Genomic DNA, 54,815 nt, shown 5'->3' with positions numbered 1-54,815 from the left:
CGGAACTGGTCGACGAGGTCAACGCGGTGATGAAACAGCTTGCCGCCGAACACATGACCATGCTCATCGTAACGCATGAGATGCGCTTTGCCGGCGAGGTCGCCGACCGGGTGCTGTTCATGGATGGCGGCGTGGTTGTCGAGGAAGGCCCGCCAGCCGAGATCTTTCGCGCGCCGCGAAAGGAACGCACGCGCGGCTTCCTCAAGAAATATCTTTCCGCCTGAGCATGATGATGACCAGATATCCCACGGAATTCCCCGATTTCGGACTGACGGCGGAGCAGCGCCGCCACGCGGTTCGCGGCCACTATTACGAGTGGCCAGGCATGGATGGCGAGCGCGGCGAGATCTGGTGCTACAGCGACCGGTTTTCGTATCGCGCCGGCGAGACGGTTACGCTGCATGTCAGTTCCACAGCTCCGTCATTCAGCATGACCATCACCCGAGACGGCGGCACCGAGGCGAAAGTGTTCGAGACATCCGGCATCGCGTCGCGCTGGCAGGACAGCCCGGACCAGTGCTCGGCCGAAGGCTGCGGCTGGGAATCCTCCTTTGAATTCCGTGTGGAAAACGACTGGCCGTCCGGCGCCTATCGCGTGACTCTGACCGCCGACGGGCGCGACGGCAAGCCGATCCGAAGTCACCACATCTTTATCGTCTCGCCCCAACCGGGCAAGAAGCCGGGCCGAGTGCTGCAGGTGGCGGCGACGGGCACCTGGCTAGCATACAACACCTGGGGCGGTTCCAACCATTATCAGGGCATTACCGGGCCCGACCGCGACCAGTACTCGCCCATCGTGTCGACGCAGCGCCCCTGGTGCCGCGGCTTTGCCGTGCTGCCTGCGGACGCGCCGCGCGTGCCGCTGGAAGTCGCGGTGCCGCCGAAGACGGTGCCGCGCTATCCGCACATGGAATGGGCGCTCGCCACCGGCCATTCGAAGAAATACGCCTCGTCGGGCTGGGCCAGCTACGACAGCCATTTTTTTCGCTTTGCCGAACGGGCGGGCTATGATGCCGATCTGACCAGCCAGCACGACCTGCATTTCTCGCCCGAGATTCTCGACGGCTACGACTGCGCGGTCTTCGTCGGCCATGACGAATACTGGACCTGGGAAATGCGCGATGCCGTCGACTTCTATGTCGAGCGCGGCGGCCATGCGGCGCGCTTTGCCGGCAATTTCATGTGGCAAACCCGGCTGGAGGATGAAGGCCGCCGGCAGGTTTGCTACAAATACCGCGCGCGGGCCGAAGACCCCGCCTATCGCGGCGGCGACGTGACACGCGCCACCAATTCCTGGGAAGCGCCCGAAATCGGCAGGCCGGGTGCCGCGACCTTCGGGCTCAACGCCACCCGTGGCCTTTACGCGGGCTGGGGCGGCTGCGCGCCGCGCGGCGTGCGCGGGTTTCCGGTCTACCGGCCAGAGCACTGGGCCTTTGCCGGGACCGGCATCTATTATGGCGACCTGCTGGGCGCCGACAGCCATGTCTATGGCTATGAGGTCGACGGGCTCGATTTCGAGATCCGTGGCGGCCTGCCCTACCCGACCGCGACCAGCGGCGCGCCCGATGGCTTGCAGGTGCTGGCCGTCGGCATGGCCAGCCAGGTCGAGGAAACCGCCGACATCCCGGTCGAGGACCAGTTCCTCACCGACGAGGATGGCCGCTTCAGCGCCGAGACGCTGTTCGGCGACAGGAGCGACGCCAATCTCGAAAAGGTCAAACGCAGCAATGGCATGATCGTCAATTTTCCACGCGGCAAGGGCGAGGTGTTCCACGCCGGAAGCTGCGAATGGGTCGCCGGCCTGCTAAGACAAGACCCGATGGTCGAACGGGTTACCCAGAATGTCCTCGATCGCTATCTTGGAAAGTCCTGACATGTCGAAAGTCCAGCATGCCGCCGAAACTCGGCGAGAATCGCATCTCTTCTATCTGTCCAGCCTGCGCCGACCGCTCATCGATCGCGCCGAAGGCATCTACATGTGGACGCAGGATGGCCGCCGTTTCATCGACGGATCGAGCGGCCCGATGGTCGCCAATATCGGCCATTCCAACCGCAATGTGCTCGATGCCATGAAGCGGCAGATGGACCGCGCCACCTTCGCCTACCGGCTGCATTTCGAAAACGAGCCAGCGGAAGAACTGGCGCGAGAACTTGCCGGCAAGCTTCCGCAAGGCATGGACCGCATCTTCTTCGTCTCCGGCGGCTCGGAGGCGACGGAATCCTGCATCAAGCTGGCCCGGCAATGGGCCGTCGCCACCGGCCAGGCCGGCCGCTGGAAAGTGATCACCCGCTTTCCTTCCTATCATGGCGGCACGCTGGGTTCGCTTTCGATCACCGGCGACGATGCGCTGGCCGAGACTTTTACGCCGATGATGCGGGTGATGCCGACCGTGCCGGCACCAACCGCCTGGCGCGACCGCGACAATTTCTCGATGGAGCAGCGCGGCGTCCGCTACGCCGACATGCTGGAGGAAAAGATCCTCGCCGAAGGCCCCGAAAGCGTCGTCGCCTTCATCATGGAGCCGATCGGCGGCGCGGCGACCGCCGCGCTGGTGGCGCCCGACAGCTACTATGCGCGCATCCGCGAAATCTGCGACCGCTACGGCATCCTGCTCATCCACGACGAAGTGATGAGCGGTGCGGGCCGCACCGGCAAATTCCTCGGCGGCGACCATTGGAACTGCAAGCCGGACATCGTCGCGCTGTCGAAAGGGCTGGGATCGGGCTACGCGCCGCTCGGCGCGCTGGCGGCGCCGATGCGGCTGGTCGAGCCGCTGCTCGCCACCGGCGGCTTCCAGCACGGCCACACCTATGCCGGCAATCCGCTGGCCTGCGCCGCCGGGCTTGCGGTGCTGGGCGAAATGGACCGGCTCGACCTGATCGCCAATGCGGCTGCCATGGGCGATGTGCTGATGGACGGCCTGAAGGCACTTGCGAAACGCTTTCCATTCATTGCCGATGTGCGCGGCAAGGGGCTGCTTACGGGCGCCGAAATGGTCGCCGATCCGGAAACTCTGAAGCCGATCGACCAGCCCAAGAAAGCGACGCAACGGCTGCTCGACCTCGCCTATGAGCGCGGACTGATCATCTACGGCCGCAGGGTCAAGGGCGGCGTCGACGGTGACAATTTCATGGTGGCGCCGCCGATGATCGTCACCAGCGAGCAGGTCGGCGAGATCATCTCCATCATCGGCGACTCGCTCGAAATCCTGGCCGGCGAACTGGACCTGCCGGTCGAAGGCCGAGGGTAGAAGAAATGGCGCCGCGAAAAGTCATCATCACCTGCGCCGTCACCGGTTCGGTGCATACGCCGTCCATGTCGCCCCATCTGCCGGTGACGCCGGACCAGATCGCGGCGGATGCGATCGCGGCCGCCGAGGCCGGGGCCTCGATCCTGCATCTGCATGCCCGCGACCCCAGGGATGGCCGCCCCACCGCCGATCCCGAAGTGTTCATGCAGTTCCTGCCGCGCATCAAGCAGGCGACCGACGCAGTGATCAACATCACCACCGGCGGCTCCTCGCTGATGACATTGGACCAACGGTTGGCGGCACCGCTGCGGGCTGAACCCGAAATGTGTTCGCTCAACATGGGTTCGATGAATTTCGCGCTGTTCCCAATGCTCGACAAGCCAAGGGAATGGCAGCACGAATGGGAGCCGAGGCTACTCGAAGCAACCCGCGACACCATCTTCAAGAACACCTTTGCCGACATGGAAGGCGTGCTCGAGCGGCTTGGCAAAGGCTGCGGCACCCGCTTCGAGTTCGAGTGTTACGATGTCGGCCACCTCTATTCACTGGCGCATTTCCGCGACCGGGGGCTGGTGTCCGGGCCGCTGTTCATCCAGTTCGTACTTGGCATCCTGGGCGGTATCGGCGCCGACCCGGACAATCTCGTCCATATGAAGCGGATCGCCGACAAATTGTTCGGCGACAGCTACCAGTTTTCGGTACTGGCCGCCGGGCGGAGCCAGATGCCGCTGATCTCGATCGCCGCCGCGATGGGCGGAAATGTGCGTGTCGGGCTGGAGGACAGCCTCTACGACGGCCGTCAATTGGCGAAATCCAACGCCGACCAGGTGCGCCGCATCCGTGGCATTCTCGATGGGCTGTCGCTGGAGGTTGCCACACCGGCGGAAGCGCGCGACATGCTGGCGCTCAAGGGCGGCGACCGCGTGGCTTTTTGAGACAAGACTGTGACCAATCCAGCCTCCAATGATGTCCTCCTCCGCCCCGGCACCATCGATGATGTCGAAACCATCCATGCGGCGATCCTGAAACTCGGCACTCATATCGGCGCGCCCGAGGAAATCATCTCGACGGCGGACGATCTCAGAACCTGGGGCTTCGGCGCAAAGCCCGCTTTCTCGACGCTGATCGCCGAAGTGGATGGCGAGTTCGCCGGATTGTGCCTGCATTTCCCGATCTTCTCGACCTGGATGGGGCGGCCTGGCGTCTATGTGCAGGACCTCTATGTCGAAGACCGGTTCCGTGGCCGCAAGATCGGCGAACGCCTGCTGCGCCGCGTGGCGGCGGAATGCCGCAGGGATGGCGGCGTTTATCTGAGGCTGTCCGTCGACACCGACAATGAGGGCGCCAAGGCTTTTTACGAGAGGCTGGGCATTGCCTGGTCGAGCTACGAGCAGACGCAGAAAATCATCGGCGAGGCGTTTTTCGCCTTCGCCGACACGCCGGAAAATGGGGACCAGCCATGAAAGCCTTCTACGCGCAGGAGCAGAAGCGGCACGACCCCAAGGCTTTCCTTTCCAGCGGTGCCGCGCAACCAAATCCTGAAAAACCGGAACGCGTCGAAAGATTATTAGCCGGCGCAAGGTCTGCGGGTTGCACCATCGAAAGACCCGGGAATCATGGGCTCGGCCCGGTCTCCGCCGTGCATACGCCCGAATATCTCGACTTCCTCGAACATATTTTCGAGCGCTGGCAGCGGATCGACGGGGCGTCGGCGGAGGTCATCCCCAATATCCACCCGATCGCCCGCAACGGCTCCTATCCGGCCTCCGCTGTCGGCCAGGCCGGTTATCATATGGCAGACACGGCCTGCCCGATCTCGGGCGAGACATGGCAGAGCGCGCTGTGGAGCGCCTGGAGCGCCGTCGAGGCGGCGGAAACGGTGATGGCAGGCGCTTCCGGCGCCTATGCGCTGTGCCGACCGCCTGGCCACCACGCCTTTGCCGATGTCGCCGGCGGCTTCTGCTTCATCAACAATTCGGCCGTCGCGGCACAGGTGCTGCGTAGACAGGCGGCCCGCGTGGCGATCCTCGATGTCGACCTGCATCACGGCAACGGCACGCAAGGCATCTTCTATGCGCGGTCCGACGTGTTGACCGTCTCGCTGCATGCCGATCCGGTGCGCTTCTACCCGTTCTTCTGGGGCCATGCCGACGAGCGCGGCGAAGGTCCCGGCCTCGGCTACAATTTCAACCTGCCGCTGCGGCGCAAATCCGCCGATGCGGCGTTTCTGGAAGCGCTCGGCGTGGCGTTCCAGCGCATCCGCGCCTTCTCTCCCAATGTACTGGTCGTGGCGCTCGGCCTCGACGCGTTCGAGGGCGATCCGTTCGGCGGGCTTTCGGTGACGACGCCAGGCTTCTCGCGCATCGGCGAGGCGATCGCCGGGCTGGGCCTGCCGACGGTCATCGTCCAGGAAGGCGGCTATCTCTGCGACGAACTCGCCGACAATCTCACCGCCTTCCTCACCGGTTTTGGCGGCAAGGCGCGCTGAGCGTTCAAGCCCGCGTCAGGACCGTTGCTGCCTGAGCATGGCAATCACCCGGTGCACGCTTTCCAGCGTCTCGTCGATTTCGGACGCCGTGTTGTAATGCGCGATGCCGATGCGCACGACGCCTTGCTCGGCCGGAATGCCGAGCTGGTGGACGATCTCCCAGGCATAGTTGTGACCCGACCACAGGAAGATGTTTTCGGCGTTCATCTGCCGCACGATCGTTTCGGGCACTATGCCGTCCACGGTGAAGGAAACAGTCGGCACGCGATCGCCGAGGCGTTTCGAATCGGTGATGCCATGGATCGTCAGGCCTGAAATATCGGACAGACCATCGATCAACCTTTGCGCCAGCGGGTTTTCATAGGCGATGGAGACTTCGAACGCCTTGGCAATCCTGCGCCTTCTCGATCCGCCCTCGCCGGCGCCGAGGTCGGCAAAATAGTCAATTGCGGCGGTGAGGCCGGCCATCAGTTCGATCTGCGGCGTGCCGAGTTCGAAGCGCTCCGGCAGGCCGTTCGAGGAACAGCGACACTTATAGGCCTTCAGGCCTTCGATGACGTCGCGCCGGCCCCACAGGATGCCCATATGCGGGCCGAAGAATTTGTAGGCCGAGCAGATCAAAAAATCGCAGCCGAGCTCCTGCACGTCGATCAGGCCATGCGGCGCGAATTGCACGGCATCGACATAGACCAGCGCTCCGGCCTTTTTTGCAAGTTGGGTCAAGGACTTGACCCGGTTGATCGAGCCGGTGAGATTGCTGGCGTAGTTCAACGCCACCAAGCGTGTCTTCCCAGACAGCAGACCAGCGAGCGTCGCCTCCTCGACCTGCCAGGTCTTTTCGTCGAACGGCAGCCAGCGCACGACGAGGCCGAGGTCCTCGGCCAGTTGCAGCCATGGCGACACATTGCCCTCATGGTCCATGCGGGTGAGGATGATCTCATCGCCTGGCTTCATCGTGCGGCCGAGCGTCCGCGACATGTGAAAGGTCAGCGTCGTCATGTTGGCGCCGATGATGATTTCCTGGGGGCTCGCCGCGCCGAGGAAATCGGCCATCGCCTGGTGCGCCTCATCGACGACCTGCTGCGCGGCGATCGTCGTTTCGAAATAGCCGCCTAGATTGGCGTTGGTCGTCAAGAGGCAGCGCGCGACCGCATCGGCGACGGCCTGAGCCACCTGCGTCCCGGCGGGATTGTCGAGATAGATGCGCCGGCGCCCTTTGTCGGTCAGCGAGAGAGCGGGAAATTTTCCACGCACGGCCTCGATCGAAAAGTCCACCATCGTCTCCACCCCTTTGCTGTTGCTCGACAATTCCGCAATCGGCCCGGTCACGGACAGGGATTGCCGACCCGCTGGTGAATGGCGTCCACAGCCTTCTGCATCTCTTCGGTCCAGACGACATCCACCGAGGACAGCGCCATTTGCAGCTGCGAAACGGTTGTCGCGCCGACAATGTTCGATGTGACGAAAGGCCGGCTCGAGACATAGGCATTGGCAAACAGCGCCGGCTCCAGGTCGAAAGAGCGCGCCAGTTCATTGTATTCGAGCTGCGCCTCAGCGGCATTTGGCGTCTCATAACGCTGACCGCGGTTGAAGAGCTGCGAGCGCGAGCCCTGCGGGCGGGCGCCGTGATCGTACTTGCCGGTCAAATAACCCTGCGCCAGTGGCGAATAGGCAAGCAGCGACACCCCTTCGCGTTCGCAGACCTCGGCGAGGTTCACCTCGAAGGTGCGGTTGACGAGGTTGTAGGCGTTCTGGATCGAGGCGACGCGCGGACCGATCCCTTTGTCGGCCTCGGCGAGGAAACGCATAACGCCCCACGAACTCTCGTTCGACAGGCCGAAATGGCGGATTTTTCCTGCCTTCACCAGTTCCTCGAACACCGCAAGCGTCTCGGCGATCGGTGTCTCGCCGACTGGCGCGCCGACAGAATCGGCGCGCCGCGCCACCGCGCCGACGCGCGTCGGGTTGGCGCCCCATGGGATGTCCCGTTCCGGCCAGTGGATTTGATAGAGGTCGAGATAGTCCGTGCCGAGCTTGGCCAGCGATTTGTCGATGGCATCAAAGATATCGGCCCGCACCAATTGCGAGGGTCGGTCGCCGCGAAACCAGCTGTTGGCGGTACGGCCGACCACCTTTGAGGCGAGGATCACCTTGTCGCGATTGCCCTTGGCCTTCATCCAGCTGCCGATGATCTTCTCGGTCCGCCCTTGCGTCTCCGCCTTGGGCGGGATCGGATAGAGTTCAGCGGTGTCGATGAAATTGACGCCACGCGAGAAGGCCAGGTCCATCTGGGCATGGCCCTCGGCCTCGGTGTTCTGCTGGCCCCAGGTCATCGAACCGAGGCAAATCTGGGTGACAAGAAGATCGGTCCGGCCGAGACGGCGTTTGTGCATGGAATTCTGCTCCGGAGGGAAAAACATGCGCGGCTGCGCGGGAGGAAACCGCATCTTATAGGAAAGCGGAGGCGCTCTCCAAGCCTTGCCAGGCCGACTTTTGCGTGAGCAGAGACGGCTAGCGGCGTGCGGCGGCCACGGCGCGGCGCTTGGCCTCGTCGATCAGCATGTTGGCCACTTGCATGCGGATCATCGCGCGCTGGCGCAAATGCGGGGCAACCCGGTCAGGATGGTTGGCAAAAGCAAAGCTGCGGCGCATGCGACTGAAATCGGCAACGACCTTGGGCTGATTCAGTCCCAGTTCGACCGCAATCGATTCAGGATCAATTGGCGGCAATTCTTCTTCCGGCTTCGGTTCTTCGCCAGCCAGGGCCAGCCTAGCCTGCTCAAGCAGGGCAGCAAATTCGCTGGCCAGATCAGCACCAGCCTCGCGATATTCCGCGGCGGATACCTTGATGCGGCCGGAATGGAGTTCATCGGCGACCGAAAGATAGTCGAACGGGATGGATGGGCGCGCGCCGGTCTCGTCGCCCTCGATGCCGTCGCCCTTGTCGGAGGCAACGAAGAGGTCGTCGAGCAACGAAGCGAAATCACGCTTGGCGCTGGTAGCGATGTCAGCCTCCCCCTTGCCTGACTGTCTGGACTACAGAGCATAGAACCGGCTCGTTAAAAATACATGCCACCGGTCTTAACGAATTTAGCCGTTGCGAGGATTGCTATCGAGGATCAATGGCTCCTCGACCAAAAGCCGGACTGCACTTTCATGCAGTCCGGAAATTCGCCAGGAGTGGCGAGGAAAAACTGGCCACGTGCCAGCGTCGAAGCCTACGAGTCGCGCTGCGCGAAAGTTTCACGGAGCCGAAAAAAAAATTTATGAAAATCATTCGGACATGGCAGGCATGCAAATGCTGCACTGCACAATTGTCACGATTCACGTATATTGTGTGGTGTGGAGGACCAACCAGGAGCCTGAATCATGGGTTTCTTCACGGAAATGTTTGCCCGGCCGCGCCCACAGGAACATCAGAGATATCGTGCGGCGCTGGCGCTGCTTCATTCGATGAGCAGCGCCGAGCGTGCCGACATCGGCATCAAGCCCGCCGATTTCCCGCGTATCGCCCGCGAAATGTCCATCCGCTAGGCTGCATCCCGCGAGATGTCCCGGATCGATCCAGGACATCTCGAACCTCACGCCTCAACGCGATCCTAGGAACGTCGCCTTGCCCAACGGCACGCCATTGTGGCGAAGGATGTCGTAGGCGGTGGTGAGGTGGAAATAGAAGTTGGGCATGGCCACATGCAGCAGATACTGCATGCCGCTCAATGTGGTTTCCCGGCCCCCCAGCTTCAACTCGATCATCCTGTCATCCGACCCGTCGATATCGGCGGCCGAAAAAGTCGCCAGATGGGCCAGTGTCTTGGCGATCCTCGCTTCGAGATCGGCGAAGCTTGCCTCATTGTCTTCGTATTTCGGCACTTCGCGGCTGGCCAGCCGTGAGGGTGCTCCCTTGGCATGGTCGGTGGCGATCTGCACCTGCCGAGTCAAAGCGAACATGTCGGGCGCAAGCCGCGCCGTCAAAAACACCTGCGGGTCGATCTTGCGGTCAAGCGCGTTTTGTTCGGCTGCCGCGAGCACATTGGAAAGTGCTTTCAGCCTGGCTGAAAACACGGGCACGGATGCCTCATACATCGATATCGTCACGTCAGATCTCCTGTCCGGCAGGAACGCCGGCGGGAGGACGTAGCGCCCTCAAGCACGATTCTTCAAGGTGCAGCCGCACTGCGTCACCACGTCGCCGCAATCGCCATGGTAGAATCTTCGTTATCGAGCGGAGATTCCCGATGAGACGCGCCCTTCTCGCAGCGACAGCCCTTCTCTCCCTTGCCACAACAGCTCAGACGGCATTGGCCGCCAGCGATACGCCCGAAGCGCCTTACGTCGATGATCGCTCGAGCGCCGATGCGGTCGTCCACTCGCTCTATAGCGCCATCAACCGGCATGAATTCGCCCGCGCCTGGGGCTACTACGGCGATACAAAGCCGGCAAAGGATTTCGATACGTTCGTCAAAGGCTATGACGGCACCGATACGGTGGAGGTCAAGACCGGTCCGATTTCGGACGAGGGCGCGGCGGGCAGCATCTATTACAATGTCCCGGTCGCCATCCAGGCAACCGACAAGAAGGGCGAAGCGAAGGTCTTCGCCGGCTGCTACACGCTGCGCCAGGTCAATGCCCAGATCCAGGAGCCGCCCTTCCAGCCGATCTTTATCGACAAGGGAGCGCTGAAGCCCTCCACCGTGGATTTCGACGATGCGGTACCGCCAAGCTGCGGCGACGGTCCGCCGCCGCCGAAGAAGGATACCGCACTGGAACAAGTCAAGAAGGCCTTCCTGGCGACCTATGGCGACCAGTGCGACAAGCAACTCCTGGCCAATGAGCCGGAGGTCTTTTCGATCAAATACAGGGACAAGAATGCTCAGCCGGGCGACCCGGACAAGGAAACGCGGCTGTTCCATTTCTCCTGCTCGGCCGCCGCCTACAATGAAAGCTCGGTCTACTACATGACCGACGAGGTGGACGGCGTCCGGCAATTGCAATTCGCCGAGCCTGAGACCGATATACGCTACGAGAACAACGACAGCGACGGCAAGCTGTTGAGCGTGACGGTGATCGGCTTCCAGACCACAGGATGGGCGGTCAATTCCGACTATGACCAGGACACCCACACGATCACCACCTTCAACAAATGGCGGGGCGTCGGCGATGCCTCGGATTCCGGGACCTACCTGTTCCGCAACGGCGATTTCTCGCTGGTCCAGTATGACGTCGACGCGTCGTATGACGGCGAGGAAAATCCGCAGACGATTGTCGACTACAACACCGCGCCTTAATCCAAATGGCGCGTCGGGCGCTATGGTGCCTTCGACAGCATCCAGTTGAGCGTGCCGCGCCAGTCGACCATGCGGATCGGCGTGCCATGCGTGCCGGTCTCGAAGCGGACGAAGCGGGTCGGATAGGTCTTCGACCTGGCTAGGATGGAGCGGAAGAACGCTTCCTGGTTGGCCACGGGAAAGACCACGTCATGGCTGCCCTGGCCGAAGAACACTGGCACGCGACGCTTGAAGGCGGGGCTAGCGAGAAAGCTCTCGTCCCACAGCGATCCGAGCAGCAGCAATCCATTGATGCGCCCGCCCGTATCCTTGCGGGCGGCAAGCTTCCAGCACAGCGCACCGCCCATCGAGCCGCAGGCGACGAAGATTTTCGCGCCCGGGGACTGTTCGGCATAATGGTCGATCAGGGCCGCGACCAGTGCTGCGCCCTTGTCCCCGAAATCAGGAAAATCCGGAGAGATATAGAGCCCGCCATTGCCGGCCATCAGGTTCTTGAGGCGGTTGAAATTGCCGCCGAAGGTGAAGTCGTCGATGCCTTGCTTGCGGCTGCCACCCTGCCCGTGCAGATAGAGCACGATGACGGCGGCCCCTTGCGTCTTGCCGACGGCGACATGCCTGACATCGCCGGCGTCCGTCTTCAGCATCAGATCCTGCTGCGTCTTGCGCACGCCGGTGTCGGCATACTGGGCATGCACGCGCTTTTCCGGCACCTCGTCACGCTGGTTGATGTCGCGCATTTCACGGTAGTCGAGGACCGTGTAGGCACCATTTGTGTCGGATGAGAGCGTCGCCGGATAGGCGAAGAGATCGTCTTTGAAGGATTTCAGTTCGAGCGCATTGGCGTGGGCGGCGGAAAACAGGAAAAGCAGGGCCATGAAGGCAGCGCGGCACGCCCCCCTCTGGCCTGCCGGCCATCTCCCCCTCAAGGGGGGAGATTGGACACGCGTTCGGCTTTCGCCATGCTCCAAAGTTGCACGGTGGACACCCTCATCGAAACTGCTGATCTCCCCCCTTGAGGGGGAGATGGCCCGCAGGCCAGAGGGGGGTAGAAGCGCAAACGCTGGTGAACTGAAAAACATCACTCAGGCATGCGGAATTCGGCTCGGGTTTGTCAATCCTGCAGCACGCCGCCCGCGCCTTCGAGAGCCTCTCGGGTGTCAACGTCGACGGACGCGCCCTCGCCGATCTCGACATCGATGACATCGAGCCCCTCGGCCTCGACCAGATGACGTGCGCCGGTATCGCCTTCGAGATGGCCGACGGCCGCGAACAGCGAACGCGGCAGAAGCACCGGATTGCCGCGTTTGCCTTCATGCGAGGCGCGAACCACTGAGTTGCCGCCGGCCTTGCGGAACGCATCGATCAGCCGGTCGAGGTCATCGGATGCGACGCCCGGCATGTCCCCAAGAACGATCATCGCACCCGCGACGTCTTGAGGCAGATAGGCAATTCCGGCCTTCAGGGAGGTCGACAGGCCATCGGCAAAGTCGGGATTGTCGGCGAAGGTGACGTCGAGGCCCGACAGTGCGGCGCGCACCCGCTCGCGCTGATGGCCGGTGACGACGATCGTGCCCGAAGCCTTCGAGGCGAGCGCGCGTTCGGTGGTGCGGCGCACCAGCGGCTGGCCGTCGAACAGCGCCATCAGCTTGTTCGGTCCGCCCATGCGGCTCGACCGGCCCGCCGCCAGAAGCACGATTGCAACCTTGAGCCGGTTTTTGGCCGGCAGCGGCTCGCGCGGCTGCGGCCGCGTCGGTATCTCCATCAGCAGGCCGCCGACGCCCATGCCGGCGATGTCGCCGGCCGTAACGTCAAGGCCGGCAATCAACCGGTCGAGCACCCAGTCGAAGCCGTTCTCCTTGGGGCTGCGGGCGCAGCCAGGCGCGCCGATGACGCGCTTGCCGCCGAGTGTGCCGAGCACCAGAAGATTGCCTGGATCGACCGGCATGCCGGCACGGACAACAATCCCCCCGGCCCTCTCGATCGCCGCCGGAACGACATCAGCGAAATCGCTCATGGCGGAAGCGCCGAAGATGACCACCATGTCGTTGTCGCGCGCGAGCGCGATGGCGGCCTCGGCGACAGGGCCGATCTCATGCGGCGTGCGGCGCTCCGCCGTCAGCCTGCCGCCCGAGCGCGCCAGCCGTGCTTCGGTGACGCGCAAGGTCTTGTCGAGCACATTGGGCTTGGTGCCCGGCAGCACCGTCTGGATGACGCCGATACGCACCGGCCGATAGGCGTTGACGGCAAAGATTTCGCCGCCGGCGCAGATCTTCATCACGGCGTCGACCAGCGATGACGCAACCGCGAAGGGAATGATCTTCACCGTCGCAACCATCTGACCCTTCTCGGCCGCCGCATGCTGAGCCAGCGTGGCGATGGTGATGGCCGGATCGACGGCATTGATGGCGTCGATGACAGCGGCCTTGACCGTGAAGATGCCGGCCGCCTTGGCGTGAAGATTGACCCGACCCGTGGCGGCCTGCCTTGCCTCGATGCCGCCAAAGGTCATGCTCTGAGCAATTGTTTGCGCCGCGGCGTCCTCGCCGAGATCGCCGGAAGCCAGCACGGCGGCGACAACCTGCAGGATACCCGCTCCTTTGAGCGTGGAGACATCTTCGGCGCTCAACCTGTGCGCCTTGCGAAACCGCTTTTCGCCGGCGGTGGTGGCATGGGCCAGCACCGCCCCCTCGGCCTGATCGATCGGGATCGGACCGAATTTCACGCCACCGCGCCCTTCGCTTCGAGGCCGCGCGAGCGGAAGGCATGGATGGTCTGCGCGAGAATGGCGACGGCGATCTCGGCGGGGCTTGCCGCCCCAATGTCCAGCCCGATCGGCGCGTGGATACGTGCTATCTGGTCGGCACTCGCGCCCAGCGCCAGCAGGCGCTCGACGCGCTTGGCGTGCGTCTTGCGGCTGCCGAGCGCCCCGACATAGAAACAGTTGGCGTCGAGTGCCGCCTTCAGCGCGAAATCATCGATCTTCGGGTCATGGGTGACGGCGGCGAGCGCGGTGTAAGCGTCGAGCGGCTGGCGCTCCAGCACATCCTGCGGCCAGTCCGCATGCAAGGCGACATCGGGAAAACGGTCTGATGTGGCAAAGGCGGTGCGCGGGTCGATGATCTCCAGCGGATAGCCGGCGATCCGGGCCATCGGCGCAAGCGCCTGGCTGATGTGAACGGCGCCGATCACCACCAGGCGCGGCCGCGGCAGATGCGCATTGAGAAAGAACGTCCGTCCTTCCGCCTCGACGGAGCCGGAAATGCCGGATCGAAACGCCTTGGCGATCGCCACTCCGAGATCGCCGGCGACGTTGTCCCCCTCGCGCACGACACGATCGCGACCATCACCGACATCGGTGACGAGGATCGCCGCGCGGCGGGCGCGCCGCTCGGCATTGAGCATTTTCAGCGCATAGGGATCCATCCGAGGTCAGCCCAATCGCTCAACATAAACCTTGATGCGGCCGCCACAGGACAGGCCCACCTGCCAGGCCGTCTCATCGGCGACACCGAACTCAAGCATCCTGGCCTTGCCGGAGCCGATGACGTCGACCGCCTCGGTCACGACAGCGCCCTCGACGCAGCCGCCCGAAACCGAACCATGGAAATTGCCATCGGCATCGATGACAAGGTGGCTGCCGACCGGACGCGGCGCCGAACCCCAGGTCTCGACCACGGTCGCGATGGCGACATCCTTGCCGTCCTTCATCCAGGCTTCCGCGATGATCAGCGGGTCGCGGGCCTCATCGAGATAAATGCTGTCGCTCATCGTTGCTTCTCTCAGGGTCTGTTTTTTCAAGGAGCCGGGAAACATATGGCTATGCGGCGTGCCTGGCGCCAGCATCCATCCACCGCCGCGGATCGACCGAAAGCGCCGATTTCTTGTCCAGCGAGGCGCAGAGATCGGCGAGCGCGTCGAGATTGTGCACCGAACGGAATTCGTCGACATGCGGCAGCATCGCCTTCACACCGCGGGGCCGCGCCTGAAAACCGTCGAAGCGCAGCAAAGGGTTCAGCCAGATCAGCCGCCGGCAGGATTTGTGCAGCCGCTCCATCTCTTCCGACAAGCCCACGACATCGTCACGCTCCAGCCCGTCGGTGATCAGAAGCACCACGGCGCCCTGCCCCAGCACGCGCCGCGACCATACAAGGTTGAACTCGGCCAGCGTATCGCCGATGCGCGTGCCGCCGGACCAGTCCTTGACCGCCGCCGAACAGTCGGCAAGGGCGGCATCGGGATCGCGGTGGCGCATCTGCCGGGTGAGATTGGTCAGCCGCGTGCCGAAGACAAAGGTATGCACGCGCCGGCGCTTTTCCGTCAGCGCATGCAGGAAATGCAGGAAGATGCGCGTGTACTGGCTCATCGAACCGGAAATGTCGGCCAGCACCACCAGAGGCGGGTGGACTTCGCGGACCGAGCGGAATTTCGGCAGGATCAATTCACCGCCGGTGCGCGCGGCCGCGCGCATCATGGCGCGCGGATCAATGCGGCGGCCGTGCGCATCGGCCTTGAAGCGCCTGGTCCGCACCATGTCCACGGGCAGCCGCAACGCCGCGATCGCCTTCCTGGCGTCGGCCATCTCGGCTGCGTTCATCTGCGCGAAATCCTTGCCCCGCAACAGCTCGTTGCCGGAGAAAGTGAAGCGGGCATCGACCTCGATCTCGGGGATTTCCCGAGGCGGCTGGTTCTTCTGGTGACCCTCGAACATCGCTTGACTGACACGGCTTTCGGCCGCGCGCGGCTTCTGCTTCTCCCTGACGTCAGGCGCCACCGGCGAAAACATCGCCAGCAGCTTCTCGATCAGTTCACGCGATTTCCAGAACAGCCTGAAGGCTTCGTCAAAGATGGCATGATCCTCGTGCCGGGACACCAGCACGGCGTGCAGCGTCCAGTAGAAATCATCGCGCGAGCCGATGCCGGAGACGAGTACCGCCTCGATGGCGTCCTTGACCGAGGCTGGCCCGACCCGCATGCCGGCCTTGCGCAAGGTGCGGGCGAAATAGACGATGTTGTCGGCGATCCGGCCGTCGGCCGTCGCCTCTCTTGGGTCGGGACGCGGCGTGTTCACTCTTGCTACTCCGCCGCCGCGAGCTCGGCCTTGACCTCGTCGAGGATGCGCCGGCCCTCGCCCGCGCCGATGCGGGCAATGTCGTCCTGGTATTTCAGCAACACGCCGATCGTGTCGGACACGGTCTCCGGATCGAGCGCCACCTTGTCGAGTTCGGTCAGCGCCCCGGCCCAGTCGATAGTCTCGGCGACGCCCGGCACCTTGAACAGTTCGATCTGGCGCAGCTTCTGGATGAAGGAGACCACTTCAGCGGAAAGCCGCTGGTTGGCCCGTGGCACCTTGCGGCGCACGATCTCCAGCTCTCGTTCCGCATCGGGATAATCGACCCAGTGGTAGAGGCAGCGCCGCTTCAGCGCGTCGTGGATCTCGCGTGTGCGGTTGGTGGTGATGATGACGATCGGCGGCTCTTCCGCCTTGATGGTGCCGAGTTCAGGCACCGTCACTTGGAAGTCGGAGAGGATTTCGAGCAGGAAGGCTTCGAACGCTTCATCGGTGCGGTCGAGCTCGTCGATCAGGAAGACCGGGGCCGCACCCGTCTTTCCGGTCAGCGCATCGAGCACCGGCCGACGGATCAGGTATTTTTCGGAAAAGACGTTGCGCTCCATGGCGGAGCGCTCGACCTTGCCGGCCGCCTCCTCCATGCGAATCTCGATCATCTGCGCGGCGTAATTCCATTCATAGACGGCCGAGGAGACATCGAGCCCCTCATAGCACTGCAGGCGGATCAGCCGGCGGCCGAGCGCCTCTGCCAACACCTTGGCGATCTCGGTCTTGCCGACGCCGGCCTCGCCCTCGAGGAAAAGCGGCCGTTTCATGCGCAGCGACAGGAAAAGCACCGTTGCCAGCGACCGGTCCGCGACATAGTCCGCACCGGTCAGGAGATCGAGCGTTTCCTCGATCGTCCCCGGCACGGGGCGCGGTTTCAAGTCGCTCATTCCTTCTCCGTAGGTGCGGCCGCCCCACTTTCCAGAACGTGGTAGCCGCGTGCGTGGTAAATCAGCGGCCGCAAATTATCGCCCATACGCAGGCCTGTCACCTTGCCAAAAAGCACACGATGGGTGGCCAGGTCCTTGGTATCGATCAACTCGCAGTCGAACACGGCGAGCGCGCCCTTCAATGTCGGCGCACCAGTGGAAATGACATCCCATTCGCCGAGCGCGAAACGCTCTTCGACCGGCAACCCAGTCATGCCGGAGAATCCAATCGACAGCGGCTCCTGGTGCGAAGCCAGCGTGTTCAGGGCAAATTTGCCGTTCTTCACGAAAAGCTCATTCTTGGCATTTTCACGATTGAGGCATACCAGGATGGTCGGCGGCGTGTCCGACACCGAACAGGCCGCGATCACCGTCGCCCCGCGCTTGCCGGCGGGCCCATCGGTGGTCACCACATGGACGTGACCGGCAAAATGGCTCATCGCGTCGCGATAGGCTTGCGGTCCAATATCGTTCTTCTTCAGCACTGGAAAGTTTCCGTGGCCATTGTTCGCCTGACATATATGGCCAGACATCACATGCCACAAGCGAAGTGCTTGGCCCATATCCCGAATTCGCGTGTTGCACCAAGGCCGGACAGCCTTTAGGTCTTGGCGGGAATTGGTGCCCACGCGACGTCGCGGGCTTGGAGGGACGGTTCGGCAGGATGGGATCCGGGGCAACGATATCCATCGCACTGGCCTGGCTGTTGCTGACCGGTGCCGCTGGCGCACAGACGCTCACGATCGGGGTCGCCGCGCCCCTGTCGGGACCGTCGGCCATCCTCGGCAAGCAGATCGAGGCTGGCGCCGAACTCGCCGCGGAGGCGGACGGCGTCCAGCTCAAGACCGTGGATGACGCCTGCACCGGCGACGGCGGCGCCGCGGCGGCAAGGGAGTTCGCGGCAGCCAAGGTCAATGTCGTGATCGGCTTTCTCTGCACGGAGGCGATCGAAGCGGCGATGCCTATCCTGAAGGACGCCAACATCCCGGTCATCACCGTCGGCGTGCGAACCGAAAGCCTGACCGACCGCCGCGCCAAGACCGGCTGGCCGGTCTATCGCCTCGGGCCGCGCGGCGATGACGAGCGCAACGCCGTCGCCTCTAACCTGACCCGCCTGTGGCGTGATGAATTGTTCGCCATCATCGACGACGGCACCATCTATGGCCGCGAGATCGCCGAGACATTTCGCGCCGCGGCGGAGCAGGCAGCGTTGAAACCGGTCTTCGTCGACACGTTCCGGCCGCAGCTCGACAACCAGATCGGCCTGATCGGACGGCTGAAGAAGGCTGGCGCCACGCATGTCTTTGCCGGCGGCGACGGTGACGACATCGCCATCATGGGGCGCGATGCCGCCCAGCTCCAGGCCGGCATCGTCCTTGCCGGCGGCGAAAACCTGCGCACGCCGCCCGGTGACGTGCCCTATGCATCCGGTACGCTGATGATCGCCCAGCCGGAATGGGCGGATATCGCGAGCCCTAAAGTGCTGGAGAGCTTCGCCGCGCGAAAGATCGTGCCGGACGGCTATACCTTGCCAGGCTATGCCGCAGTTGAGATCGCCAAGGCGGCGGCAGCCTTGTCCGAAAGCTCCGGCAAGCCGCTGACCGACGCACTCACCGGGCATGATTTCACCACGGCGATCGGGCCGGTCCGCTTCGACGCCAAGGGCGACCTCAGCCGGAGCCCCTACCGTGTCTTCCGCTTCGACGGCACCCGCTTCGTGCCCTTGGAAAACAACTGATGTTCCGCACCGGCCCGCGCAATCTCATATCGGACGTTGCCGGCCTGCGCGTCGGCAACACTTCCGATGCCAGGCTGAAGTCCGGCGTGACGACCGTGCTTTGCGACGAGCCGGCGGTGGCGGGTGTCCAGATCCTGGGCGGCGCGCCCGGCACCCGCGAGACGGATTTGCTGGAACCGCACAATTCCGTCGAGACAATCCATGCCGTTGTGCTGTCGGGCGGTTCGGCTTTCGGCCTCGATGCCGCGTCCGGCGTGCAGGCCGCGCTGCGCGAGCGCGGCATCGGCCTCGAGGTGGGCGGCTTCCGGGTGCCGATCGTGCCAGCGGCGATCCTATTCGACCTGCGCAATGGCGGCGACAAGGACTGGGGCCGTTATCCGCCCTATCGCGACCTCGGCTACGAGTCGGTGCAGGCTGCCGCTGCCGATTTCCTGCTTGGCACGGCCGGCGCCGGCACCGGCGCACTGACTTCGGGCCTGAAGGGCGGCCTTGGCTCCGCCTCGACGCTGCTGGACAATGGCATCACCATCGGCGCGCTGGCCGCCGTCAACCCGACCGGCTCTGTAACCGTTGGCCGCACCCGCCATTTCTGGGCGGCGCCCTTCGAAATCGGCGATGAATTCGGCGGGCTCGGCTATCCCTCGCCCATGCCCGAAGACGCCAAGCGGATCTTGCTGAAATACCGCGACAAGGAACACGGGCGGCAGATGGAAACCGGCGGCAACACGACCATCGCCGTCATCGCGACGGACGCGGTCCTCACCAAGGCCGCCGCGAAACGCCTGGCGATTGCGGCGCATGACGGCTTCGTGCGCGCCATCTGGCCGACCCATACGCCGGCCGACGGCGATCTGGTGTTCGCGTTGGCGACCGGCAAGAGCGGGATCGAACTCACCGCCGACGCCGCGGTCGACCTCTATGCCGTGGCCGGCGCGACCATGGCACGCGCCATCAGCCGCGGGGTGTTTGCCGCGACGCCAGCCGATAATGATTTGTTCCCAGTCTGGTCGTCGCGCCTGGGCTAAGGCCTTCGATCAAACCGGATCGGATTTCTCTTCCTCGAACGTCACCGCGACATCGGAATTCGCCGACAGCCAAACCTTCTTGTCATCGACCTCGGCAACCAGGGCCAGGGAAATATAATGATGATGGCCCTTGTGAGCGCCCTCGCCGCTATCGGCCTTGGTCAGCTTGATGCGCTGGCCATCGACCTTGTCGACCGTGCCGATATGCACGCCATCGGCGCCGACGACTTCCATGTGCTCACGAATTTTGCTGGTGTCGGTCATGGTAGCTTCTCCATTGGGGATTGCCGACAATAACAAATGACGAGCGGATTGGATGCATCGGCTTTGGTCCGCACGACGTTTTGATTTCGTCGTGCTAGGGATTGAAACGATCACGGCTGCCGGGGTGAAAACGATGCGAATGCTTTTCCTGTTTGCCGTTTCCCTGGCAGCGCAGCTCGCGGCGTCGATCGCCGCCCAGGCCGGCGATGTCGCGGAACTTGAAATTCTCGGCTTCACCCGGGATGGCAGCGTCTTCGCCTTCGAGGAATACGGCGTCCAGGACGGGTCGGGCTTTCCCTATGCCAACCGCTATTACATCGACACAAGCAGCGACAGCTTTCTCAAGGGCACGCCGATCAGGGTCCGGCTCGACGATGAGAATGCAACGCTCGACGCTGCCCGCGTCCAGGCCCGGCAAAAGGGCGAAGCCATTGTCGGCCAGGCCGAGCTGAATGCCAATCGCGGCATCACCGCCGGTTTCAACCCGGTGACCGAGCTTTCAGCCGATCCGCATCGCATGGCGGTCAATCCGAGGCCGATCTTCTCCCCGGTCGATCAGCCGCTCGAGTTCCGGTTGGACGAGATCGGCATGAACAACACCGAAGGCTGCGACAGCCAGGGCGAGATCAATGGCTTCCGTCTGCTGCGAATCGAGGCGCAGGATGGCGGCACCACCAAATTGCTGCACGAGGACAAGGCGATCCCCAAGAGCCGGGGCTGCCCGAACGGCTACCGCATCGGCGCGGTGCAGACATTCTCGATGGACAGCCTCAGCGCCTATGCGGTTCTGATCGCGGTGCGCCAATATGGTTTCGAGGGGCCGGACTTTCGCTGGATCGCCGTGACCGGCCGCCTGTGACAGGGCTTGTCCGACCCGTCAGGCGCAATCGCGCCCTGCGCCGCCTTCGCGACGCGATGCCGAGACCGCGCGCGGCGCTTCTCGGCGCCCTGCTGTGGGCAGCTGCGATGGGCGCCAGCGCACTCGTCAACCTGTTTCTGGACAATTGGGTGACGCCGGGCAAGATCCGCACAGTGTCGCTGCTGTTCGCCGCAGGCGGCGCCTTGGCGTTTCCGGTTGGCCTGTTCGCGGCGCGGCTGGTCTCGCTCGGAAGAGGCTCCGAGGTCGCCTTCGCCGCGGCATTGGTGTGCCTCGCCGCGGCGACGATTGGCCTGACCGCCGGGCTGTATGCGATGCAGTACCGGTCCTATTATGCCGAATGGCATGCGCCCGCATTCACCCTCACCTGGGGCTTTCAGCTTGCCTTCACGGTGGCGGTGGCGTCCTACCAGTTCGTGGTGCTGGGCATCCGGCTCTATTTTCCGCTTGGTTTTGTCGCCTTGTTCGCTGCCGGCCTCTGGTTTGCGCGGCATCAGCGTTGAGCATTTGGTCCACCTCTGGTAGGAGGCGGGCCAACCTGGAGCGGTTCAGCGTTTGATAGAATCGCCGATCCGCTCTAACTTTTTCTTTTTCGCAATTCCGGACGGAAAACCGCTGCGCACTTTTCCTGGAATTGCTTTAGACACATCAGGACAGACCGATGATCCCTCGCTACTCCCGGCCGGAAATGGTCGCCATCTGGTCGCCCGAAACCCGGTTTCGCATCTGGTTCGAAATCGAGGCCCATGCCTGCGACGCGCTGGCCGAACTGGGCGTCATCCCCAAGGAAGCGGCCAAAACCATCTGGGAAAAGGGAAGTGCTGCGGAATTCGACGTCGAGAAGATCGACGCGATCGAGCGCGTCACCAAGCATGACGTCATCGCCTTCCTCACCCATCTTGCCGAATTCGTCGGACCCGATGCGCGCTTCATCCATCAGGGCATGACGTCATCTGATGTGCTCGACACCTGCTTTGCGGTGCAACTCACCCGTGCCAGCGACATTCTGCTCGCCGACATCGATGCGTTGCTTGCAGCGCTCAAGCGCCGCGCCTTCGAGCACAAGGACACCGTCACCATCGGCCGCAGCCACGGCATCCATGCCGAGCCGACCACCTTCGGTATCAAGCTGGCGCAGGCCTATGCGGAATTCTCGCGCTGCCGCGAGAGGCTGGTGCACGCGCGCGAAGACATTGCCACCTGTGCGATTTCAGGGGCGGTCGGCACCTTTGCCAACATCGAGCCCTATGTCGAGGAACATGTAGCCCAAAAGCTGGGACTGAAGCCGGAACCGGTATCAACGCAAGTGATCCCGCGCGACCGCCACGCCATGTTCTTCGCCACGCTCGGCGTCATTGCCTCCTCGATCGAGCGGCTGGCGATCGAAGTCCGGCATCTGCAGCGCACCGAAGTGCTGGAAGCGGAAGAGTTTTTTTCGCCGGGCCAGAAGGGCTCGTCGGCGATGCCGCACAAACGCAATCCGGTGCTGACCGAAAACCTCACCGGCCTTGCCCGCATGGTGCGCTCCATGGCGTTGCCGGCGATGGAGAACGTGGCCCTTTGGCACGAACGCGACATTTCGCATTCGTCGGTCGAGCGCATGATCGGCCCGGACGCCACCGTGACGCTCGATTTCGCGCTGTCACGTCTGACCAGCGTCGTCGACAAACTCGTCGTCTATCCCGAGAACATGCTGAACAACATGAACAAGTTCCGCGGACTGGTGCATTCCCAGCGCGTGATGCTGGCGTTGACGCAGGCCGGCCTGTCGCGCGAGGACTCCTACCGGCTGGTGCAGCGCAACGCCATGAAAGTATGGGAACAAGGCGCTGATTTCCTTGAGGAACTTCTGGCCGACAAGGAAGTGACCGCAGCGCTGCCAGAGGCGCAAATCCGCGAGAAATTCGACTTAGGTTATCACACCAAGCACGTCGACACGATTTTCAAGCGTGTGTTCGGGGAGGCGTGAGCTTTCCTTCTCCCCGTTCACGGGGAGAAGGTGCCGGCAGGCGGATGAGGGGCAGCGCCAACTTCGACGGGTAAAGCTACTCATCGCATTGTGTCAGAAGCGATAACCTTGCAACCTCGGCGCCGCCCCTCATTGCCCTGCCGGGCATTTCTCCCCGTAAACGGGGAGAAAGAAGCTGTGTTGACGCCAATCACGCCTTGCCAGGAACAGTCCTGATCACCGTGCCCCAGGGGTCCTCACGGGTCGTTTCACTCGCCACATTGTCCGAGCGCATTTCGACCCAGGCGAGGCCCGAACGAGACGGGTCGCGGCGACCGGCGCCGGCGCTCTGCCAGGCATTGGCGCCGATGTGGTGGTGGTAATGGCCTGACGACAGGAACACCGCCTGGCCGCCATATTTGGCGACCGTGTCGAAGCCGAATTCCTGGTTCCACCAGGCTTCGGCCTCTTCCGGCCTGCCGACGCGGAGGTGGACGTGGCCGACAATGCTGTTTTCCGGCGCGCCCTGCCAGCCCGCATCGCCGGCCGGCACTTCGGCAACGACAGAAGGAATGTTCATCCGCTCGGTCGCCATGGCGATCTTGTCGCCGCTCCATTTCCAGTCCTGCGGGCGGCGATCGGCATAGATCTCGATGCCATTGCCCTCGGGATCGGTCAGATACAGCGCTTCGCTGACCAGATGATCCGAAGCCCCCTCGATGGCGATCTTGTCTGATATGGCGTGGTTGATCCAACGGCCGAGATCGGCGCGGCTTGGCAGCAGGAAAGCCGTGTGGAAGAGGCCGGCGCTGCGCGGATCGTCCGGCTTGGCGGACGCGTCCGGCTCAAGAACCAGCAGCGGACGGTTGGCAGCGCCGAGCGTGATCGCGCCATCGGCACGGCTCAGTTCCTGCAGGCCGACAACCCGGCGGTAATAGGCCGCGAGGCTTTCGGCATCACGCGCCTTCAGCCCGACCCGGGCGACGCTCACCGGCGTGGTGGCGGCAAATGGCAGTTCGCTCATCATTGTCTCCGTTGCGGCGACGTTTCGCGAAGCCCCCAAAGCCAGGAGCCCGGCGCCACCAATCATTGTACGTCGTGTCAGCACCAAAATCCCGGCCCTCCACGGCTGTTTCTTTCCCCACAGAGATCGTCGATCGCCATCGTTCACACAAGACGGCGAAAAGCGAACATGGTGTTCACCATTGCGTGCAAAGAGCGCAGCCATCAACGGTTGCATGAGACAATCGCGCTCGCTATCTCAGCGGCATGAAAGTCAAAGACGCAGATATCCTGATCATTCCCGGATACACCAATTCCGGACCCGAGCACTGGCAGACCCGCTGGCAATCGAAGCTGTCGACCGCGCGCCGTGTGGAGCAGGCCGAATGGTCGAAGCCGGTGCGCGAGGACTGGACGGCGAGCGTCGCCAAGGCGGTCAACGAGGCCGAGAGACCTGTCGTTCTCGTCGCTCACTCACTGGGAGTGGCCGCGGCCGTACAGGCCATTCCGAAATTTCAGAAGCCGGTCGCCGGCGCCTTCTTCGTGGCACCGCCCGACGTCGCCAATGCCAAGATCAAGCCGAGGCATCTGATGACCTTCGGCCCCTATCCGCGCGAGCCGCTGCCATTTCCCTCCATCGTGATCGCCAGCCGCAACGATCCCTTCTGCCCCTTCGATGTCGCCGAGGACATCGCCGGCGCCTGGGGCTCGCTGTTCATCGACGCCGGCGAGACCGGTCATCTCAGCGAGGATTCAGGCTTTGGCCCGTGGCCCGAGGGATCGATGACCTTCGCCAAGTTCCTGACAGACCTGAAGGCTTAGCGTCCGTGGTCGCGCTGCATCAGGCGCCGATGGAATCCTTGATGCCCTTGAGCAGGGTCTTTGCCCCCAGCGAAATCAGCGCATGCTCGGAGCCCGTGGCGAGCAGGCGGTAGCCCATCGACACGACGCGGCCGGCGATAGCGGGTTCGACGACGTAGATCGCCGCATGCTTGCCGGCCTTGCGGGTGCGCTCGGCAACCGAGGCCACTGTCTCCATCATGCTTTCGAGCGTCGAGTTGACTGTCGCGCCGTTCGACCAGGCGATCGAGAAATCCGATGGGCCGAGGAAGATGCCGTCGATGCCGGGGGTATCCAGTATGCCGTCAAGCGCATCGAGCGCCGCGCGCGTCTCGACCATCGCAAAAGCCATGGTGCGCTGATTGGTGTCGCGCAGCCATTCGGCATAGTCGCCCTTGCCATGACGGGGAAAGGCATAGGTCGGGCCCCACGAGCGCTCTCCGAGCGGCGGATATTTCATGGCGGCGGCGAACAGCTTGGCATCGGCCACCGAGTTGACCATCGGGGCAATGACCGCTTCGGCGCCGAAATCGAGGGCACGGCTGGCCATGTCGAAACGGCCAACAGGGATGCGCACCAGCGCTGGCTTGCCCAGGGCCAGTACCGGCGCCAGGCCGCGCAGGACGCTGTCCTCGTGATGGCCGCCATGCTGCATGTCGAGTGTGACGGCATCGAAGTCCTGCCTGGCGAGGATCTCCACGGTCAAGGCGTCCGGCACGCCAGACCAGGCGGTGACCAGCGTTTCATCTGCGGCAAGACGGGACTTCAGGGACATCTAATCTCTTCCTTATTGACGTCGCCAGTTTCAGCCGGAAACCGCCGCAAAGGCAAAGAAAAACCGCCCGGATCGGCCGGGCGGTCGATTGGTCCAGTAAGAGGCCGGATCAGGTATTCCTGATCTGCTCGATCGCCTGCGCCATCAGTTCGTCCATGGTGCGGCGGATCTGATGATCGGACTGCTCCACGCCCGCGGCGTCGAAATCCTTGCGGATTTTGCGGAACACGTCATGGTCGCCGGCTTCCTCGATGTCGGAAACAACGACTTCCTTGGCGTAGGCGTCGGCGTCGGAACCGGATTTTCCGAGCTTTTCGGCGGCCCACAGGCCAAGCGCCTTGTTGCGGCGCGCCGAAGCCTTGAACCGAAGCTCCTCGTCGAATGCAAATTTGCGCTCGAAGCCCTCTTCGCGGTCTTTCATGCTGCTCATGGCGTCCCTCCGGGTCAAATCCGATTCGTTGGCAGGTGAATATGTGTGTTGCCGAAGCACAAACCAAAAGGTCGCGGGCCGGTCAATATGCTTCGTCATATGCTGCGCTGCGGCATTTCAGTCCCGAAAGCGGTTGATTCGAAGGATTTGCCGATTGAGCAAACGATGTGATTGGGATAGACCCGGCATTGAACGTCACCGTCGCCGCACTAATTCAGGCGGACGGACAGGAAGTGGTCCCTTACCGCCTGCCCGCAAATCCAGAGAAAAATTCAAATGAAAAATCGCCGCCGCATTTATGAAGGCAAGGCCAAGATCCTCTATGAGGGACCCGAGCCGGGCACGCTGATCCAGTTCTTCAAGGACGACGCCACCGCGTTCAACAAGAAGAAACACGAGGTCATCGACGGCAAGGGCGTGCTCAACAACCGCATTTCCGAATACATTTTCAATCATTTGAACCGCATGGGCATTCCGACCCACTTCATCCGCCGGCTCAACATGCGCGAGCAGCTGATCAAGGAAGTCGAGATCATCCCGCTCGAAGTGGTGGTGCGCAATGTCGCCGCCGGTTCGCTGTCCAAGCGCCTCGGCATCGAGGAAGGCACCGTCCTGCCGCGCTCGATCATCGAATTCTACTACAAGGCCGACGCGCTCGACGATCCGATGGTTTCGGAAGAGCACATCACGGCGTTCGGCTGGGCAAGCCCGCAAGAGATCGACGACGTCATGGCGCTTGCCATCCGGGTCAACGATTTCCTCTCCGGCCTGTTCATGGGCGTCGGCATCCAGCTCGTCGACTTCAAGATCGAGTGCGGCCGCCTGTTCGAGGGCGACATGATGCGCATCGTCGTGGCCGACGAGATTTCGCCGGACTCCTGCCGCTTGTGGGACGTGGCGACGCAGGACAAGCTCGACAAGGACCGTTTCCGCCGTGACATGGGCGGCCTCGTCGAGGCCTATCAGGAAGTCGCCCGCCGCCTCGGCATCATGAACGAGAACGAGCCGCCGCGTCCTACCGGCCCGGTGCTGGTCGCCTCGACTGACGGCCTCAAAGGCAAGCCGCACTGATTGCGGCTTGCAACCCGACATTCAGAACAGGAGCATGTCCAGCGTGATCAAGGCCCGCATTACCGTCACCCTCAAGAATGGCGTTCTGGACCCGCAAGGCAAGGCAATCGAACACGCGCTGTCGGGGCTGGGATTCGATGGCGTCGGCGCGGTGCGGCAAGGCAAGGTGTTCGACGTCGAACTGGCGGAAAGCGACAGGGCCAAGGCTGAAGCCGATTTGAAGGCCATGTGCGACAAGCTGCTGGCGAATACGGTGATCGAGAATTATAGTGTGACACTTACCTGAGGTTGTGTCGGAGGCACTATGCCGGAAGTCACGAATGAGTTGATGTACGAGTTGCTGAAGCGCGTGCATCACGAAATTGGTGAGCTTCGTCAGGATGTTTCCGAAACGAAACGGGAATTGAATGTAATGCGAGGTCACATGGTGGCAACGCAAAGTGACATCCACAACATCTATGGCATTCTCGCCCGCCAGGATGATCGACTTGAACGCATAGAACGCCGTCTCGACCTGCGCGATCTTGCCGAAGCACAGAGGCCTTACGAACCAAAATGAAAACAGCCGTCGTCCTCCTGCCTGGCCTCAATCGCGACCGCGACATGATCGCGGCGCTGACCAAGATTTCCGGACAGGCGCCGGCAACCGTCTGGCAGACCGATACCGAAATCCCCGATGTCGATCTGATCGCCATTCCCGGCGGCTTTTCCTTCGGCGACTATCTGCGTTGCGGCGCGATCGCGGCGCGCATGCCGGTGATGCGGGCAGTGGCCGAGAAGGCAGCCAAGGGCGTGATGGTTATCGGTGTCTGCAACGGGTTCCAGATTCTGGTCGAGGCGGGATTGCTGCCGGGTGCGCTGATGCGCAACACCTCGCTGAAATTCGTCTGCCGGCAGGTCAAGCTCGAGATCGCCAACGCCAACACCATGTTCACCCGCCGCTATCAGCCGGGCCAGATCATCCGCTCGCCGGTGGCCCATCATGACGGCAATTACTTCGCCGACGCCGAGACGCTTGCCCGCCTCGAAGGCGAAGGCCAGGTGGTGTTCCGCTATGCCGAAGGCACCAACCCGAACGGCTCGATCAACGACATTGCCGGTATCATCAACGAACAAGGCAATGTGCTCGGCCTGATGCCGCACCCCGAGAACCTGATCGAAGCAGCGCATGGCGGCAGTGACGGCAGGGCGTTGTTCGAAGGCGCCTTGGGCATTGCCGCTTGAAGTTTGCAACCGCAACCTTAAGAATTGCGGCAATTCAAAATCATAGGGTGAGGGAGAGACGGTCATGAAACTCTATTCGCGGCCGTTGTCGCCCTACTCGTCGATCGTGCGCGCACTGGCCTATATCAAGGACGTGCCGCTCAAGATCATCGCGCCGCCGCCGGGTTTTCCGATCCCCGAAGAGTTTCGGGCCATCTCGCCGATGAACCGCATTCCGGTGCTGATCACCGGCTCGGGCGAAACCATCTTCGAATCGGTGGTCATCGCCGAATATCTCGAGGAGCGGTTTCCGGAACCGGCGCTGTTGCCGCCCGATTCCAAGGACCGCGCGCTGGTGCGCATGTTCGCCCGCATCACCGACCTCGACGTGTTGACGCCGACAATGAAGCTTTTCGAGCTGCATTTCATGCCGAAGCGCAACAATGCCGAGATCGAAGCCCAATTCGCCCGTCTCCACCATGGGCTGGCGGCCATCGAGGCGCGGATGGCGCAAGGCCCCTTCGCGCTCGGCAGCGACATCAGCTTTGCCGATGCCTGGCTGACGCCGACGCGGTTCATCTTCAACAATTTCCGCGCCATGACAGGTCGCCACGACCTGCTCGACGCCTATCCCAAATTCGATGCCTATGAGCAGATCGCCTCGCAGCATCCCGCATTGTCCAGGGTATGGGGCGAGATGACAGACGGCCTGAAGATCTTCCTGTCCGAACTCGAGATGGGTGCCGCTTGATCAAGAGCAAGACGGTCGCCTTCGTCGCCGCGGCAGGCTTTGCCCTGGCATCGTGCCAATCGACCCCGAAGAGCACGCCTGTGCCCTCGGGCAAGAGTGCTGCGCTGCTGGCCATGGAACAGGTCGCGATAGCAGCCCACAAATGCTGGATCGCCAGCAAGGATCCGGCCTTCAAGCAGTATCAGATGGCCAATGAGCTGAACTCGTTCAGCGGCACGCCGCGCTTCCTTCTGGTGCCGGCCAAGCACTATGGCGGCAAACCGTTGCTGGTCGTGCAGGCGCAGGGGAATTCAAGCCGTGTCGACGTCTTCGGACCGTTGATGAACGACCCGCTCGGCGCCCGCATCAGTTCTGATATCGCGCGCTGGCAGGCGGGCAATCCGACCTGCGCAGCCACCGCTTGAGCCAGCCATGGGCCGGTTCCTGCAGATCGCGGGATTGGTTGTTGGCCTGATCGCGCTCGTCCTGCAGTTCTCGATCACCATTCCGGCGTCGATGGAAGCGGGCCGCGGCCTGCTCGACTCGATCGTGTTCTATTTCAGCTTCTTCACCATCCTGACCAACATTGGCGCCGTGCTGGTCCACATCTCGCTGTTGTCATCCAGCGGCTATGCCTGGCTGCCTGCCTTTGCCGGCCCCCGGATGCGCGCGTGCGTCGCGGTCTCGATCACCCTGGTCTTCATCGTCTATGCCACGGTACTGGCGCGGCTCTGGCAGCCGCAGGGCCTGTTCCTGCTCTGCGACGTCCTGCTGCACTATGTGACGCCGGTGCTGTTCGTGCTGTGGTGGCTGATATCAGGCGCCGACGGCAGAACGCGATGGAGCGACGTCTCCTGGTGGGTTGTCTATCCCATCGCCTATCTGGTCTATTCGCTGGCGCGGGCGCCGCTGGCGGGCGAGGTGCCCTACCCCTTCCTCGATATCGCCAAGAACGGCGTCGGGAGCGTCACTGTCGCGGCGCTCGCCATCACCGCGCTGTTCCTGGTGATATGCGTCGTCGCCGTTTTCGTCGATCACGGTGTCGGGCGCCTCAGGAGAAAAGGCCACCGATAGACCGGTCGCTATTCCCACAGCGGCTTGATGCCCTCGCGGTGGGCGTCGCAGCGCGAGATGCCGATGTCCTTGAGCTGATCGTCGGTCATCTCCAGCAATGCCAGCCGGCCGCGCCGGCGCTCCAGCAGATGGCCGATCCATTTCGCCAGCGACCTGACCACTTGCACAAGCCGGCTGGCGAAGCCGCGCTGCCCGGACGGGCGGGTCGGCTGGCCGAGCAATTCGGTTGCCGAGTGGCGGAATGTTGCGATTGTATCCATTTTCTTTCTGCCAAAATTATCGATTGCACCCTTTTTAGTGCCTCATTGATATGTATTGACTCCCGAAACGGTGCAATATAGAAAATTGTCACCATGACAAATTGGATTCCAGATCTCACGGGTTCAGGTCCGCTGTATCAGCGCCTCGCGGATTCCATCGAGGCGGATATCGACCGGGGAGTGATCGGCGCGGGGGCAAAACTGCCGCCACAGCGCGATCTCGCCTACGACATCGGCGCCACTGTCGGCACGGTCGGTCGGGCCTATCAATTGCTGCGTGAGCGCGGCCTCGTCAGTGGCGAGGTCGGACGGGGGACCTATGTGCTCGGCGAAAACATTGCCATTACAAAGCCAGAGGCGCCCGACGCCAGCGTCGAAGGAACGCGTTATGTCGACGCCCCCAAGGACAAGCTGCGGTTCGACAGCACGGCAGCCCCCGACATTGGCCAGGGCGCCATTGTCGCCGACGTGCTCTCGCGTGCCGCGCAGGACCATCCGCATGAGATTTCGAGCTACACGCGCGATTTTCCTGATCGCTGGTACGAAGCCGGCGCCCGGTGGCTGTCACGAAACTCCTTCCGGCCAACGACCGATACAATCGTCCCCACCCTCGGCACCCATGCCGCGGTGATGGCCGCGATCGCGGCCCTGACCACGCCCGGCGACTATGTCGCCTTCGAGCACCTCACCTACTCGCAAATTTCCCGCAGCGCCGGCCTGATCGGCCGGCGCACCGCGCTGGTGGCATCGGACGATGAAGGCCTCGATCCGGCGGATTTCGAACGCGTCTGCGCACAAAAGCACCCCAAGATGGTCTTTCTGATGCCGACGGCGCAGAATCCGACCCTGGTGACCTTGTCACCGGCGCGCCGCGAGGCCATCGCGCGTGTCGCCCGTGAATACAACGTCATCCTGATCGAGGATGACCTCTACGGCCATCTGACCGACGATCCGACACCGCTGCTTGCCGAATTTGCGCCCGAACGCACCATCATTGCCGGCGGCCTGTCGAAATCGGTCGCCGCCGGTCTGCGTGGCGGCTGGCTGTCCTGCCCGCCCGCCTATCGCCATCGCATCCGCGTCGCCCACAAGATGATGACCGGCGGCATGCCGTTCCTGTTGGCGGAGGTGAATGCCCGGCTGGTGCTTTCCGGCCAGGCCAGCGAAATCCGCAAACGCAGCATCGCGGAGATCGGCGCCCGCATGTCCATTGTGCGCGAAAGCTTGGCAGGCTTCTCATTCAAATCGCACGACAAAGTTCCGTTCGTCTGGCTCACCCTGCCCGATCCCTGGCTTTCCGGCACGTTCAAGAATGCCTGTCTCGAGCACGGCGTGCTGATCGACGACGAGGATGAGTTCAAGGCGGGGCGCTCGGAGCGGGTTTTCCATGGGGTGCGCTTCGGCGTTTCGCAGCCGAGGCGGCGCGAGGATATTGCCGGCGGCGTCGCGGTAATCAGGCGGCTGCTGGACGAGGGCCGCGCGGGCTACGACAGTTTTTCCTGAACCTTTCGCGGCCACCCGCCCTGCTTGCCTCAATATGCCGCCCTGCGAAACCGGGACTTGTCAGCACCGGACCCGGATCAGCCTTCGGCCTTGAAGTTCTTGGCTTCCTTCTCGGCCTTGTCCTTGCCGTGCTTCTCAGCCAATTCCTTGGCCTGCCGGGGCGAAACGTCGGTGGTCTCCGCGATATGGAGGGCCTCCTTGTCCGAGAGGCGATTGTCGTTCTTGCCTTGCTTGGTAGCCATCGTGCTGTCTCCTGGGTGATAGGGACCTAACGGCTGGGACATCATGGCGTTCCCCATTTGACTTTGCAGGGCTGCAATAGCTGGCGGCGTCTTTCGTCGCGTACGAAAGACCCATCGGGGTCATCACCCTGTTGCTTTCTGCCTTTTTCCTCCGCCGACGGGTGTATCGGCCGCAAAGCTTGCGATAAGAGGAGACTCAAAATCCCTGCTCCATGGACATAAATCGCCGCCCATGACCATTTCCAATTCCGTACCGATCACATCAGAGCTCATCGCCGCGCATGGGCTGAAGCCCGACGAATATCAGCGCATCCTCGACCTCGTCGGACGCGAACCGAGCTTTACCGAACTCGGCATCTTCTCGGCGATGTGGAACGAGCACTGCTCCTACAAATCCTCGAAGAAATGGCTGCGCACCTTGCCGACCACAGGTCCGCAGGTCATCCAGGGCCCGGGCGAGAATGCGGGCGTGGTCGACATCGGCGACGGCGACTGCGTCGTCTTCAAGATGGAAAGCCACAATCACCCCTCCTTCATCGAGCCCTATCAGGGTGCGGCGACCGGCGTCGGCGGCATCTTGCGCGATGTCTTCACCATGGGCGCGCGGCCGATCGCGGCGATGAACGCGCTGCGCTTCGGTGCTCCCGACCATCCCAAGACCAGGCATCTCGTCGCCGGCGTGGTTTCGGGCGTCGGCGGCTACGGCAATTCCTTCGGCGTGCCGACGGTTGGCGGCGAGGTCAATTTCGACGCCCGCTACAACGGCAACATCCTGGTCAACGCCTTCGCCGCAGGCCTTGCCAAGACCAATGCCATTTTCCTGTCCGAAGCCAAGGGCGTCGGCCTGCCTGTCGTCTACCTCGGCGCCAAGACCGGCCGCGACGGTGTCGGCGGCGCCACCATGGCGTCGGCCGAGTTCGACGACAAGATCGACGAGAAGCGCCCGACAGTGCAGGTCGGCGACCCCTTCACCGAAAAATGCCTGTTGGAGGCCTGCCTCGAACTGATGGCCTCGGGCGCCGTCATCGCCATCCAGGACATGGGTGCGGCCGGCCTTACCTGTTCTGCCGTCGAAATGGGTGCCAAGGGCGACCTCGGCATCGAGCTCGACCTCGACAAGGTGCCGGTGCGCGAAGAGCGTATGAGCGCCTACGAGATGATGCTGTCGGAAAGTCAGGAACGCATGCTGATGGTGCTGCGTCCCGAAAAGGAAAAGGAAGCCGAGGCGATCTTCCACAAGTGGGGCCTCGACTTCGCCATCGTCGGCAAGACCACCGACGATCTGCGCTTCCGCGTGCGGCACCAGGGCGACGAGGTCGCCGACCTGCCGATCAAGGACCTTGGCGACAAAGCACCGGAATACGATCGTCCGTGGGTCGAGCCGAAGAAGCGGGCGCCGTTTGCCGCCAACGATATCCCGCAGGCCGATCTCGCCGATGCGCTGTTGAAGTTGCTCGGCGGACCGGACCTGTCGTCACGCCGCTGGGTGTGGGAACAGTACGACACGCTGATCCAGGGCAATTCGCTGCAGCTTCCTGGCGGGGATGCCGGCGTGGTGCGGGTCGAGGGCCATCCGACCAAGGCGCTGGCTTTCTCCTCCGACGTGACGCCGCGCTATTGCGAGGCCGACCCTTATGAGGGCGGCAAGCAGGCGGTGGCCGAATGCTGGCGCAACCTGACCGCCACCGGCGCGCTGCCGCTCGCCGCCACCGACAATCTCAATTTCGGCAATCCCGAACGGCCGGAGATCATGGGCCAGCTGGTCGGCGCCGTGAAAGGCATCGGCGATGCCTGCCGGGCGCTCGGCTTCCCGATCGTGTCCGGCAACGTCTCGCTCTACAACGAAACCAACGGCCAGGGCATCCTGCCGACACCGACCATCGGCGGCGTCGGCCTGATATCGGACTGGTCGAAGATGGCGCGGATCGGCTTTGCGGCGGAAGGCCAGATGATCCTGCTGGTCGGCGCGCCGGCTTCCTGGGGCACGCATCTTGGCCAGTCGGCCTATCTCAGGGATATCCACGGCCGCAACGATGGCCCGCCGCCTCCGGTCGATCTCGAGCACGAGAAGCGCGTCGGTGACCATGTGCGTTCGCTGATCGCGTCCGGCATCGTCACGGCGGCACATGACGTCTCAGACGGCGGCATTGCGGTGGCCTTGGCCGAAATGGCGATGGCGTCCGGCATCGGCGCGACCGTTCCCGGGCTTGTCGGCACCGATCCGATCCCGGTCTGGTTCGGCGAAGACCAGGGCCGCTATCTCCTGACGCTGTCGATCGATCCGCATGGCGATGAATGGGATGCTATCCGCAAGCAGCAGGGCGAACTCGGCATCTTCGCGCCGTGGATCGGCTCGACGGGAGGCAACGCGCTGAAGCTCGGCGATGCCAGGGCAATCCCGGTCAGCGATCTGACCGCCGCCCATGAAGGCTGGTTCCCCCGCTTCATGGACCAGGCCAGTTGACGAGAGCATGATCCCGAAAAGTGGAAACCGGTTTTCGGAAGAAGATCCTGCTCAATCATAAGAAACTGGCCGTACGGGCGCTGCTTGCAGTCGTCTTCTGGCCGTCGCTGTTCTTCTTCTGGTGCCTCGGGCCGTTCGTCTTCTTCCTGCTGTCGACGACCTCGAGTGAGGTTTGTACCAGGCTGGAAACACGCGCGGAGTTTCTGGCCGCGGCCAATGATACGCTTCCGATGCTTGTCCTGCAGAACCTCATCTATGGGGTTCCGATCGTCTGCCTGGTGCTCTGGAACCGGCTGCTGCCGGAGCCAACGCGGGCAAGGCACGTCGTCACCTGCATCAAGCTTTTCGCCGTCTCGGCTGTTTTGGGAGCCTTGTGGGAGTATGGGTCTTCGCTTGTCTGCGATGGTTACGGCCAGCCGTTCTTCTCGTCAGCCTGGCAAATGACCAGCTATCTGCCGATTGCCAACCTGGCGGTCAACATCCCGCTCTACGTGCTGGTCTTCAGCCTCGGCCGTGCCTTTTCGATGCGCGAGGACGAGCCGGCGCAGGGACCGGGCGAAACCATCTCCTGAGCACCAACAGAACGGACACTGGACGGAACCGCTTCAATCCGGATTGGAAAGGCTCTAGGCTTGGCCGACTCTCATCGCACGGGCCGCCGCGCCGCCGCCCTCCCGAAACAGGAAATTCTGCAATGGCAATGGACGCGCACGACATCGAAAAACTGATCAAGGACGGCATCCCGGACGCTCGCGTGACGATCCGCGACCTCGCCGGCGATGGCGACCATTACGCGGCCGAAGTGGTGGCCGAGAGCTTTCGGGGAAAAAGCCGCGTTCAGCAGCACCAGATGGTCTATGACGCGCTGAAGGGCAATATGGGTGGCGTACTGCACGCGCTGGCGCTGCAGACCAGCGTTCCCGACTGAGGCATTTCCCGCCGACACGCTTGGCCCAAAACGGCCCATTCTTTGCGCCATTCGGGTGATGGCATGGCTAAAGTCTTGTTTCGGGCAACCTATGGGTTTATTTGAAAGACATGCTTCGAGCCTGACTCCCACGGGCGTGAAAGGATATTCCATGAGCGGTATCAACGACTACATCGACAATGAAGTGAAGGGCAACGACGTCGTCCTTTTCATGAAGGGCACGCCCGGCTTTCCGCAATGCGGGTTTTCCGGCCAGGTCGTCCAGATCCTCGACTATATCGGCGCCGACTACAAAGGCGTGAACGTCCTGGATTCCGCCGAATTGCGCCAGGGCATCAAGGACTATTCCAACTGGCCGACGATCCCGCAGCTCTACGTCAAGGGCGAATTCGTCGGCGGCTGCGATATCATCCGCGAAATGTTCCAGGCTGGCGAATTGCAGACCTTCCTCGTCGAGAAGGGCGTGAGCGTCAAAGGCGCCGCCTGACTTCGGTTTGGGCCATGTCGATATCGACATGCCCCCGACCACCAGGGCTGCCCCACCCCGGCAGTTTTTACATCCCGGATTCCGGGATCAGCACGAGCCAATGCGCCGGCCCGCCGGCGCGTTTTCGTTTGAGAGATCGGACTTGCCGTGGACCAGCAGAAATCAGCGCCGCAAGGGGCAAGCACCTTGCCCGGGGCAAGCCAATTGCCCATTCCGCGCTGGGAGTTCATCGCGCTCTGCGCGGCGCTGATGGCGCTCAATTCGCTGGCTATCGACATCATGCTGCCGGCGCTGCAGCAGATCGGCGCCTCGCTCGGCGTCGAGAATGAAAACCACAGGCAATATGTGGTCACCGCCTACATACTGGGTTTCGGCGGCGGCCAGTTGTTCTTCGGGCCGATCTCGGACCGTTACGGGCGCCGTTCGCCGCTCGTCGCCGGCCTGATCATCTACGTGGCGGCCGCCGCCGCGGCCGCAATCGCGCCGAGCTTCGAGACACTTTTGATATGCCGCGCCGTGCAAGGCATCGGCGCGGCCGCCACGCGCGTGATCGCGGTCTCGATCGTGCGCGATACATTCGACGGCCGGCGTATGGCCGAAGTCATGTCGCTGATCTTCATGGTGTTCATGGCCATTCCGGTCGTGGCGCCAGGCATTGGCCAGTTCATCATGCTGTTCGCGACCTGGCACTGGATCTTCGTCACCATGGCCGTCGGCGCGCTGGTCGTGTCGGCATGGTCGCTGCTGCGCCTGCCCGAGACGCTGCATCCCGAGTATCGCCGGCCACTGACGGTTTCCTCCATTCTCGGAGGCTTCCGCATCGTGCTCACCAACCGCATCGCGCTCTGCTATGCCTTCGCCAGCACGTTCATCTTCGGCGCCATGTTCGGCTTCATCGCCTCGGCGCAGCAGATCTATGTCAACATCTTCAACGTCGGCGAGATGTTTCCCGTCATCTTCGCCGGTGTCGCCGGCGTGCTCGCCTTCTCCAACTATCTCAACTCGCGCCTCGTCGGACGTATCGGCATGCGCCGCCTGTCGCAAGGCGCGCTGCTGCTGTTTCTGGTGATCAGCCTGGCCTGGCTCGTGGTTTCACTGGAAATGAAGATGCCGCTCTGGCTGTTCATCACTTTCTTTGCCGGTGCCATGCTGCCGTTTGGCTGCCTAGGCGCGAATTTCAACGCGTTGGCCATGGAGCCGCTCGGCCAACTGGCCGGCACGGCGTCGTCCATTCTGGGTTTCATGCAGACGTTTCTCGGCGGCATTCTCGGCACGCTGATCGGCCAGGCTTTCAACGGCACGGTGACGCCGCTGGCCGCCGGCTTCTGTAGCGTCTCCGTCGCGGCGCTGCTGATGATCCTGATTGCCGAGCGCGGCAAGATGTTCCAGCCGCAGAACGCACCCGTCTCAGGGCACGTCACCGACCTGCACTGACTTGTCGTTTGCGGGTGGTCAGGATGTACCTTCGAGCGACGCCGTGAAGCGAGGAGAAAGCATCCGCCCCGCGATCGCTCCACCCATGCCATCTGAAAAGGGCAACGGCAAATCGTCGTCGAGCGCCTTGAGGATGGATGCCACGAAGGCCCGGCCGAGCTGGGAATCGGTTCCCAGGTCGGAATAGGTGGCACGAGGCTTGCCGATCAGGGTGCCGTTGCGGCGGAGCGAGAACCGCAGCGTCAAGGACATGCCCGCGGTTCCTGGCGGCGGCCGCCAGCATGCATAGATGGCGTCCGACATCTCCTTGATGGTGTCGATGGGATCGGTGCTACGGCAGGGATGCTCTTGCGAGAGTGCCCCGTTGCAATTCGCAAACAAGGCAAGTGCCGCAAAAACCGCGAACCGACGTTTCATTCGGGAGCCTCCGCCAAACGCACCGATTCAACCCGCACAACCCAACAGTTCAAGCCACAGGAATTGATCCTATTCCGCCCACAATTCGTGGCGCAGGTCCTGCCAGCTGTCCTGGTCCGGTGCGACAAGCAGACCGCCGTCGACATGGGACGGCAGATAGGCGCTGCCGTCGATGCGCGCGGCATGGCCGCCGGCTTCCTGGTGGATCAGCACGCCGGGCAGATGATCCCAGGGCATCAGCTTGTTGTAGACGACAAAATGCGCATGTCCGCTGGCCAGCAAGCGATATTCGTGGGCGGCGCAGCGATAGCCGAATTGCGACAGTGCCTTGGTCTGGTTACGAGCGAGGCGTGAGCGCTCCGGCTCGTCGAGATATTGCCAGGATACCGCGCCCGTCATTTGCGAGATCGGCACGGGCGCCGCTACATGCACTTTCTCCAGGCTGCCATGGGCATGCCTGATATGGCTGCCGGCGCCTTTGGCGGCGATGAGCCAATCCTTGCCGACCGGATCATGGATGATGCCCGCGACCGTCTCGCCCCTGACCACGACCGCCAGCATGACGCCGAACAGCGGCACGCCGGATGCGAAATTGAAGGTGCCGTCCACCGGATCGACGGTGAATGCCAATTCGGCATCGCCCAAGCCATCGAGCAGCGCCGGATTGTCGGAGCAGGCCTCCTCGCCCACGACCATGGCCGACGGATAGCGCTCGCGCAGCCTGGCGGTGATCAGCCGCTCGGCGTTGACATCGGCTTCCGTCACCAGATCGGCGGCGGAAGTCTTCTGCCTGATATCGCCATCGCCCAATCGGCGAAAGCGCGGCATGATTTCAGCGTGGGCTGCCTCGGCCAGAATCCCGGCCAGCCAGTCGATGGCGGTATCGTCAAATGTCATCGGAAATGTCTTGCCTGATCGCGAGGGTTTCATTGAGGGCGGCGAAATCGAACAGCTTTCGGTCGAGCAAATGCGACGGCCTGGTGTTGGACAGGGCGCGGATCATCGTGTCCTTGCGACCAGGCATGCGCTTTTCGATGTCCTCGAGCATCGCCTTCATGGCGTTGCGCTGCAGCCCTTCCTGGCTGCCGCAGAGATCGCAAGGGATGATCGGGAATCGCATCGCGGCGGCGAATTTTTCCAGATCGACCTCGGCGCAGTAGCTCAGCGGCCGCAACACCATGACGTCGCCGTCGTCGTTGAGCAGTTTTGGCGGCATGGCGGCAAGCCGACCACCGTGGAACAGGTTCATGAAGAAGGTTTCGAGGATGTCCTCGCGATGATGGCCGAGCACCAGCGCCGAACAGCCCTCCTCGCGGGCGATCCTGTAGAGATGGCCGCGCCGCAGCCGCGAGCAGAGCGAGCAATAGGTGCTGCCTTCGGGGAGCTTGTCGGTGACGACCGAATAGGTGTCCCGGTATTCTATCCGATGCGCGATGCCGTTGGCGTCGAGATAATCGGGCAGGATATTCTTTGGAAAATTCGGCTGGCCCTGATCGAGATTGCAGGCCAGCAATTCGACCGGCAGCAGCCCGCGCCATTTCATGTCGAGCAGCAAGGCGAGCAGACCGTAAGAATCCTTGCCGCCCGACAGCGCCACCAGCCAGCGCTCGCCGGGCTTCACCATCGAAAAGTCCTCGATCGCCTGGCGGGTCTGCCGCAGCAGCCGCTTGCGCAATTTGTTGAACTCGACCGACGACGGCACCTCGGCGAACAGCGGATGGGAGCCGCCTTCGGCGGCTGGTTCAAGCGTTTCGATGTCTGGCTGCATGTTCATGGCACGGCGGCCCCTGAATGTGACTTCCGCCCGGATTAGCGCATCGGCCGCAAAATCGAAACGGCAAAGCGGATGCCCGAAACAAAAAGGCCGCCTCGAAGGCGGCCTTTCCGATATCGCAGAAAGACGTTCGCTTAGCGCGAATAGAATTCGACGACCAGGTTCGGTTCCATCTGCACGGCGAACGGAACGTCCGCGAGGCCGGGGATGCGCGAGAAGGTCGCGACCATCTTGTTGTGATCGGCTTCGATGTAGTCCGGCACGTCGCGCTCGGCGAGGCCCACCGATTCGAGGACGATGACCAGCTGCTTGGACTTTTCGCGCACTTCGACGACATCGCCCGGCTTGCAGCGGTACGAGCCGATGTTGACGCGCTTGCCGTTGACGTTGACGTGGCCGTGGTTGACGAACTGGCGGGCGGCGAAGATGGTCGGCACGAACTTGGCGCGGTAGACGACCGCGTCCAGACGCGACTCGAGCAGGCCGATCAGGTTCTCGGAGGTGTCGCCCTTGCGGCGATCGGCCTCTTCATAGACCTTGCGGAACTGCTTTTCCGAAACGTCGCCATAGTGACCCTTCAGCTTTTGCTTGGCGCGCAGCTGCAGGCCGAAGTCGGAAAGCTTGCCCTTGCGGCGCTGGCCATGCTGGCCGGGGCCGTATTCACGCTTGTTGACCGGGGACTTCGGGCGGCCCCAGATATTTTCGCCGAGACGGCGGTCGATCTTGTATTTCGCGGATTCGCGCTTGCTCATCGCATTCCCTTTTCAAAACGACACACCCGGCACCTCATGGTCCGGGTGAAGGAAACGCGCCCTCCTCTGGCCTCCGTTTTCGAGACCTGACAGGATTTTCCCACGCAACGCGGCGGAAAACCCACGGGACACGTCAGTTCAAACAAGATCGGAAACAGCTATCGTGACAGATCTTGCGTATACAAAACAAACACCGGACATCGCTGCCCGGCGTTGGCGGCTGATTAAACCGAGATTTAACCGATGTCAAGTTCGTGAGTGGCGCGGCGCGGCGCAAACAGTATAGCGTTCAAGGCGTTGATGCGATGCCGGATGTGGCGGGAGGTTTTGCGCCAGCGGCACCAGGAAAGGACTGGAGCTAGAGAGCCTGATTGCATGAAGAAGTTCTTCCTTACCCTGGCAGGTGCCGCGGTGCTTGCAGGGTCGGTGGCGGTCGGCCCGGAACGGGCATGGCGCGCCACTGGCACGGCCACAAACAGGCCCGCCGGGTCATCGTCAACAAGCGAGTGGTGTGGCGGCATGGTCATCGCAGGGTGATCGTCGAGAGAATACCCGGCTGCCACCGCTGGCAGCTGCTCCAAACAACAATCCCACGGGCAGCGCATGTCGCTGGCCCTTTTTCATTCCAAGGTAGTCGAGCTCGAAGCGCTCAAGCCTAGGATTTTTTCTCCGGTAGTCCCTTGCGCTTCGTCTCGGCGAATTCCTCGAGCTGCTTTTCATTCATCGATTCATACATGCCCTTGGAAGCGCCTTTGAGCTCGCTTTTCTTGGTCTCGCCGCGCTTGGCGGAGAGTGCGGCGCCGGCGGCCTTCTGCTGGGCTTTCGAGGTGGCTGGCATGGCGAGGTCTCCTTTTGCTGTCAGGAGAAACGCCGCGCTTCGGCGGCGGTTCCAGCGCCAATGGCTCATTCCCGATCCGCTCGGCGCCAGCCGATGGACGCCCTTGGCGATTTTCGTTGGCAGCCTTCCCGTGTCCGGAACCCCAGTGTAGGACGGCTGAATGAAATCTCTGACCGATCCCTCACAGGCTCTCTCCACTGGCCTGGCGAAAATCCGCACCGAATTGCACGTGCCGGCTGGATTTCCGGCTGATGTCGTTGCCGCAGCGGATGCGGCGGCCAAACGTGTGCCCGACCAGCATGCCGATCGAAGGGCGATGCCCTTTGTCACGCTCGACCCGGCTGCCTCCACCGATCTTGATCAAGCATTCTCGATCGAGGCGAGCGGCAGTGATCTTCTGCTGCATTATGCCATTGCCGACGTGGCCTGGTTCGTCGAGGACGGCGACACGGTGGATCTCGAAGCCTGGACGCGGGGCGAGACACTTTACTTGCCGGACGGCAAGGCCGGGCTCTACCCGCCGGTGATTGCCGAGGGTGCGGCAAGCCTGTTGCCTGATGGACCGCGTCCAGCTGTCATCTTCACGGTTCGGGTTGCGCAGGATGGTGCGACGAAGCTGGACGGCGCGGAGCGGGCAATCATTCAAAGCCGCGCCAAGCTCGCCTATGACAGCGTGAAGGCTTCCGACGTTCCGGCCGGCTTTGCCGAAATGGCGCGGCGCATGGCAATGAACGAAAAGCGTCGCGGGGCTTCCCGCGTCGATCCACCCGAGCAGGAGGTGGAAAGGCTTGCCGATGGCACATACCGGCTTTCGTTCAGACCGCTGCTGCAATCCGAGCAGGACAATGCCGCGCTTTCGCTGGCCGCCAACATGGCGATTGCCGATGCCATGCTTGCGCATCACACCGGTTTGTTCCGGGTGATGTCGGGGCCGGATGCGTTCAAGGTTCAAAGACTGCGCAACGCGGCACAGGCTCTCGGACTGTCCTGGCCGGCCTCCACCGGTTTGCGAGACTATCAGCGAACCCTCGATCCCACCGATCCGCGACAAGCAGCGTTGATGCTGGAAATCCGCCATGCAAGCCCCGGCGCGTCCTACCAGCCCTATCAGGACGGCGTTGTCCCCTGGCATGAGGCCATGGCCGCCACCTATGCCCATGCGACAGCGCCACTCAGGCGACTTGCCGATCGCTATGTCGTGCGCTGCGCGCTGGCGATCGCCAACGGCCAGCCCGTGCCCCAGGCTGTCACGGACGCGTTCGCCAGGTTGCCGAAGGCGATGGGACGTGCCGATAGCCGCGCTTCGCAGATCAACCACGCGGCCATCGACCTTGCCGAGGCGGTCATGCTGGAGGGGCGCGAGGGTGAGACGTTCAAAGCCGTCGTCACCGACGTCGTCGACCATGGCGTGCGCGTTCAGCTTGCCGACATGCCTGTCGTTGCAAACGTAAAAGCCTCGGGGCTCAGACAGGGCGAAAATCTGAAGCTAAGGCTGGTCCTGGCTGATCCGGATCAACGCAGCATCGTCTTCGAACCTGTTTGACAGGCAGACGTTGCCCACTGTCTAGCGCACGGTCAGTCCAAAGCCCTGCATCAGGCGGCTGACGGCGAAATCCGCCTTGCCCGAGGTGAACACCGCTATATCGGGTTCGCCTTGCGGCAGCGCCCCATCGATGGGCGGCAGCAGCGAGAGGGCTCGCCGTGCGATCGCTTCGGCCGGATCGATCCAGTCGACCGGCCAGGGCGCGGTCTTGCGCATGCGATTGACCAGAAAGGGATAGTGCGTGCAGGCCAGCACGACGATATCGGTGCGCATACCGTCGCGCTCGATGAAGCATGGCGCGATCTCGGCGCGTACGGCCTCCTCGTCGACGAAGCCCTCGCGCATATAGGCTTCGGACAGGCCCGCCAACCTGTCGCTGCCGACCAGGCGGACATGGCATTTCTGCGCCCATTTGCTGATCAGGTCGCGCGTGTATTGCCGCTTCACCGTGCCCGGCGTCGCCAGCACCGAGACCAGGCCGGATCGCGTGCGCTCGGCCGCCGGCTTGACCGCAGGCACGGTGCCGACGAACGGATGACCGGGAAATCTTTCACGCAGCGCGTCGATCACCAGCGTCGAGGCGGTGTTGCAGGCGATGACCGAAATCGCCGGCGCGAAGCGGTCGAGCAATTTGGCGAACAGCTCCAGTATATGGGTCCGCAGTGCCGGCTCTTCCCAGGCGCCAAAGGGAAAAGCGGCATCGTCGGCGACATAGATGAAGCGCCGGTCGGGCATCAGGACGCGCGCCTCGCGCAGCACGGTGAGCCCGCCGACGCCGGAATCGAACATCAGGATCGGCTGGTCAGTCATTGTCTGTTCCCTTGCCGCCCAGCGGCGGCGTGTCGGTATCGTCGCCATTGGCGTCGGGGAGTTGATCAGCCGCATCCACCTTGCGAGCACGCGCGGCCGCCGCCGGCAATCGCCGGGGATCGTCGCCCGGAGAGCCGTCGCCGCGCGGCATGGCCGGCGAGAACCTGTCCAGCGACGAGATGATGCCGCGCAGCACCTTGAGCTCCGGTTCGGCAAAGCCCGCCCGCGTCAGCACGGCCCGCAGATTGTCGACCATCTTCGGCTTCTTCGGCGCAGGGCGGAAATAACCGCGCGCTTCCAATGCGCCTTCCAGATAGGCGAACAGGCCGTGCAATTCTTCCTTGCTTGCCGGCTTCATCTCCGGCCCCGAAAAATTGGTCCTGGTTTCGTCCTCCAGACCCGACTTCATCCACTCATAGGACATCAGCAAGGCCGCCTGGGCGATGTTGAGCGAGGAGAAATCCGGATCGACCGGGAAAGTGACGATTTCGTCGGCGAGGCCAACCTCGTCATTGTAGAGACCGAAGCGCTCGCGTCCGAACAGGATGCCGGTGCGCTGCCCCATTCCGTGACGGGCACGGAGCACCTTGCCCGCTTCCACCGGGCCGCGCACGGATTTGAAGCCGTCGCGCTGCCTGGCGGTGGTGGCGAAGACGAAGTTCAGGTCGGCGAGCGCCGAGGCCAGATCCTCGTAAACGGTGACGGCGTCGATGACATGGTCGGCACGGCTGGCGGCGGCGCGCGCCTTCTCACTCGGCCAGCCGTCACGCGGATTGACCAGGCGCAGCTCGACCAAGCCGAAATTGGCCATGGCGCGGGCGACCATGCCGATGTTCTCGCCGAGCTGCGGCTCGACCAGGATGATCGCCGGGCCGACGGCTGCGGGGTTAGCGGAATCTTTGGAGATGGGCATGATTGTCAATGAACTGCTGTTTGCGGCATTTCAGCGTCCCCTGCCATATTCGGCCGCGAAAATGAAGCATTCGCAAATGACGGCGGCCATGCCCTTACATTCGTGACCGATCGCCGTTTGCGTGGCCAAAAGCGCTTTGATATACGGGCGGCATCCCCCGGCCAACGCCACGCGGGCAAGGCCGTCCCAATCCCAGCAACGAGGCATTCTTTCCATGGCGAAGATCAAGGTGGCGAACCCGGTCGTCGAACTCGACGGCGACGAGATGACCCGCATCATCTGGCAGTTCATCAAGGACAAGCTGATCCACCCTTATCTCGACCTCAAGCTCGAATATTACGACCTCGGCATCGAGCACCGCGACGCAACCAACGACCAAGTGACCATCGATTCGGCCAATGCCATCAAGAAATACGGCGTCGGCGTCAAATGCGCGACCATCACCCCCGACGAGCAGCGCGTCGAGGAATTCAAGCTGAAGAAGATGTGGAAGTCGCCGAACGGCACCATCCGCAACATTTTGGGCGGCACCATCTTCCGCGAGCCGATCATCATGAAGAACGTGCCGCGACTGGTGCCCGGCTGGACCAAGCCGATCATCGTCGGCCGTCACGCCTTCGGCGACCAGTACCGCGCCACCGATTTCCGTTTCCCCGGCAAGGGCAAGCTGACGATCAAGTTCGTCGGCGAGGACGGCCAGGTGATCGAGCACGACGTGTTCGACGCGCCCGGCGCCGGTGTCGCCATGGCCATGTACAATCTCGACGAGTCGATCCGCGAGTTCGCCCGGGCGTCGCTGAACTACGGCCTGCTGCGCAACTACCCGGTCTACCTGTCGACCAAGAACACCATCCTCAAGGCCTATGACGGCCGCTTCAAGGATATCTTCCAGGAGGTCTACGAGCAAGAATTCGAGGCCGAGTTCAAGTCGAAGAAGCTGTGGTACGAACACCGCCTGATCGACGACATGGTGGCGTCGAGCCTGAAATGGTCGGGCGGCTATGTCTGGGCCTGCAAGAACTATGACGGGGACGTGCAGTCCGACACGGTGGCGCAAGGCTTTGGCTCGCTCGGCCTGATGACCTCGGTGCTGATGACGCCGGATGGCAAGACCGTCGAAGCCGAAGCCGCGCACGGCACCGTCACCCGCCACTACCGCCAGCACCAGAAGGGCGAGGAAACCTCGACCAATTCGATCGCCTCGATCTTCGCCTGGACGCGGGGTCTCGCGCACCGCGCCAAACTCGATGACAATTCCGAGCTGAAGCGTTTTGCCGAGACGCTGGAAAAGGTCTGCATCCAGACCGTCGAGTCCGGCTTCATGACCAAGGACCTGTCGCTCCTGATCGGCCCCGACCAGCCCTGGCTCTCCACCACCGGCTTCCTCGACAAGATCGACGAGAATTTGCAGAAGGCGATGGCGTAAGTACCGCGGTTCCAAATGCCGAAGGCTCCGAAAGGAGCCTTTGCTTTTTGGGGCCGGCGCATGCGAAGGGCTGACAGCATGACCAAGCCAATCCTCTACGGCGCGGACTACAGTGTGTATGTGCGCATCGCGCGGATGGCGCTGGAGGAGAAAGGCATCGACTACGAGCTGGTGCCGCTCGATGTCTTCGCCACCGACGGCATTCCCGCCTAGTATCTGGAACATCACCCGTTCGGCCGCATCCCGGCCTTCGAACATGACGGGTTCCGGCTCTTCGAGACGAATGCGATCGCGCGCTATGTCGATGAGGCTTTCGAGGGGCCGGCGCTGCAGCCGGCCGATGCGCGGGGCCGAGCGAGGATGGGCCAGATGACAGGTATGCTCGATGCCTATGGCTACAGGTCGATGGTCTGGGATGTTGCCGTCGAGCGGCTGGAGAAGGAGGCGCCCGACGAGGCGCTGATCGCCGACGGGCTGCGCCAGGCCGAAACGGTGCTCGGGGTGCTGACGTCGCTGAAGGCACAAGGGCCTTGGCTGCTTGGCGACCAGCTGACGCTGGCCGACCTGCATGCGGCGCCGATGATTGGCTATTTCGTCAAGGTCATCGAGGGGCGGGACTTGCTGGCGCGGTTTGCACTGGTCCAGGAGTGGTATGCGCGCGTGGCTGCCCGCCCAAGCTTTGCCCACACCGAAAAGGTTGGTTGACAAGTATCGGGATAACCGCTGGACAGCACCCCTCGGTCCGGCAGGACAGAGGCAGGCGCTGTCCTGCCAGCCTCGGACTAGCTCGTTGGCACGGCTAGCGCCTGCCTAAATTCGCTAGGCGGCTTCCAGCGCCGCCTTGACCGCCGCTATCGCATCGTTGGCCTTCGAGGCATCCGGACCACCGGCCTGGGCCATGTCGGGGCGTCCGCCGCCGCCCTGCCCGCCCAATGCGGCGGAGGCAACGCGCACCAGGTCGACGGCGCTGAAGCGGCTGACGAGATCATCGGTGACGGCGACCACGACGCTCGCCTTGTTGTCCTCGCCGGCGCCAACGAACACGACGACGCCAGAGCCCAACGAAGTCTTGCCTGCGTCGGCCAGCGGCTTCAAGTCCTTCGGCGAGACCCCTGAAACCGCCTTGCCGAGGAAGCCGACGCCAGCGACGATCTCGTTGGCGGCCGGAGCATCGGCAGGCGACCCGCCGCCCAGCGCCAGCTTCTTGCGCGCTTCGGTCAGGTCCTTCTCGAGCTTCTTGCGCTCTTCGAGCAGCGCTTCGACACGGGCTGGCACATCCGCCGGCGAGATCTTCAGGGTGGCGGCGGCCGCTTTCAGCCGCCGGTCCTGCTCGTCGAGATGTTTGCGCGCGGCTTCGCCGGTCAACGCCTCGATGCGGCGCACGCCAGCGGCGACCGCACCGTCCGAGACGATGCGCACCAGGCCGATATCACCGGTCGCCCTGACATGCGTGCCGCCGCAGAGCTCGACCGAGTAGGGCCGGTTGGCCTTGGCGCCATGGACGCCCGTGCCCATCGACACGACCCGCACCTCATCGCCATACTTCTCGCCGAACAGCGCCATGGCGCCTTCGGCGATGGCGTCGTCGACCGACATCAGGCGCGTGGTCACCGGGCTGTTCTGGACGACGATCTCGTTGGCCATGCGCTCGACCTCTTCGAGCTCCTCGGCTGAAATCGGCTTGTTGTGCGAGATGTCGAAGCGCAGGCGCTCGGGCGCGACCAGCGAGCCTTTTTGCGCGACATGGGTGCCCAGCACCTCACGCAGCGCCTCATGGATCAGATGTGTCGCGGAGTGATTGGCGCGCAGCCTGGAGCGCCTCGCATGATCGACCTTCAGTTCGACCGCGGCCCCCAACTTGACCGTGCCGCTCGCCACCTTGCCCAGATGCACGAACAGACCATCGGCCTTTTTCTGCGTATCGGAGATCTCGACCGAGAACCCCTCACCCGAGATGACGCCGGTGTCGCCCATCTGGCCGCCGGATTCGCCATAGAACGGCGTCTGGTTGACGACCACGGCGACCGCATCGCCCTTGGCGGCGCTGTCGACGGTCTTGCCGTCCTTGACCAGCGCCTGGATGAGGCCTTCGGCCTGCTCGGTTTCGTAGCCGAGGAATTCGGTGGCGCCCGTCTTTTCACGCACGGAGAACCAAACCGTCTCGGTGGCGGCCTCGCCGGACCCGGCCCAGTGCTTGCGCGCCTCCGCCTTTTGCTGCTCCATCGCATTCGTGAACCCGGCAAGATCGACCGAAATGCTGCGCTGCCGCAGCGCGTCCTGCGTCAGGTCGAGCGGGAAGCCATAGGTGTCGTAGAGCTTGAATGCGGTCTCGCCATCCAGCATGTCGCCGGCGCCGAGCTTCTCCGTCGCCTCGGACAGCAGTCCGAGGCCGCGCACCAGCGTCTTGCGGAAGCGGGTCTCCTCGAGTTTCAGGGTCTCGGTAATCATCGTTTCGCCGCGGACCAGTTCCGGATAGGCCTGGCCCATCTCGCGCACCAAGGCCGGCACCAGTTTCCACATCAACGGATCGCGGGCGCCGAGCAGCTGCGCATGGCGCATGGCGCGGCGCATGATGCGGCGCAGCACATAGCCGCGGCCTTCATTCGACGGCAGCACACCGTCGGCAACCAGGAAGGAGGATGAGCGCAGGTGATCGGCAATGACGCGATAGGACGCAACCGTTTCCGCGTCGGGCGCGCGCCCAAGCGCGGAGGACGCCGCATCGATCAAATGACGGAACAGGTCGGTCTCGAAGACGCTTTCCACCCCTTGCAGGATGGATGCCATGCGCTCCAGGCCCATGCCGGTGTCGATCGACGGACGCGGCAGGTCGACGCGCTCCTCTTTCGTCACCTGCTCATACTGCATGAACACCAGGTTCCAGAATTCGAGGAACCGGTCGCCGTCCTCCTCCGGACTGCCGGGCGGGCCGCCCCAGATGTGCTCGCCACGGTCGATGAAGATTTCCGAGCAGGGGCCGCAGGGTCCCGTGTCGCCCATCGCCCAGAAATTGTCTGAGGTCGCGATGCGGATGATGCGATCGTCGGAAAAACCGGCGATCTTCTTCCAGAAGCCGGCCGCCTCATCGTCCGTGTGATAGACGGTGACCAGCAGCTTGTCCTTCTTCAGCCCGAACTCCCTGGTGATGAGGTTCCAGGCAAGCTCGATGGCGCGCTCCTTGAAATAGTCGCCGAAGGAAAAATTGCCGAGCATCTCGAAGAAGGTCAGGTGGCGCGCGGTATAGCCGACATTGTCGAGATCATTGTGCTTGCCGCCGGCGCGAACGCTTTTCTGGGCCGTGGTGGCACGCGAATAGGGCCGCTTCTCCAAACCGGTGAAGACGTTCTTGAACTGCACCATGCCGGCATTGGTGAACATCAAGGTCGGATCGTTGCGCGGCACGAGCGGGCTCGAGGCCACGACCTCGTGGCCTTCCTTGCGGAAATAGTCGAGAAAGGTCGACCGGATCTCGTTCACGCCACTCATGGATACTGCCTTTTCAAGAGAGCCGCCGGCCGGACCGGCGGGAGATGGCTCAGTGTTTTCTAGAAGATGGAGTTGGCCTTTTAGCCGTAGCTCTTGACCCTGTCCAGAAACACGAAATTGGGCCAATTCACGCTTCGCACCGGCATTTGCGCGGGCACGCAAACGAAAACCGCCGGCGCGAAGGCCGGCGGTTTTGAACGCGGTACTAAAGAACTCTGTTACTTAAGCATCGGATAATAGGCTGGATTTATGGCCAAACTCTGGCGCTGCCCTACATCGCGCCGGCTTCGTCCTCAAAACTGTCATCGCCATTGCCCTCTGAACCACCATTCTCGAGGAATTTTTCGGCGATCAGTCCGGCATTCTGCCTGAGCGCCAGTTCTATCTCGCGCGCAGTGTCGGGATTGTCGCGCAGGAACAGTTTCGCATTCTCGCGGCCCTGGCCGAGACGTTGCGAATTGTAGGAGAACCAGGCGCCCGACTTCTCGACCACGCCGGCCTTGACGCCGAGATCGACCAGTTCGCCGGTCTTGGAGACGCCCTCGCCATACATGATGTCGAATTCGACCACCTTGAAGGGCGGCGCCAGCTTGTTCTTGACCACCTTGACGCGGGTCTGGTTGCCGACGACTTCGTCGCGATCCTTGACCGAGCCGATACGGCGGATGTCGAGGCGTACGGAAGCGTAGAATTTCAGCGCGTTGCCGCCGGTCGTCGTTTCGGGCGAGCCGAACATGACGCCGATCTTCATGCGGATCTGGTTGATGAAGATGACCATGGTGTTGGAGCGCGAGATCGATGCGGTGAGCTTGCGCAGCGCCTGGCTCATCAGGCGGGCCTGCAGGCCAGGCAGCGAATCGCCCATCTCGCCCTCGATTTCGGCGCGCGGCGTCAGCGCCGCCACCGAATCGACCACCAGCACATCGATGGCGCCGGAACGCACCAGCGTGTCGCAGATCTCCAGCGCCTGCTCGCCGGTGTCGGGCTGCGAGATCAGCAGGTTTTCAAGATCGACGCCGAGCTTGCGGGCATAGACCGGATCGAGCGCGTGTTCGGCATCGACGAAGGCGCAGATGCCGCCCTTCTTCTGGGCTTCGGCCACGGTATGCAGGGCCAGCGTCGTCTTGCCCGAGCTTTCCGGCCCGTAGATCTCGATGATGCGGCCGCGCGGCAGGCCACCGACGCCGAGCGCGATGTCGAGGCCGAGCGAACCGGTCGGCACCGTTTCGATCTCGACGACCTGCTCGTTGGCGCCGAGCCGCATGATCGAGCCCTTGCCGAAAGCCCGCTCGATTTGCGACAGCGCCGCATCCAGAGCCTTTGATTTGTCCACTGCCTTATCCTCTACCAGCCGCAAAGAATTCTGAGCCATGATACATCACCCCTTGGTCGTCAATGAAGGCCGGACAATCCGTAATCCCTGGCATTTTGTACCTTTTTTGTTCTCATTTGGCAAGGGGTGACAACCAATTGAAAAACAAGCGATATCCGGATTTGTTCTTTTTTTGTCTTGCCAAGCCGGTCAGGAACGGGCTCCGCATTGGGCCAGCCGGCCCCGGCATTCCGCCCGGCCGAATCGCGGTCTTGCGTGCGAAGCTCTGTCGCGCACTCTAGCGCTTGTGCGGCTACAACAACAAAGGTCATATCGCCGCCATGGTGAAATCAGCGAAGATACTGGCCGTGGGCGGCGCCCATATCGACCGGCGTGGCCAGGTATCCGGTCCTTACGTGCCGGCCGCCTCCAATCCCGGCACGATGCGCGAAGATGTCGGCGGTGGCGTCTTCAACGCCCTGCGCGGCATGGTGCGGCGCGGCCTCTCCGCATCGCTGCTTTCGGTGCGCGGCGGCGATGCGGCGGGAGATACGGTTTCACGGGCCATCGCCGAGGCGGGCGTCGCCGATCTGTCGGCGGTGTTTCTCGACCGCACCACGCCGAGCTACACAGCTCTCATCGACCGCGAGGGCGAATTGATCGTCGGCTTTGCCGATATGGCGCTGTATGACTTGGCCTTTCCCAAGCAGATCAGGCGTTCCAAGATCCGCCAGGAGGTGGCTGCCGCCGATGCCATCCTGTGCGACGCCAACCTGCCGTCGGCCGCACTGCAGGGGTTGCTGTCGCTCGCCGCCGGCAAACCGGTTTTCGCCATCGCGATTTCGCCGGCCAAGGTGACGCGGCTGATACCGGTGCTCGACGGGCTGGCCCAGCTCTTCATGAACCGGCGGGAGGCCGTGGTGCTGGCTGGCGTCCATGCAGATGCCGCCGAGCGGGAGATGATCGACGGGTTGCGATGCAGCGGCCTTTCCAGCGGCGTGGTCACGGCAGGCGGTGGCCCTGTGCTGGGTTTCGACAGCACAGGCGCTTTTTCGATCCTGCCGCCAGCTCCCAGAAAAGTCGCCGATGTCACCGGCGCCGGCGACGCGCTCGCGGGTGCGACGGTCGCGGCGCTGCTGCGCGGCCTGCCGCTGCACCAGGCCCTGCGCGAAGGCGTCGCGGCGGCGACGCTGACCATCGAGAGCGCCAATGCGGTGCCCGAATTCTCCCCGGCGAGCTTCGCGGAAGCGCTGGCCCTTGTGCCGGATGCCAGGGAAGTGGCATGAGACCGGCAAATTCATGACGCCGCAGCGAAGCTTACGCTTTCCTGATGGATGCGCCGCATTCCGGATTGGAGATCAGAAATGACGCCAGAGACCGCCCGCCCTTTCATCGATATCCATGCACCGGTGGCGCAGGCCCTGGCCGCCGGGCGTCCTGTGGTGGCGCTCGAAAGCACCATCATCACCCATGGCATGCCCTATCCCGACAATGGCGCCATGGCGGCCAATGTCGAAAAAATCATCGCTGACGGCGGCGCCGTGCCAGCGACGATCGCCGTGGTCAACGGCCGCATCAAGGTCGGGCTTTCGGACGGCGAACGCGAATCGCTGGCGATGACGGGTGACGCCATGAAATTGTCGCGCGCCGATCTCGGCTTCGCCGTCGCGCAAGGCCGCACCGGGGGCACCACGGTCGCGGCCACGATGATTGCTGCTGACATGGTCGGCATAAAGGTGTTCGCCACCGGCGGCATTGGCGGCGTGCACAAGGGCGCGGAAAAGAGCTTCGATATTTCCGCCGATCTCGACGAACTGGCGCGCACGCCGGTCATCGTCGTCTCGGCGGGCGCCAAGGCCATTCTGGACATCGAAAAGACGCTGGAAGTGCTGGAGACGCGCGGCGTGCCCGTGGTCGGCCATGGCTGCGAGACGATGCCCGCCTTCTGGTCGCGGCAGTCGCCGTTCCGCGCGCCATTGACCTTGCACAGGCCGGAAGACATCGCGCATTTCTACCAGACGCGCATGGCTCTGGGACTTGGCGGCGGCTTGCTGGTCGCCAATCCGGTGCCGGAAAACCACGAAATCCCCGCTGAAGAAATGGCCGGCTACATCGAAGCCGCGCAGAAGGCCGCCGAAGCCCTCAACGTCACCGGCAAGGCGGTGACGCCGTTCCTGCTGGGAAAAATCCTCGAACTCACGGGCGGCCGCAGCCTGAAGACCAACATCGCGCTGGTCGAGAACAATGCAAGGCTGGCGGCGAAGATAGCCAAGGCGCTTTAGGGTCGCGCGGCGAAGGCTCCCTCACCCGGATTGCCAAGACCGAATTGCCAAGACCAAATTGCTAAGAGCAATTCCGGGCAATCCGACCTCTCCCCGACGGGAGAGGAGCTGCCGGCGCCAAACTCTTCTCCCCCCGGGGAGAAGGTGGCCGCGAAGCGGCCGGATGAGGGGGCGGCCTCGATGTATCCCCTCCGTAGCAGCCAGCGTCAGGTCAAAATCACTTCCCCGCCCGCCGCCCCGCTTCATAGGCGCGGCGCGCCCACACCGTCATCTCGTCGGGATCGTCGAAGGCACTGTCGGGAATGCTCCAATAGGGCATGGCGACGAGCTTGCCGTGGCGCGTGCCGGTATAGGTCCATTGCCGGCAGCCGGCGGCCTCGAAATCGGGCACGCTCTGCTCGTCGGCTTTCAGCATTAATTCACCGCGAATGACAACGGCGATGATGACATCGTCGAAATAGATGCCCTTGCCGCCGAAGAGTTTGCGGATGCTGACCGGGCCCAGGCCTTCGAAAAGTTCGGCGATGCGTTCATTGTCCATGCCGCGATCATGTCACCGGCATTTGACATTGTCATCGCGCAGCCGAAATCATGCTGACAGGTTGTGAACATTCCGTCGGAGTCGTTTCGTCATGCCGCTTCTGCTCAAAGGATCCTGTCGCTGCAACGCCGTGCGTTTCGAGGTGGAAAGCCACACGCCCGTACCGTTCATGCTCTGCTACTGCTCGATCTGCCGCAAGCAGCAGGGCGGCGGCGGTTTCGCCATCAATCTCGGCGCCGATTACGCAACGTTGAACATCCGGGGCAAGAGAAATCTTGGCGTCTACCGGGCCGAGATCGAGGACGATGAGCATCCCCGTTGCGAGGTCTCGACCGGGGAGCGCAATTTTTGCCGCAAATGCGGGTCGGCGCTCTGGCTCTACGATCCGACCTGGCCGGAACTGGTGCATCCCTTCGCCTCGGCGATCGACAGCGACCTGCCCGTTCCGCCCGAGAAGGTGCATCTGATGCTGAAGTACAAGGCGAACTGGGTCGAGCCTGATGTTGGGCCGAAGGACAAAGTCTTCGACGTCTATCCCGAAGAATCGATCGCCGACTGGCACAAGCGGACAGGCATGTGGGTGGATTAGCTTTCTTCACGGGGTGAAGGTGCCGGCAGGCAAATGAGGCCGCACAAACTAACGAGAGGGCACCGCTGCCCCTCATCCGGCCCTTCGAGCCACCTTCTCCCGTAGCGGGGCGAAGGGAGGTCAGGCTGAGGCGCGTGCCTCGGCCAGCGCCTTGAGATCGGCCGGCTTCAGTTCGACGGATTCACCGCAACCGCAGGCCGAACTCTGGTTCGGATTGTGGAAGGTGAAGCCGGTGCGTAGCGTTGTCTGCTCGAAATCCATTTCGGTGCCGAACAGGAACAGGGCTGCTTCGGGCGCGACATAGACATGGGCGCCGTCGCGCTCGATGTGGTCGTCCTTGGTGTTGGGCTCGGTCACCAGATCGACCGTGTATTCCATGCCGGCGCAGCCGCCCTTCTTGATCCCGAGTCGAATGCCATGCGCGTTCTCGCGCGTGGCAACGATCTCGCGCACCCGGTCGGCGGCCTTTTCGGTCATCGTAATGACGGCAAAGCGTCCCATGTTTTTCCTTCTCCATTCCATGCAGGTTCAAGGCCTGCCGAATGATTCCTCACCTAAAATGGTGAAGTTTTACCACTGGCGCAAGTGTACCAGGCTCAGCGCTAGTACCAGCCCACCGCGACCTGCGCCTCTTCCGACATGCGGTCGGGCGTCCAGGGCGGATCGAAAGTCATGTTGACCTCGACCCCGGACACGCCTTCGATGGCGCCCACCGCGTTCTCGACCCAGCCGGGCATTTCGCCGGCCACCGGGCAGCCAGGCGCGGTCAGC

At 63.0% G+C, this 54,815-nt stretch carries 61 protein-coding genes and 1 pseudogene (2 of these 62 running past the window's edge); 32 read left to right on the top strand and 30 right to left on the bottom strand.

The features are described from left to right. The 6 genes in view from EN824_RS11685 to EN824_RS11660 are tightly spaced (at most 9 nt apart) and all read left to right on the top strand, a layout consistent with a single transcriptional unit that may run on beyond the window. Positions 1-224: the final stretch of an amino acid ABC transporter ATP-binding protein gene (locus tag EN824_RS11685; protein ID WP_135932274.1), read on the top strand. Its footprint begins 541 nt before the window's first position; only the last 224 of its 765 coding nucleotides appear in the window; the start codon falls outside the window, past its left edge; the stop codon is at positions 222-224. An 8-nt stretch (positions 225-232) separates the two neighbouring features. Further along, positions 233-1,873: a N,N-dimethylformamidase beta subunit family domain-containing protein gene (locus EN824_RS11680; protein ID WP_135918688.1), complete on the top strand. Its 1,641-nt coding sequence runs from the start codon at positions 233-235 to the stop codon at positions 1,871-1,873. 1 nt (position 1,874) lies between these two features. Next, positions 1,875-3,251 carry an aspartate aminotransferase family protein gene (locus EN824_RS11675; protein ID WP_127869536.1) on the top strand — a complete coding sequence of 459 codons (1,377 nt, stop codon included), beginning with the start codon at positions 1,875-1,877 and terminating at the stop codon, positions 3,249-3,251. Positions 3,252-3,256: 5 nt separating this feature from the next. Next, complete coding sequence (locus tag EN824_RS11670) at positions 3,257-4,186, top strand: 3-keto-5-aminohexanoate cleavage protein (RefSeq protein WP_127869537.1); 930 nt, start codon at positions 3,257-3,259, stop codon at positions 4,184-4,186. Between the two features lie 9 nt (positions 4,187-4,195). Continuing rightward, positions 4,196-4,714 carry a GNAT family N-acetyltransferase gene (locus tag EN824_RS11665; protein WP_127280114.1) on the top strand — a complete coding sequence of 173 codons (519 nt, stop codon included), beginning with the start codon at positions 4,196-4,198 and terminating at the stop codon, positions 4,712-4,714. Next, a complete protein-coding gene (locus EN824_RS11660; protein ID WP_135932273.1) occupies positions 4,711-5,739 on the top strand; it encodes a histone deacetylase family protein in 1,029 nt (342 codons plus the stop codon). The genes EN824_RS11665 and EN824_RS11660 overlap by 4 nt, the downstream gene beginning before the upstream one ends. A 15-nt stretch (positions 5,740-5,754) precedes the next feature. Here the strand turns inward: EN824_RS11660 and EN824_RS11655 are convergent, their stop codons facing one another. The 5 genes from EN824_RS11655 to EN824_RS11635 all read right to left on the bottom strand — a co-directional run bounded on the left by EN824_RS11655 (position 5,755) and on the right by EN824_RS11635 (position 9,834). Continuing rightward, complete coding sequence (locus EN824_RS11655) at positions 5,755-7,017, bottom strand: cysteine desulfurase-like protein (RefSeq protein ID WP_189522158.1); 1,263 nt, start codon at positions 7,015-7,017, stop codon at positions 5,755-5,757. 47 nt (positions 7,018-7,064) lie between these two features. Further along, positions 7,065-8,132 (bottom strand): aldo/keto reductase, encoded by a 1,068-nt coding sequence (locus EN824_RS11650; protein ID WP_135932271.1) that lies wholly within the window; start codon positions 8,130-8,132, stop codon positions 7,065-7,067. A gap of 118 nt (positions 8,133-8,250) precedes the next feature. Further along, positions 8,251-8,712, bottom strand: a complete 462-nt coding sequence (locus EN824_RS11645; RefSeq protein WP_135932270.1) for a hypothetical protein — start codon at positions 8,710-8,712, stop codon at positions 8,251-8,253. A 351-nt stretch (positions 8,713-9,063) separates the two neighbouring features. After that, positions 9,064-9,312 carry a hypothetical protein gene (locus EN824_RS35200; RefSeq protein WP_189522157.1) on the bottom strand — a complete coding sequence of 83 codons (249 nt, stop codon included), beginning with the start codon at positions 9,310-9,312 and terminating at the stop codon, positions 9,064-9,066. A gap of 15 nt (positions 9,313-9,327) precedes the next feature. Next, complete coding sequence (locus EN824_RS11635; RefSeq protein ID WP_135915492.1) at positions 9,328-9,834, bottom strand: DUF1993 family protein; 507 nt, start codon at positions 9,832-9,834, stop codon at positions 9,328-9,330. Between the two features lie 140 nt (positions 9,835-9,974). On the opposite strand from EN824_RS11635, the gene EN824_RS11630 reads away from it, so the two are divergent. Next, positions 9,975-11,024 carry a DUF1176 domain-containing protein gene (locus EN824_RS11630; protein ID WP_135932269.1) on the top strand — a complete coding sequence of 350 codons (1,050 nt, stop codon included), beginning with the start codon at positions 9,975-9,977 and terminating at the stop codon, positions 11,022-11,024. Positions 11,025-11,044: 20 nt separating this feature from the next. On the opposite strand, the gene EN824_RS11625 is transcribed toward EN824_RS11630, so the two are convergent. The 7 genes from EN824_RS11625 to EN824_RS11590 all read right to left on the bottom strand — a co-directional run bounded on the left by EN824_RS11625 (position 11,045) and on the right by EN824_RS11590 (position 17,551). Continuing rightward, positions 11,045-11,899: an alpha/beta hydrolase gene (locus tag EN824_RS11625; RefSeq protein ID WP_135915490.1), complete on the bottom strand. Its 855-nt coding sequence runs from the start codon at positions 11,897-11,899 to the stop codon at positions 11,045-11,047. A gap of 236 nt (positions 11,900-12,135) precedes the next feature. After that, the gene (locus EN824_RS11615) at positions 12,136-13,746 is read right to left on the bottom strand and encodes a molybdopterin-binding/glycosyltransferase family 2 protein (RefSeq protein ID WP_135932268.1); all 1,611 of its coding nucleotides are present in this window, start codon (positions 13,744-13,746) and stop codon (positions 12,136-12,138) included. Continuing rightward, positions 13,743-14,447, bottom strand: coding sequence for an XdhC family protein (locus EN824_RS11610; RefSeq protein ID WP_135864156.1), 705 nt, complete (start codon positions 14,445-14,447; stop codon positions 13,743-13,745). Before EN824_RS11610 ends, EN824_RS11615 begins: the two co-directional genes overlap by 4 nt. A gap of 6 nt (positions 14,448-14,453) precedes the next feature. After that, positions 14,454-14,792, bottom strand: a complete 339-nt coding sequence (locus EN824_RS11605) for an XdhC family protein (protein WP_127280086.1) — start codon at positions 14,790-14,792, stop codon at positions 14,454-14,456. 49 nt (positions 14,793-14,841) lie between these two features. Then, a complete protein-coding gene (locus EN824_RS11600) occupies positions 14,842-16,092 on the bottom strand; it encodes a VWA domain-containing protein (protein WP_135864154.1) in 1,251 nt (416 codons plus the stop codon). 5 nt (positions 16,093-16,097) lie between these two features. Next, positions 16,098-17,027 (bottom strand): MoxR family ATPase, encoded by a 930-nt coding sequence (locus EN824_RS11595; RefSeq protein ID WP_135864152.1) that lies wholly within the window; start codon positions 17,025-17,027, stop codon positions 16,098-16,100. Continuing rightward, complete coding sequence (locus EN824_RS11590) at positions 17,024-17,551, bottom strand: flavin reductase (RefSeq protein ID WP_135864150.1); 528 nt, start codon at positions 17,549-17,551, stop codon at positions 17,024-17,026. The genes EN824_RS11595 and EN824_RS11590 overlap by 4 nt, the downstream gene beginning before the upstream one ends. A 179-nt stretch (positions 17,552-17,730) precedes the next feature. Between EN824_RS11590 and EN824_RS11585 the strand changes: the two genes are divergently transcribed. Together EN824_RS11585 and EN824_RS11580 are read left to right on the top strand one after the other, a co-directional pair. Next, positions 17,731-18,804 carry an ABC transporter substrate-binding protein gene (locus tag EN824_RS11585; RefSeq protein ID WP_135864148.1) on the top strand — a complete coding sequence of 358 codons (1,074 nt, stop codon included), beginning with the start codon at positions 17,731-17,733 and terminating at the stop codon, positions 18,802-18,804. Further along, a complete protein-coding gene (locus EN824_RS11580) occupies positions 18,804-19,829 on the top strand; it encodes a P1 family peptidase (protein WP_135864146.1) in 1,026 nt (341 codons plus the stop codon). Before EN824_RS11585 ends, EN824_RS11580 begins: the two co-directional genes overlap by 1 nt. Positions 19,830-19,838: 9 nt before the next feature. Here EN824_RS11580 and EN824_RS11575 read toward each other — a convergent pair whose 3' ends face one another. Beyond that, positions 19,839-20,093: a DUF2171 domain-containing protein gene (locus tag EN824_RS11575; protein ID WP_135932267.1), complete on the bottom strand. Its 255-nt coding sequence runs from the start codon at positions 20,091-20,093 to the stop codon at positions 19,839-19,841. 133 nt (positions 20,094-20,226) lie between these two features. Here EN824_RS11575 and EN824_RS11570 point away from each other — a divergent pair, with 133 nt between their 5' ends. The 3 genes from EN824_RS11570 (at position 20,227) to purB (ending at position 22,939) form a co-directional block, all read left to right on the top strand. Continuing rightward, complete coding sequence (locus EN824_RS11570) at positions 20,227-20,952, top strand: DUF2259 domain-containing protein (protein ID WP_127279376.1); 726 nt, start codon at positions 20,227-20,229, stop codon at positions 20,950-20,952. Positions 20,953-21,008: 56 nt separating this feature from the next. After that, on the top strand, positions 21,009-21,473 hold the full coding sequence (locus EN824_RS11565; RefSeq protein ID WP_189522156.1) for a hypothetical protein: 465 nt from the start codon (positions 21,009-21,011) through the stop codon (positions 21,471-21,473). A gap of 158 nt (positions 21,474-21,631) precedes the next feature. Beyond that, positions 21,632-22,939 carry an adenylosuccinate lyase gene (gene purB / locus EN824_RS11560; protein WP_127279377.1) on the top strand — a complete coding sequence of 436 codons (1,308 nt, stop codon included), beginning with the start codon at positions 21,632-21,634 and terminating at the stop codon, positions 22,937-22,939. Between the two features lie 190 nt (positions 22,940-23,129). Here the strand turns inward: purB and EN824_RS11555 are convergent, their stop codons facing one another. Continuing rightward, positions 23,130-23,942 carry a VOC family protein gene (locus tag EN824_RS11555; protein ID WP_127280661.1) on the bottom strand — a complete coding sequence of 271 codons (813 nt, stop codon included), beginning with the start codon at positions 23,940-23,942 and terminating at the stop codon, positions 23,130-23,132. 245 nt (positions 23,943-24,187) lie between these two features. Between EN824_RS11555 and EN824_RS11550 the strand changes: the two genes are divergently transcribed. Then, positions 24,188-24,742, top strand: a complete 555-nt coding sequence (locus EN824_RS11550; RefSeq protein WP_127280660.1) for an alpha/beta hydrolase — start codon at positions 24,188-24,190, stop codon at positions 24,740-24,742. A gap of 19 nt (positions 24,743-24,761) precedes the next feature. Here EN824_RS11550 and EN824_RS11545 read toward each other — a convergent pair whose 3' ends face one another. Both EN824_RS11545 and EN824_RS11540 read right to left on the bottom strand, forming a co-directional pair. Then, positions 24,762-25,535, bottom strand: coding sequence for an HpcH/HpaI aldolase/citrate lyase family protein (locus EN824_RS11545; RefSeq protein WP_127280659.1), 774 nt, complete (start codon positions 25,533-25,535; stop codon positions 24,762-24,764). Between the two features lie 109 nt (positions 25,536-25,644). Then, the gene (locus EN824_RS11540; protein WP_127280658.1) at positions 25,645-25,965 is read right to left on the bottom strand and encodes a DUF1476 domain-containing protein; all 321 of its coding nucleotides are present in this window, start codon (positions 25,963-25,965) and stop codon (positions 25,645-25,647) included. Positions 25,966-26,241: 276 nt separating this feature from the next. Here EN824_RS11540 and purC point away from each other — a divergent pair, with 276 nt between their 5' ends. The 7 genes from purC to EN824_RS11505 all read left to right on the top strand — a co-directional run bounded on the left by purC (position 26,242) and on the right by EN824_RS11505 (position 30,043). Next, entirely contained in the window at positions 26,242-27,036 is a 795-nt protein-coding gene (purC, locus tag EN824_RS11535) for a phosphoribosylaminoimidazolesuccinocarboxamide synthase (RefSeq protein ID WP_013532127.1), read from the top strand. A 43-nt stretch (positions 27,037-27,079) separates the two neighbouring features. Beyond that, entirely contained in the window at positions 27,080-27,322 is a 243-nt protein-coding gene (gene purS / locus EN824_RS11530; protein ID WP_127280770.1) for a phosphoribosylformylglycinamidine synthase subunit PurS, read from the top strand. 18 nt (positions 27,323-27,340) lie between these two features. Further along, positions 27,341-27,595, top strand: coding sequence for a hypothetical protein (locus tag EN824_RS11525; protein WP_127280765.1), 255 nt, complete (start codon positions 27,341-27,343; stop codon positions 27,593-27,595). Beyond that, positions 27,592-28,260, top strand: a complete 669-nt coding sequence (gene purQ / locus EN824_RS11520; protein ID WP_127280766.1) for a phosphoribosylformylglycinamidine synthase subunit PurQ — start codon at positions 27,592-27,594, stop codon at positions 28,258-28,260. The genes EN824_RS11525 and purQ overlap by 4 nt, the downstream gene beginning before the upstream one ends. Positions 28,261-28,324: 64 nt before the next feature. Continuing rightward, positions 28,325-28,990 carry a glutathione S-transferase family protein gene (locus EN824_RS11515; protein ID WP_135932266.1) on the top strand — a complete coding sequence of 222 codons (666 nt, stop codon included), beginning with the start codon at positions 28,325-28,327 and terminating at the stop codon, positions 28,988-28,990. Continuing rightward, entirely contained in the window at positions 28,987-29,394 is a 408-nt protein-coding gene (locus EN824_RS11510) for a hypothetical protein (RefSeq protein ID WP_135880197.1), read from the top strand. The genes EN824_RS11515 and EN824_RS11510 overlap by 4 nt, the downstream gene beginning before the upstream one ends. Positions 29,395-29,401: 7 nt before the next feature. Continuing rightward, the gene (locus EN824_RS11505; RefSeq protein WP_135880196.1) at positions 29,402-30,043 is read left to right on the top strand and encodes a Pr6Pr family membrane protein; all 642 of its coding nucleotides are present in this window, start codon (positions 29,402-29,404) and stop codon (positions 30,041-30,043) included. An 8-nt stretch (positions 30,044-30,051) separates the two neighbouring features. On the opposite strand, the gene EN824_RS11500 is transcribed toward EN824_RS11505, so the two are convergent. Beyond that, entirely contained in the window at positions 30,052-30,303 is a 252-nt protein-coding gene (locus tag EN824_RS11500) for a DUF1127 domain-containing protein (RefSeq protein WP_127279750.1), read from the bottom strand. Positions 30,304-30,396: 93 nt separating this feature from the next. Between EN824_RS11500 and EN824_RS11495 the strand changes: the two genes are divergently transcribed. Then, positions 30,397-31,806, top strand: a complete 1,410-nt coding sequence (locus EN824_RS11495) for a PLP-dependent aminotransferase family protein (RefSeq protein ID WP_127279751.1) — start codon at positions 30,397-30,399, stop codon at positions 31,804-31,806. Positions 31,807-31,883: 77 nt separating this feature from the next. On the opposite strand, the gene EN824_RS35195 is transcribed toward EN824_RS11495, so the two are convergent. After that, positions 31,884-32,048 carry a hypothetical protein gene (locus tag EN824_RS35195; RefSeq protein ID WP_167531216.1) on the bottom strand — a complete coding sequence of 55 codons (165 nt, stop codon included), beginning with the start codon at positions 32,046-32,048 and terminating at the stop codon, positions 31,884-31,886. Between the two features lie 232 nt (positions 32,049-32,280). Between EN824_RS35195 and purL the strand changes: the two genes are divergently transcribed. From purL to EN824_RS11470, 5 genes are all read left to right on the top strand, one after another. Further along, complete coding sequence (gene purL / locus EN824_RS11490; protein ID WP_127869555.1) at positions 32,281-34,512, top strand: phosphoribosylformylglycinamidine synthase subunit PurL; 2,232 nt, start codon at positions 32,281-32,283, stop codon at positions 34,510-34,512. A gap of 20 nt (positions 34,513-34,532) precedes the next feature. Beyond that, entirely contained in the window at positions 34,533-35,084 is a 552-nt protein-coding gene (locus EN824_RS11485; protein ID WP_245464455.1) for a hypothetical protein, read from the top strand. Between the two features lie 122 nt (positions 35,085-35,206). Further along, entirely contained in the window at positions 35,207-35,440 is a 234-nt protein-coding gene (locus tag EN824_RS11480; RefSeq protein ID WP_015318146.1) for a BolA family transcriptional regulator, read from the top strand. Between the two features lie 151 nt (positions 35,441-35,591). Continuing rightward, on the top strand, positions 35,592-35,927 hold the full coding sequence (grxD, locus tag EN824_RS11475) for a Grx4 family monothiol glutaredoxin (protein WP_013895877.1): 336 nt from the start codon (positions 35,592-35,594) through the stop codon (positions 35,925-35,927). Positions 35,928-36,137: 210 nt separating this feature from the next. Next, entirely contained in the window at positions 36,138-37,361 is a 1,224-nt protein-coding gene (locus tag EN824_RS11470) for a multidrug effflux MFS transporter (protein ID WP_189343646.1), read from the top strand. Between the two features lie 18 nt (positions 37,362-37,379). Here EN824_RS11470 and EN824_RS11465 read toward each other — a convergent pair whose 3' ends face one another. From EN824_RS11465 to EN824_RS11440, 5 genes are all read right to left on the bottom strand, one after another. Further along, positions 37,380-37,778, bottom strand: a complete 399-nt coding sequence (locus EN824_RS11465) for a cell envelope integrity protein TolA (RefSeq protein WP_127869556.1) — start codon at positions 37,776-37,778, stop codon at positions 37,380-37,382. A 69-nt stretch (positions 37,779-37,847) separates the two neighbouring features. Continuing rightward, positions 37,848-38,675 (bottom strand): inositol monophosphatase family protein, encoded by an 828-nt coding sequence (locus EN824_RS11460; protein ID WP_127281100.1) that lies wholly within the window; start codon positions 38,673-38,675, stop codon positions 37,848-37,850. Next, complete coding sequence (gene ttcA / locus EN824_RS11455; protein ID WP_127869557.1) at positions 38,665-39,552, bottom strand: tRNA 2-thiocytidine(32) synthetase TtcA; 888 nt, start codon at positions 39,550-39,552, stop codon at positions 38,665-38,667. The genes EN824_RS11460 and ttcA overlap by 11 nt, the downstream gene beginning before the upstream one ends. 134 nt (positions 39,553-39,686) lie before the next feature. Then, positions 39,687-40,304, bottom strand: coding sequence for a 30S ribosomal protein S4 (rpsD, locus tag EN824_RS11450; protein WP_013895883.1), 618 nt, complete (start codon positions 40,302-40,304; stop codon positions 39,687-39,689). Positions 40,305-40,959: 655 nt separating this feature from the next. Then, a complete protein-coding gene (locus EN824_RS11440; RefSeq protein ID WP_015318153.1) occupies positions 40,960-41,142 on the bottom strand; it encodes a DUF3008 family protein in 183 nt (60 codons plus the stop codon). A gap of 160 nt (positions 41,143-41,302) precedes the next feature. Between EN824_RS11440 and EN824_RS11435 the strand changes: the two genes are divergently transcribed. Continuing rightward, the gene (locus EN824_RS11435; RefSeq protein WP_135918704.1) at positions 41,303-42,685 is read left to right on the top strand and encodes an RNB domain-containing ribonuclease; all 1,383 of its coding nucleotides are present in this window, start codon (positions 41,303-41,305) and stop codon (positions 42,683-42,685) included. Between the two features lie 21 nt (positions 42,686-42,706). Here EN824_RS11435 and murI read toward each other — a convergent pair whose 3' ends face one another. Together murI and EN824_RS11425 are read right to left on the bottom strand one after the other, a co-directional pair. Beyond that, positions 42,707-43,495, bottom strand: coding sequence for a glutamate racemase (gene murI, locus EN824_RS11430; RefSeq protein WP_127279224.1), 789 nt, complete (start codon positions 43,493-43,495; stop codon positions 42,707-42,709). Next, positions 43,488-44,408 carry an RNA methyltransferase gene (locus EN824_RS11425; RefSeq protein WP_135918705.1) on the bottom strand — a complete coding sequence of 307 codons (921 nt, stop codon included), beginning with the start codon at positions 44,406-44,408 and terminating at the stop codon, positions 43,488-43,490. The genes murI and EN824_RS11425 overlap by 8 nt, the downstream gene beginning before the upstream one ends. 214 nt (positions 44,409-44,622) lie before the next feature. Here EN824_RS11425 and EN824_RS11420 point away from each other — a divergent pair, with 214 nt between their 5' ends. Further along, positions 44,623-45,834: an NADP-dependent isocitrate dehydrogenase gene (locus EN824_RS11420; RefSeq protein WP_127869559.1), complete on the top strand. Its 1,212-nt coding sequence runs from the start codon at positions 44,623-44,625 to the stop codon at positions 45,832-45,834. 78 nt (positions 45,835-45,912) lie between these two features. After that, positions 45,913-46,539, top strand: a pseudogene (locus EN824_RS11415) (glutathione S-transferase family protein). A gap of 114 nt (positions 46,540-46,653) precedes the next feature. On the opposite strand, the gene alaS reads toward EN824_RS11415, so the two are convergent. Both alaS and recA read right to left on the bottom strand, forming a co-directional pair. Next, entirely contained in the window at positions 46,654-49,320 is a 2,667-nt protein-coding gene (gene alaS / locus EN824_RS11410; protein WP_135932265.1) for an alanine--tRNA ligase, read from the bottom strand. Between the two features lie 271 nt (positions 49,321-49,591). Next, the gene (recA, locus tag EN824_RS11405; protein WP_135932264.1) at positions 49,592-50,692 is read right to left on the bottom strand and encodes a recombinase RecA; all 1,101 of its coding nucleotides are present in this window, start codon (positions 50,690-50,692) and stop codon (positions 49,592-49,594) included. A 281-nt stretch (positions 50,693-50,973) separates the two neighbouring features. Between recA and EN824_RS11400 the strand changes: the two genes are divergently transcribed. After that, positions 50,974-51,918, top strand: a complete 945-nt coding sequence (locus EN824_RS11400) for a carbohydrate kinase family protein (RefSeq protein ID WP_135932263.1) — start codon at positions 50,974-50,976, stop codon at positions 51,916-51,918. A gap of 78 nt (positions 51,919-51,996) precedes the next feature. Then, positions 51,997-52,914, top strand: coding sequence for a pseudouridine-5'-phosphate glycosidase (locus EN824_RS11395; protein WP_127278940.1), 918 nt, complete (start codon positions 51,997-51,999; stop codon positions 52,912-52,914). A gap of 217 nt (positions 52,915-53,131) precedes the next feature. Here EN824_RS11395 and EN824_RS11390 read toward each other — a convergent pair whose 3' ends face one another. Beyond that, positions 53,132-53,455: a TfoX/Sxy family protein gene (locus EN824_RS11390; protein WP_127278939.1), complete on the bottom strand. Its 324-nt coding sequence runs from the start codon at positions 53,453-53,455 to the stop codon at positions 53,132-53,134. 91 nt (positions 53,456-53,546) lie between these two features. Here EN824_RS11390 and EN824_RS11385 point away from each other — a divergent pair, with 91 nt between their 5' ends. Continuing rightward, positions 53,547-54,044, top strand: coding sequence for a GFA family protein (locus tag EN824_RS11385; protein ID WP_135932262.1), 498 nt, complete (start codon positions 53,547-53,549; stop codon positions 54,042-54,044). Between the two features lie 120 nt (positions 54,045-54,164). Here EN824_RS11385 and sufA read toward each other — a convergent pair whose 3' ends face one another. Both sufA and EN824_RS11375 read right to left on the bottom strand, forming a co-directional pair. Beyond that, a complete protein-coding gene (sufA, locus tag EN824_RS11380; RefSeq protein WP_013895897.1) occupies positions 54,165-54,545 on the bottom strand; it encodes a Fe-S cluster assembly scaffold SufA in 381 nt (126 codons plus the stop codon). Between the two features lie 101 nt (positions 54,546-54,646). Beyond that, on the bottom strand, positions 54,647-54,815 hold the final stretch of the coding sequence (locus EN824_RS11375) for an SUF system Fe-S cluster assembly protein (protein ID WP_127278937.1). The gene runs 218 nt beyond the window's last position; the window shows 169 of its 387 coding nt (coding positions 219-387); its start codon lies off the right edge, out of view — the gene reads right to left on this strand; it ends in the stop codon at positions 54,647-54,649.

Source organism: Mesorhizobium sp. M8A.F.Ca.ET.181.01.1.1, from assembly GCF_004792025.1.
Lineage (GTDB): Bacteria > Pseudomonadota > Alphaproteobacteria > Rhizobiales > Rhizobiaceae > Mesorhizobium.
The sequence above is the reverse complement of the archived record's forward strand: the minus strand, read 5'-3'. Positions and strand labels throughout refer to the sequence as shown.

Coding starts and splice junctions, on each gene's coding strand:
- recA (WP_135932264.1), bottom strand. CDS start 50,692: ATGGCTCAGAATTCTTTGCGGCTGGTAGAGGATAAGGCAGTGGACAAA.
- purC (WP_013532127.1), top strand. CDS start 26,242: ATGAAAAATCGCCGCCGCATTTATGAAGGCAAGGCCAAGATCCTCTAT.
- EN824_RS11400 (WP_135932263.1), top strand. CDS start 50,974: ATGGTGAAATCAGCGAAGATACTGGCCGTGGGCGGCGCCCATATCGAC.
- EN824_RS11670 (WP_127869537.1), top strand. CDS start 3,257: ATGGCGCCGCGAAAAGTCATCATCACCTGCGCCGTCACCGGTTCGGTG.
- EN824_RS11390 (WP_127278939.1), bottom strand. CDS start 53,455: ATGGACAATGAACGCATCGCCGAACTTTTCGAAGGCCTGGGCCCGGTC.
- EN824_RS35200 (WP_189522157.1), bottom strand. CDS start 9,312: ATGTCCTGGATCGATCCGGGACATCTCGCGGGATGCAGCCTAGCGGAT.
- EN824_RS11500 (WP_127279750.1), bottom strand. CDS start 30,303: ATGGATACAATCGCAACATTCCGCCACTCGGCAACCGAATTGCTCGGC.
- EN824_RS11540 (WP_127280658.1), bottom strand. CDS start 25,965: ATGAGCAGCATGAAAGACCGCGAAGAGGGCTTCGAGCGCAAATTTGCA.
- EN824_RS11395 (WP_127278940.1), top strand. CDS start 51,997: ATGACGCCAGAGACCGCCCGCCCTTTCATCGATATCCATGCACCGGTG.
- EN824_RS11555 (WP_127280661.1), bottom strand. CDS start 23,942: ATGAGCGAACTGCCATTTGCCGCCACCACGCCGGTGAGCGTCGCCCGG.
- EN824_RS11420 (WP_127869559.1), top strand. CDS start 44,623: ATGGCGAAGATCAAGGTGGCGAACCCGGTCGTCGAACTCGACGGCGAC.
- EN824_RS11440 (WP_015318153.1), bottom strand. CDS start 41,142: ATGCCAGCCACCTCGAAAGCCCAGCAGAAGGCCGCCGGCGCCGCACTC.
- EN824_RS11550 (WP_127280660.1), top strand. CDS start 24,188: ATGAAAGTCAAAGACGCAGATATCCTGATCATTCCCGGATACACCAAT.
- alaS (WP_135932265.1), bottom strand. CDS start 49,320: ATGAGTGGCGTGAACGAGATCCGGTCGACCTTTCTCGACTATTTCCGC.
- EN824_RS11580 (WP_135864146.1), top strand. CDS start 18,804: ATGTTCCGCACCGGCCCGCGCAATCTCATATCGGACGTTGCCGGCCTG.
- EN824_RS11610 (WP_135864156.1), bottom strand. CDS start 14,447: ATGGATCCCTATGCGCTGAAAATGCTCAATGCCGAGCGGCGCGCCCGC.
- EN824_RS11385 (WP_135932262.1), top strand. CDS start 53,547: ATGCCGCTTCTGCTCAAAGGATCCTGTCGCTGCAACGCCGTGCGTTTC.
- EN824_RS11495 (WP_127279751.1), top strand. CDS start 30,397: ATGACAAATTGGATTCCAGATCTCACGGGTTCAGGTCCGCTGTATCAG.
- EN824_RS11660 (WP_135932273.1), top strand. CDS start 4,711: ATGAAAGCCTTCTACGCGCAGGAGCAGAAGCGGCACGACCCCAAGGCT.
- ttcA (WP_127869557.1), bottom strand. CDS start 39,552: ATGAACATGCAGCCAGACATCGAAACGCTTGAACCAGCCGCCGAAGGC.
- purQ (WP_127280766.1), top strand. CDS start 27,592: ATGAAAACAGCCGTCGTCCTCCTGCCTGGCCTCAATCGCGACCGCGAC.
- EN824_RS11460 (WP_127281100.1), bottom strand. CDS start 38,675: ATGACATTTGACGATACCGCCATCGACTGGCTGGCCGGGATTCTGGCC.
- purL (WP_127869555.1), top strand. CDS start 32,281: ATGACCATTTCCAATTCCGTACCGATCACATCAGAGCTCATCGCCGCG.
- EN824_RS11680 (WP_135918688.1), top strand. CDS start 233: ATGACCAGATATCCCACGGAATTCCCCGATTTCGGACTGACGGCGGAG.
- EN824_RS11425 (WP_135918705.1), bottom strand. CDS start 44,408: ATGCCCATCTCCAAAGATTCCGCTAACCCCGCAGCCGTCGGCCCGGCG.
- purB (WP_127279377.1), top strand. CDS start 21,632: ATGATCCCTCGCTACTCCCGGCCGGAAATGGTCGCCATCTGGTCGCCC.
- EN824_RS11515 (WP_135932266.1), top strand. CDS start 28,325: ATGAAACTCTATTCGCGGCCGTTGTCGCCCTACTCGTCGATCGTGCGC.
- EN824_RS11650 (WP_135932271.1), bottom strand. CDS start 8,132: ATGCACAAACGCCGTCTCGGCCGGACCGATCTTCTTGTCACCCAGATT.
- EN824_RS11480 (WP_015318146.1), top strand. CDS start 35,207: ATGGCAATGGACGCGCACGACATCGAAAAACTGATCAAGGACGGCATC.
- sufA (WP_013895897.1), bottom strand. CDS start 54,545: ATGGGACGCTTTGCCGTCATTACGATGACCGAAAAGGCCGCCGACCGG.
- EN824_RS11545 (WP_127280659.1), bottom strand. CDS start 25,535: ATGTCCCTGAAGTCCCGTCTTGCCGCAGATGAAACGCTGGTCACCGCC.
- grxD (WP_013895877.1), top strand. CDS start 35,592: ATGAGCGGTATCAACGACTACATCGACAATGAAGTGAAGGGCAACGAC.
- EN824_RS11435 (WP_135918704.1), top strand. CDS start 41,303: ATGAAATCTCTGACCGATCCCTCACAGGCTCTCTCCACTGGCCTGGCG.
- EN824_RS11655 (WP_189522158.1), bottom strand. CDS start 7,017: ATGGTGGACTTTTCGATCGAGGCCGTGCGTGGAAAATTTCCCGCTCTC.
- EN824_RS11575 (WP_135932267.1), bottom strand. CDS start 20,093: ATGACCGACACCAGCAAAATTCGTGAGCACATGGAAGTCGTCGGCGCC.
- murI (WP_127279224.1), bottom strand. CDS start 43,495: ATGACTGACCAGCCGATCCTGATGTTCGATTCCGGCGTCGGCGGGCTC.
- EN824_RS11585 (WP_135864148.1), top strand. CDS start 17,731: ATGGGATCCGGGGCAACGATATCCATCGCACTGGCCTGGCTGTTGCTG.
- EN824_RS11505 (WP_135880196.1), top strand. CDS start 29,402: ATGGGCCGGTTCCTGCAGATCGCGGGATTGGTTGTTGGCCTGATCGCG.
- EN824_RS11605 (WP_127280086.1), bottom strand. CDS start 14,792: ATGAGCGACAGCATTTATCTCGATGAGGCCCGCGACCCGCTGATCATC.
- EN824_RS11570 (WP_127279376.1), top strand. CDS start 20,227: ATGCGAATGCTTTTCCTGTTTGCCGTTTCCCTGGCAGCGCAGCTCGCG.
- EN824_RS11595 (WP_135864152.1), bottom strand. CDS start 17,027: ATGAGCGACTTGAAACCGCGCCCCGTGCCGGGGACGATCGAGGAAACG.
- rpsD (WP_013895883.1), bottom strand. CDS start 40,304: ATGAGCAAGCGCGAATCCGCGAAATACAAGATCGACCGCCGTCTCGGC.
- EN824_RS11675 (WP_127869536.1), top strand. CDS start 1,875: ATGTCGAAAGTCCAGCATGCCGCCGAAACTCGGCGAGAATCGCATCTC.
- EN824_RS11525 (WP_127280765.1), top strand. CDS start 27,341: ATGCCGGAAGTCACGAATGAGTTGATGTACGAGTTGCTGAAGCGCGTG.
- EN824_RS11565 (WP_189522156.1), top strand. CDS start 21,009: ATGCCGAGACCGCGCGCGGCGCTTCTCGGCGCCCTGCTGTGGGCAGCT.
- EN824_RS11625 (WP_135915490.1), bottom strand. CDS start 11,899: ATGGCCCTGCTTTTCCTGTTTTCCGCCGCCCACGCCAATGCGCTCGAA.
- EN824_RS11465 (WP_127869556.1), bottom strand. CDS start 37,778: ATGAAACGTCGGTTCGCGGTTTTTGCGGCACTTGCCTTGTTTGCGAAT.
- EN824_RS35195 (WP_167531216.1), bottom strand. CDS start 32,048: ATGGCTACCAAGCAAGGCAAGAACGACAATCGCCTCTCGGACAAGGAG.
- EN824_RS11630 (WP_135932269.1), top strand. CDS start 9,975: ATGAGACGCGCCCTTCTCGCAGCGACAGCCCTTCTCTCCCTTGCCACA.